Source organism: Aeromonas sp. TECH754 (assembly GCF_056279295.1).
Genome location: NZ_JBWBRA010000001.1, coordinates 3691477 through 3747522, shown reverse-complemented (window position 1 = coordinate 3747522; position 56046 = coordinate 3691477). Strand labels below are relative to the sequence as shown.

The following is a 56046-nucleotide window of genomic DNA, read 5'->3' as shown; positions in this document are numbered from 1 at the left end:
CCTGCAGCACGTTGAGGGCGAAGAAGCCTGCCAGCATGCCGGAGATCACCATGGCCAGGATCACCACCTTGGGATAGGAGATACCGGCGTAGGCGGAGGCACTCTGGCTGGCGCCGACCGAGCGGATCTCGTAGCCCCAGCGGGTATGCCAGATGAAGACCCACACCAGCACCGCACAGATCAGCGCCCAGAAGAAGCTGATGTTGAGCGGGCTGTTTGGCATGGCGATGCCGAAACCGGCCGCCAGCTCGCTCATCTTCGGCAGCCAGCTCGCCACCGCGAACACCTTGCTCTCGGTGGCCATGGATCCTGGCGGCTTGAAGACGTCGACCAGCAGATAGGCCATCAAGGACGCGGCGATGAAGTTGAACATGATGGTGGTGATGACGATGTGGCTGCCGCGCTTGGCTTGCAGCCAGGCCGGGATGAAGGCCCAGGCCGCCCCGAACAGACCGCCGGCGATGATGGCGAGCGGCAGCAGCAACGCGAACGGCAACACGTCACCGAGCAGCAGACAGACCAGGCCGACGCCGAGGCCGCCGATGTAGGCCTGCCCCTCACCGCCGATGTTGAACAGGCCGGCGTGGAAGGCCACCGCCACCGCCAGGCCGGTGAAGATGAAACCGGTCGCGTAGTAGAGGGTGAAGCCTATCCCCTCGCCGGTGCCGAAGGCGCCGTACCACATAATTTCGGCGGCATCGATCGGGTTGATGTCGAGGTAATAGAACAGGATGGCCGACACCAGGAAGGCCAGCAGGATATTGACGGCGGGCAATACGCCCACGGATATCCAGGCAGGGATACGTGCTTGGCTCATGGACGAGCCTCCTTGGCAATCTGGTCGGGAACTGTGTTAGCCATCATCAAACCGAATCCGTTACACATGGAGATGATGCTCATGAGGTCGCTCCCTGGGATTGGCTGGCAGCCACCTCGTCGGGAACTATGTTCGCCATCATCAGGCCTATGGTACGTTCGTCCGCCTTGGCGCCGTCCAGCTCACCGACGATGCGACCATCGGCGATGACCAGGATCCGGTCAGACAGGCTCATGATCTCGTCCAGCTCCACCGACACCAGCAACACGGCCTTGCCCTTGTCGCGCATGGCGATGATCTGCTGGTGGATGTACTCGATGGCGCCGATGTCGACGCCCCGGGTCGGCTGGCCGACCAGCAGCACATCCGGGTCCTGCTCCACCTCGCGGGCGATCACCAGCTTCTGCTGGTTGCCACCGGAGAAGTTCGCGGTCTTGTGATCGGGATGGGGCGGGCGCACGTCCCACTTGTCCATCTTGGCCTGGCAATCCTGCAGGATTGCGTCCTTGTTCTGCAGCCAGCCCTTGTTGTACTGGGCGCGTCTGTGATAGCCGAGGATGAAGGCCTCTTTCGCCTCGAAGCGATTGATCAGCCCCATCTTGTGGCGGTCTTCCGGGATGTGGCCGAGGCCGAAGTTGCGCACCTGCTCCGGGTCGGCCGGCTGGGTCGGATTGACCAGATGCACCTGGCCGCGACCCGTGATGGTGAAGTTGCCCTTGCTGGGCTGGATGATGCCGCCGAGCAGGCTGAGCAGCTCGGACTGGCCGTTGCCGGAGACGCCGGCGATGCCGACCACTTCCCCTGCCCGTACCTCGAAGCTGACAGATTTGACCCGTTCCACCTTGGCGTCATCGAAGTAGCACAGACCCTCGACCTTGAGCTTGGCTTCGCCCGGCTGGGCGGCGCCCTTATCGACCTTGAGGCGCACCTTGCGGCCCACCATCAGTTCGGCCAGCTGCTCCTTGTCGGTATCCTTGGTGGCGACGTGGGCCACCATCTCGCCCCGGCGCATGATGGAGACCTGATCGGTGATGGCCAGGATCTCGCGCAGCTTGTGGGTGATGATGATGATGGTGGTGCCCTGATCCCGCAGTTTTTTCAGCACCTCGAACAGGTGATCCGCCTCTTGCGGGGTCAGCACCCCGGTCGGCTCGTCGAGGATCAGGATGCGGGCGCCACGATAGAGCGCCTTGAGGATCTCGACCCGCTGTTGCAGGCCCACCGGCAGATCCTCGACCTTCTCGTGCAGCGGCACCTCGAGACCATAGTCCCGTGCCAGCTCGCCGAGCACTTTCTCGGCGCCAGCCAGGCTGCGGCCGAGATACCAGTCGTTTTCCGCGCCGAGAATGACGTTCTCCAGCACGGTGAAGTTGTTCACCAGCATGAAGTGCTGGTGCACCATGCCCACGCCTGCGGCAATCGCATCCTGCGAGCCATGGGGCTTGAAGGGGCTTCCGTCGATCAGCATCTCGCCTTTGTCGGCGTGGTAGAAACCGTAGATGATGCTCATCAGAGTCGACTTGCCGGCGCCATTTTCGCCGACGATGCCGTGAATACTGCCTTTTTGAACCTGAAGGTCGATCTGCTTGTTGGCGTACACTTCGCCGAACCGCTTATCGATACCTCTTAATTCGATGGCATAGCGATCTGTCTGATCCATGATTCCGTCCGGTCATGAAATTGGAACTAAAAACCGGCCCCTGTGGGCCGGTCATCAGGTTTGAGCCTAGTAGTGCTGACTCAGTATTTGCAGGAGTTGTCGCTCATGTAGTCATGCACCTTGATCTTGCCGGCGATGATGTCGGCCTTGATGGCATCAACCTTGGCTTTCATTTCCGGGGTGATCAGTGCCTTGTTGTTCTCGTCGAGTGCCCAATCCACCCCGCCCTCGGCCAGACCCAGGGTCTGGATGCCCGGTTTCCAGGTGCCCTTGGCACCGTCATCCCAGGACTTGTACGCGGCCAGGCCAACGTCTTTGACCATGGAGGTCAGCATGGTGCCAGGTTGCAGGTGGTTCTGGTTGGAATCCACGCCGATAGCAAACTTGCCTTCGTCCTTGGCAGCCTGATAGACACCAATGCCGGTACCGCCGGCGGCGGCATAGACAACGTCGGCACCCTTGGCGAACTGGGACTTGGCCAGTTCGGCACCCTTGGCCGGGTCAGCAAAGGCCGCCGGGGTGGAGCCGGTCATGTTCTGGTAGACGTCGATCTTCGGATTGATGTACTTGGCACCCTGCTCGTAACCGCACTGGAATTTGCGGATCAGCGGGATATCCATGCCGCCCACGAAGCCGACTTTGCCGGTCTTGGAGGCGATGGCCGCCAGAGCACCCACCAGGAAGGAGCCTTCATGCTCCTTGAAGATGAGGGACTGGACGTTCGGCTTGTCGACCACCATGTCGATGATGGTGAACTGGGTGTTCGGGAACTCGGTGGCGACTTTCTCTACCGCGGAGCCCATGTTGAAGCCAACGGCGACGATGGGGCCGTTGCCACGGCTGGCCAGACGGCGCAGGCCCTGCTCACGCTGGGCTTCGTTCTGGGGTTCGAATTCCTTGACCTTGACGCCCTTGTCTTTGTTGTAGACTTCGACGCCGTTGCGGAACACGGCTTCGTTGAACGACTTGTCGAATTTGCCGGCGGTGTCATAGATGACGGCGGGCTCGGAGGCTGCCTGGGCAGAAAGGGCAGCGAGGGTGAAGGCGGCAACGGTGGCCAGCTTGAGCACTTTAGTCACGATCGTATCCTTGATTGTTATGTGAGGGTCCACAACCTGCCTGGGCAGGTCATATAGCACGCTGGCTAACTGTAAGTGAGCCAGCTTGTGGGTCAAGGAGATCATAAAGGAAAAACGTTTGCGTTAACGGTTTGAAATATAAGCAATTTGATTTATAAGTGTTTGTTTTTGACGTTGTTTTCAGAATTAAATTCTGTGATTAATAGGGTTCAAATGACATTTTTGTTTATATTCATATGGTTGTGCGCAATCGTTTTAATCGGGGGGTGAAAAAGGTAGATTCCATTGGAGCCATTTTGTGGCATGGAAACAGCATCTTCTCCTGTCGGGGGCGGCAACGGCCCTATCTCACACCGATTTGGTCTCTGGCCCCACAGGCCGTATAATCGCCGCCTGTATAAATAAACAGGAGTGGTGATGGACGTTTCGACCCTGCTCGACGGGCTCAACGACAAGCAAAGAGAGGCCGTTGCGGCGCCCCGCAGCAACCTGCTGGTGCTGGCCGGCGCCGGCTCCGGCAAGACCCGGGTGCTGGTGCACCGTATCGCCTGGCTGATGCAGGTGGAACGCTGTTCGCCCTTCTCCATCATCGCCGTGACCTTCACCAACAAGGCGGCCGCCGAGATGCGCGGCCGGGTCGAGAAGGTGATCGGTGACGGCGTGCGCGGCATGTGGATCGGTACCTTCCACGGCATCGCCCACCGTCTGCTGCGGGCCCATCATCTGGATGCGGGCCTGCCCCAGGACTTCCAGATCCTCGACTCCGACGATCAGTACCGCCTCATTCGCCGCGTCATCAAGGCGCTGAATCTGGACGAGAAGCACTGGGCCCCCCGCGCCGTGATGGGCTACATCAACGGCAAGAAGGATGAGGGGCTGCGCCCCGGCGACATCGATCTCTACGGCGACCCTGTCACTCGCACCTATCAGCAGATCTACCAGACCTACCAGGAGACCTGCGATCGCTCCGGCCTGGTGGACTTCGCCGAGCTGCTGCTGCGCGCCCACGAGCTGTGGCTCAACAAGCCGCACATCCTCGAGCATTACCGCGACCGCTTCCAGAACATCCTGGTGGACGAATTCCAGGATACCAACGGCATCCAGTACGCCTGGCTGCGGATGCTGGCCGGGGAAACGGGCCGGGTGATGATCGTCGGCGACGATGACCAGTCCATCTACGGCTGGCGCGGCGCCAAGATCGAGAACATCCAGCGCTTCCTGACCGATTATCAGGGCGCCGAGACCATTCGCCTCGAGCAGAACTACCGCTCCACCGCCAATATCCTCAAGGCCGCCAACAGCGTCATCGCCAACAACTCTGACCGGCTCGGCAAGGAGCTGTGGACCGAGGGCGCCGAGGGCGAGCCCATCTCGCTCTACGCCGCCTTCAACGAGGTGGACGAGGCCCGCTTCGTGGTCGGTCGGCTCAAGGACTGGAAGGAGAAGGGCGGGCTGCTCACCGATTGCGCCATCCTCTACCGCTCCAACGCCCAGTCGCGGGTGCTGGAAGAAGCCTTGATGCAGGACGCCATGCCCTACCGCATCTACGGCGGCCTGCGCTTCTTCGAGCGTCAGGAGATCAAGGACGCCATGGCCTACCTGCGCCTCATCAACAACAGAGGTGACGACGCCAGCTTCGAGCGGGTCGTCAACACACCGACCCGCGGCATCGGCGATCGCACCCTGGAGATCTTGCGCAACAATGCCAGGGATCAGGGCCAGAACCTGTGGCAGTCTGCCAAGACCCTGCTCAATGACAAGGTGCTGACCGGCCGCGCCGGCAACGCGGTGCGCGGCTTCGTCGAGCTGATCGATGCGCTGGAGGAGCAGGTCTCCCTGCTGCCCCTGCATCAGCAGGCAGATATCGCCATCCAGCACTCCGGCCTCAAGGCCATGTATCTGGCCGAAAAGGGGGAGAAATCCCAGGCGCGGGTAGAGAACCTGGACGAGCTGGTCACCGCCTGCCGCCAGTACCAGCGACCGGACGAGCTGGAAGACATGAGCGATCTCTCCGCCTTCCTCGCCCACGCGGCGCTGGAATCCGGCGAGAATCAGGCGGACGAATACGCCGATGCGGTGCAGTTGATGACCCTGCACAGCGCCAAGGGCTTGGAATTCCCGCTGGTGCTGCTGGTGGGGGTGGAAGAGGGCATGTTCCCGAGCCAGCAATCCACCGAGGAGTCAGGCCGGCTCGAAGAGGAGCGCCGCCTCTGTTACGTGGGCATGACCCGCGCCATGGAGAAGCTCTACATCTGTTATGCCGAGAGCCGCCGCATCTATGGCCGCGAGATGTTCCACAAGCCGAGCCGCTTCATCCGCGAGATGCCCGCCGAGTGCCTGGAAGAGATCCGGCTGCGCACCCAGGTCAGCCGCCCGACCCAATATGGGCGTTTTAGCCAGAACGAGGTGCAGCAGAGCTTCGACGCCAGCGGCATCAAGCTCGGCCAACGGGTGCTGCATCCGAAATTCGGCGAAGGGATCGTGCTCAACTTCGAAGGGGTCGGCCAGCAGAGCCGGGTGCAGATCCAGTTCGACGACGTCGGCGCCAAGTGGCTGGTGACGGCGTATGCCAGATTGGAAGCGCTCTGATTTTTCCTGCCTTTTGAAACAACCGACCCGGCTTAGGCCGGGTTGATTGTGTGATCCGTGTAACACTGACACGGTACGTTTTTGCAACCTTTGAGTTGAGTAACTGATGTTTTAATTGATATCAATGAGCAATGGAGGATAATATGAGTCCGCCTGTAACTGTACTCAAAATACTAGGATTCTCAATGACTCAAGCGGTAGCTCTTCAAAATAGCGGTATTCAAAAAAACACTCTTGAGTCCTTAGCTATTCGCTATGTTGAAGGACTAAAAGAAACAGAAGAACAGGTTTTCGCGAAGATTGTTGGAGAACAGTACGGTTTTTCTTTTTCGAATAGATGGGAAATGACAACTAAGTATATCTTAGATGATCTTAAATCTGCTGAAAAAGAAAAATGTACCCTCTCTAACTTGGAGATTTTGGTAGATCGAGTAATTGCCTCAGCTAATCATCATTACTATATTTATCAAACATCCAGAGAACAACATGCGAGTTTATATCAGCAACTTAAAGCATTGGTTGGTATAGATATCGCAAATGCTTTTTCTATCGCTTATCCAAAACGGGTTTCATTCGATGAACACCCTGAACTTCCACTTGGTCATCACTTATGTAAGGTTTCAGATCTTGGGGATGGAATATGTTGTGTGTATGCGTATGTAACAAAAGAGAAAATTAATAAGTTCGCAAGAGCGGTAGATAGCGCAATGCAAAAGGTGCAATATTACAACTGTGTATTTGTACCTAGAGACTATCATCGTTTTGAGTTGAGGGTTACTGATAAAATTGCATCACGTGGTATAGAGAATGCAATGTATTCTTTGCGCACAGAATTTCTCGATAGCACGCACAAACATGACATTAAATTATCTGCTGAAAACTATAACTTTTATCCATGTATTGAAAAAGTATATAAAAATAAATCTATTGGGCGTGTAGCACATGCGATTCTCACTACTGAAGAAGATAGCAATGATGCTGAACTCAAAGGGATAAGAAATAAAAGATACTGTGCTCGCACTCAAACTGTCGCAGATACACAAAACCAGCATAAATATGTCTGTCGTGCAATAAAGATTAGAACGCCTTATTCAAAAGGGAAACATGAAGTAGAATACTGTTTTTTTCCACACAAAAATGCGTGGGAACTAAAATATTGCATGTCAATGCAAATTGTTAAACCAGAATCTTCAATTATGCTGCAAAGAATAATTGAAGATTCTATAAGAATTTTAGATTAACATGTCTCTCCTAGAAAAAAAGAGAGCGAAAATAATGGCGCTAAGTATGGTCATTCCAAATGACCGTAGCGCCTTATGGCCTTATTATAAAATTTTTTTAGATTATGTCGAGGCCCACCCATCAACCTCATATTATTACCTATCAAAAATAATACAGATAACTAATTGTGAGTCTGTAGCTATCGCATTAGATATAGTTAACTTTTTCTCTCTCGATGATGGGATCATAACTGTCACTTACTGTTATTTTGATCAGGATGGTAGTGATATCGAAATATCTATTGACGATTTTCTACAATGTATGAGCGATCCACAATTTGTTCCTGTCAGCTTAGATACTGGTGTAGAAATAGATTGTTATACTCGAGATAGAGTCGGGTTCTATTGTAATACTGTTGATGACATATTCGAATGAATGATCTATCTCTATTCTCTCAGTTATTATCCACGACTGAAGGTCGTGAGCAACTTACTGACTTTGCGAAATTCAATAGTGTCCGTGACGGCAAGCTTTCTTATGATGACTTCGTTTGTAAGTTGCAAGTTAAAATAAAAGAAATTATTGAGCGACATCTGGAGTCATCACGTGACAAATTTAGTTTTTATGATGAAGACTCAATAACTCATTTAATTAGTGCATGCTTGTGTGAAGCAGGCTACAGAGCTTCAGAACAAACCAAACAGAATGGCGCTGTCGATCTGACGGTCCAGCATGGCGAATACAAATGGATTGCAGAGGCAAAGATAGCCTATAACAGTCAGAATGTATTTGAGGGTTTATTACAGCTACTTACTAGATATGCGACTCGAGACAAAAATGCAGGAATGCTAATATATGTAAAGAAAAAAAGTTGTATGAAAATATATAAGGAATGGGCTGCATTTATTAAACAAGATGGTGGGTGGGCTGATTACGCCGATAAAAAAGGGGGTGTTTTTTCTGAAAATATCGCATCGATATTTTCAACATCAATAATAAAATTTTGTGACGAGTCCTCAAGGACGATAGAGTCAATACACGATTTATTGTCTGGCGACGCAATATCAGTAAAACATTTTTTTGTAGATCTTTATTATTGCCCAATGGATAAAAGTGCCACCACTAATAAGTCCTTGAGAAAAGGGCTCGCCTTAAATGAGTTAGAGGATTATTATCATAACGAAATTATAGGTAAGGATGTTTACGACGAAAAACTCATTTCTATCATTGAGCGTTTGTTCGACCCATCCTAATACAAGGGCCGTAGGTTCGATTAGCGAAGCGTAATCGGACGATCGCGTAATCGGACGTTCACAAAGGCAAGATCCTTGAACGGTTCACTCCAATCCCCCCAACGCCCCATCCACATCCACCGATCCGCACCAATCCCGCGGATAGATGCCGCTCGCCACATAACGATGGAAGGTGGAATACGGCCAATCGGCCACCCGTGTAACATGACCATGCTGGAGCGGATTGATATGGACGTAATCCATATGGTGGCGGTAATCCTGCTCATCCCGGATCAGATGTTCCCAATAATGGTGTTGCCAGATGCTCCGTTCCTCGTGGCGTAACCGGGTCTGACTACGGCGCTCGGTTGCGGGCAAGGCGCGGGAGAAGAAAAAATCTGGGACACCCACCTTTCTGAGTAAGCCGTAGTCAGACTGGTGATGGGGGGACGGATGGTTGGCTCGGGGGCTGGAGTTGGAGCAACAAGATGACTGTTCTGGCCTAAAAAGCCTCTTGTTCAGGCAACGTCATGCTCGGCATCGGATGACATGCCGGGGTGTGATATGAAGCGGAGGCTAGCGATTCAAAGAGTCGGCTGGTGACATCGCCGTTGGCCGCAGTGCTGCGCGAACAGTTGGCAATGTTCCCTGTCGCCCACCGCTCTGATGCCTTGTCGCCGAAACAGTGTCACTTGTCGCAACCATTGCGCGGTATCAAGGCCAAGTCGGTGCAGGATGGGGGGAAGGTGAGTCGGAATATGACCCCGTTTGTCGGTTCTGATGGCTCGTCCTGTCCAGTCGACCAGCGCCAGATAGTCGGTAAAGCAGTAGGGCAGGCCATCCGAGTCACTTCTGCTGGAGAACGGCAGCAACAGAGGGGGCAATGGCGCTGTGGGTTGTTGGTCGGCGAGGCGCTGTTTGATGCTGGTGTAATTGCTCTCTTCCGGTTTGTCGGCAATCGCTGCCCGTATCGGATTGAGGTCAACGTAGGCCATGCAGGCCAGCAGGGCTGAGTCGGTGAGCAAGGCCTGACTTTTGAAGCGTCCTTCCCAGAAATGGCCCTTGCAACCATCCTCCTGATTGGCCTGGCGGGCCAGGTTTTCATTGAGCAGCCGAACAAACCAGCTGATGGAATGCAGCCGCTCACGCCATTGGGCTATCAGTTGTTGTACGACCATCAGTTCCGGTTCAATCAGGGATTCCCCCTGATACCAGCGCCGCACCAGCAGGGGCCACTGAAACAGCGCGGCCCACCGCTCGGCTATCTCCCGCTCGTTCCAGTTGGTGGCCGTATCAGGCTCAACCTTGAGCACCAGGTGGTAGTGATTGTTCATCACCGCATAGGCGCAGACACCGATGGCAAACAGCCGCGACAGCTGGCTCAGCTTGTCGACCACCCACTGGCGCCTGTGTTCGTAACTCTGGCCGGAATGAGCATCTTCGCCGCACAAAAAGGCCCGCCGCACGCAACGACTGACCACATGGTAGTAAGGCGTATCTTGCAGACTGATTTGACGGGAACGGGCAATGGTCATGGCAACCTCCTGCGATATCCCTTTCAGTCAAGAACAGAGGTAAAGCACTGTCAAAAAGGTGGGTGTCCCAATATGCCCTGCAATATGCCCTTGTACTGCCACCCTGCTAATGGCCATACCTTGTCGCGGTAGTTGTGGGGTAGGGGTGATACTGCGGGGGATGCGCTATAGTGGATGCCGCTCGTTTATCCGCCTTCAACCAACCGAGAGTGCATTATGAATCGTGAGATCGCCGCCCAGTTTATCAAGATGCTGACCAACCTCGACGGCTGCCTGGCCAAGGCCGAGGCCCACGCCGAGGCCAAGAAGTTCAACGTGGACAACTTCGTCAATGAACGCCTGATTGTCGACATGCTGCCCTTCTCCAAGCAGGTGCTGATCTGCTGTGACACGGCCCGCGCCGTGGTCGCCACCGCCAGCCACAGCGAGCTGCCGGTCATGGGGGACGACCCCAAGACCATGGCGGAGCTGCGCAGCCATATCCAGAACACCATCACCCTGCTGCAAAGCAAGCTGAATGCCGATTTCAGCCAGTATGCGAGCGGCAAATACTTCCCCTACTGGGCCGGTGGCAAGGGGATGGATGGTCACACCTGTGTCCATGAGTACGGCATCCCGAACTTCTACTTCCACCTGAGCATGGCCTATGCCCTGCTGCGTCAGGCCGGGGTGAACCTCGGCAAGGGGGATTACTTGGGTGGCCTGAACCTGCAATAAGAACCCATCCCATTAGGCTATTTAACTCGCCATTTTGAACCCAGGCAGTGCTCGAAATCCTCACGTACTCCAGTACGCTCCGGTTTCTGCGCGCTAGCTGTGTCCAAACTGCCTTCGACAATGACGCCTATTGGGATAGGTTGTCAGTCGCGGTCTGTCGAAACGAAGAGAGCCTGCCAATCGGCAGGCTCTCTGTTTTTCGGGGTTTGGCTAGCGCAGAGGCGCAGACTATTCGTTCGGGATCTCGGGCTCCACCAGGGCGAGCAGCTGGCTCAGGGACTCCTGCCAGCCGAGGTAGCACATCTCCAGCGGGATGACCGCCGGGATCCCCGCCTGCTCGATGGCGAGGTCGGTGCCGCACAGCACCGGGGTCAGGGTGATGGTCACCCGCATCTCCCCCGGCAGGTTGGGATCGTCGAAGCGGTCGGTGTAGCGGATGCGTTTGCCCGGATCCAGCTCCTGATACTCACCGCCGAAGGAGTGGGAGTGGCCCGTGCCGAAGTTGGTGAATGCCATGCGGAAGGTGCCGCCGACGCGGGCCTCCAGGTGCTCCACCTTGCAGGTGAAACCGTGAGGAGGCAGCCACTTGGCCAGCGCATCCGCCTCGATGAAGGCGCGATAGACCCGCTGTGGCGGGGCCTTGAGTACGCGATGCAGTCTTACCGTTCCTGTCGTCATGATGGATCCCTTCTGAGTGGTTTCGGACCAAGGATAGTCGCCCGGGCCGGGATCGCTTGGCCAGGGTGTCATCCCTTGTCGGATGGATAACCGGAGAGAAGGGGGGATGGAGGGATGGAGAGCCGGAAAGAAGCCGGGTCGCACATTGGATGAGAAAACAGAGAGGGAGGCGCGTGCCTCCCTCTTTTTTCGTTAACCGGTTTCGTCGCCTCAGCCGCCCAGCGCGATGGTGGCCAGCACGATGGCGACGCCTACTGCGGCGAAGAGCACACCGATCAGCAAGGGACGCGGCGAGCCTGCGTAGCGGGCCAGACCGCGGCCTATCAGCAGCAGCATCAGCAGGGCGATGATGTGGGAGAGGCGCAGGGCCGGTACCGGATCCTGTAAGAACATGAAGGGCAGCAGCACGGGGAAGGTGGAGAGGAACACCATCAGGAAGACCCCCAGGCTGTTGAGCAGATCGTTCCAGCGAAGGATGGCACCCTGGCTCAGCTCAGGGTGTTGGCGCAGGCGTGCCTGCCAGTCGTCGAGCTCGTCGTCGCGGCAGATCGCCGCCAGCGGACCGGGCAGGACATCTCGCAGCACCGTGATGCCCCGGCTGTCACCCGGCGGCAAGAGATGCAGCTGTTGCAGCAACCGCAGGGCGCGGGCCCGCTCGGCCAGGGTGGTGATGAGGTAGACGATGGCATCGATCATGCCCCAGGCGATGTTGCAGCCGATGCCGGCTATCAGCAGATCCTTGACCTCGGCTCGTCCCGCCTCGAGGGCGTTGAAGCAACCGGTGAAGGTCAGCACCATCAGCAGGCCGAACAGGATCTCGGAGTAGCGTGAGATGGGGTCGATGGGAGAGAAACGGGGCTGGTTCATCAGGCTGCCTGTCAATGGACGTTAAAACATGATCATGGGTCTGACTCTGACCATGGTCAAGGCGACCCGGTGCGTCAGTAAGCTGCCATCCAGCTTGGCGGGCAAAATCGCCGCAGGCGGGATAAACAGGGGCCTGCAGCGGCATACTCTATTGAAACCAGATAGCGTTTCAGGTCCGGATCAGGGCCCGACCCGCCGAGGCCGCCTCATCCCGTACCTGCGTCTGACTTCTTCGTTAACACAGTGATTTTTCGATGGATCTGCAAGGAATTGATCAAGGTAGAGGTTATTGTCGGCGTTCGCTCATATAATCGCCGCCATGCAAGCGACTCGGAAGGATTCGATGATACAGCTGATGGCGGCCCTGTTCGGGTTGTTTTACGCCTGCCTGACCTGGGCGACGCCCGTGCCCCCGCTTGCCCCGCCGGCCAGTCCCTTCGTTGGCCAGGCCAGCATGGAGCCGCTGCTCTCCTGGTTTACCGGCGAGTTTTCCAGCCAGGAACAGGCCAGCTACGACCCGCGCTTCACCAGTGCCGAGTTGCGACTGGTGGAGATCTGGCCCGGCTACGACGATTTTCGCTGGGTCTATGCCGAGCAGTTCCTGACCGAGCGAGCGGTACGGCCGTTCCGCCAGCGCATCTACCGTTTCTCCCCGCTGCCGGATGGCCGGATCCTGATGGCCGAGCTGACCATGCCCAGAGCCATCGACTTCGCCGGAGCCTGGCGCAAGCCGGAGCTGCTCGATTCCCTCACCCCGCCCCAACTCTCCCTGCGCGAGGGCTGCGAGATCTGGCTGAGCCGCCAACCCTCCGGGGAATACGTGGGCCACAGCAAGGTCGGCAGCTGCGCCACCAATTTCGGCGGCGCCAGCACCCTGGTGCAATACCTCTGGATCGGTCCCAACAGCGTCAGGCTGCTGGACCGGGCCTATGACAACGACGCCCGTCAGCGCTGGGGCAGCCCCGGCGAGGGCTATGTCTATCTGCGAAGAGTGAAGCAGCGCGGCGAATAAGCGCTCAGGCGGGCAGATCCAGCTCGTGGCGGTGCTCGCTGAGGTAATCGATCAGCAGCCGTAGCCGCAGCGGCATCGGCTCCCTGGCGGGATAGAGCATGTTGACCGGACGCGGGGCGGGCAGGGCATCCGGCAGTATCTCCAGCAGGGCGCCACTGCTCAGCTCGTCGCTCAGCAGGGCTCGCGGTTGCAGCACTATGCCCGCATGATTGAGGGCGGCCACCTTGAGGGCGCTGCCGTTATTGCTGATGAACTGACTGTCCCACAGATGCAGGTGCTCGAGGGGAAAGGCCTCCGCCAGGCTGGATTGTGTCAGCCAAGGGCTGAAGCCCAGGCAGCGGTGACGGGCCAGATCCGTGAGTTCCAGCGGGGTGCCGTGGCGTTGCAGATAGTGCGGCGAGGCGCAGAACACCGAGGCCGAGCTGGCCAGCGGGCGGGCTATGTAGGCGGCATCCTTGGGGGTGCCGACCCGGAAGATGAGGTCGAAGCCGTCGCCAATCACATCGACCAGCCGATCGCAGAGATCCAGCTCGATGCGGATCTGCGGATAGCGCGCCATGAAGTCGCACAACAAGGGGGTCAGCCGCTGGCTGCCGAAGGTGATGGGGGCATTGATGCGGATCTTGCCCGCCGCCTGGCCGGTGTGGGCCAGGGTGTTCTGCTCCAGCTCCCGATAGTGCTGCAGCAGGCTCTGGCAGCCGCCGAGGTACTCTCTGCCCGCCTCGGTCAGGCTCTGGCAGCGGGTGTTGCGGTTGAGCAGGCGGGAGCCGACGCGGGTCTCCAGCCACTTGATGTATTTGCCGATCATGGCCGGCGTCATCTCGAATCGCTCCGCTACGGCACTGAAGCTGCCCGCGCGGGCGACTGCGACGAAGATCTCGATGGCGGTCAGGCGATCCACTCTAAACTCCTGGTTTATAAAGCCGAGCGCCACTATGTCTGGCTGGCGAAGCGGCTGTCAATATACTGGGCGGCATCAAACGAAGATGGAATGTGCCCATGAGCCTCGACTATTACGCCCTCTACCTGCTACTCGCCGTCGGCACCGTACTCAGCCCCGGCCCGGCGGTGATCTACACCATAGGCAACACCCTGACCCGGGGAACCCGCCATGCCATCGCCGGCTTCATCGGGGTGGCGGTGGGGATCCTGCTGGTGGCGAGCCTGGCCTCGCTGGCGGTGCTCTGGTTTACCCACTGGCTGGCCGCGGGCCAGCAGATCCTCACCCTGGGGGGCGCCCTCTACCTGCTCTATCTCGGGATAAACTGCTGGCGCCAGCGCGCGGTCAGTCCACTGATCAGCACGACGAGTGATCGGGACTGCGGCCGCAGCTTCTTCAAGGGGGCGCTCATCAGCCTGCTCAATCCCAAGGCGATCATCTTCTTCACCAGCCTGTTTCCTCAGTTCATCGACTTTCGCCAGGGGGCGCTTGGCCAGTGCATGCTGCTGGCGCTGACCTTCAGCGCTGTGGTGCTGGTGGTGCACGGCGGTTATTGCCTGGTGTTTCGCTGGGTGGGGTTGCAGGGTTATGGCGAACGCTTCGGGAGGGTCATCAACCGGATGTCGGCCGTGATGTTTACCGGCTTCGCGCTCTTGCTGCTGATCCGGGCGCTCAACTGAGGGGAGAGGGCGGCAGCAGGGTCCTGCTGCCGAAACAGTGCGGGATGACGCCGCCGATCGGCGCCATCCCGTTGTTGCATCAGAGCCTGAACAGCGGTCGCAGGCGGATGCCGATCAGGCTGCCACCGAGGGCCATCAGCATCCAGACCCAGCCGTGCAGGCTGCCGGACGCCGTGCCATCGAAGAAGCCACCCAGGTTGCAGGCGCTGTACATGGCGCCCATCCCCATCAGCAGGCCGCCGACGATGGCCGCTAGGCTGTTGCCGAGCCGGATCGGGGTGACGGTGCCACCACCGCTCAGGCTGCGGGCCAGTGCGGCTCCCAGGATCCCCAGCCAGAACATGCCGACCATGGGGTTGATGAACAGCGGTTGGGCAAGCTTGGGGTTGCCTTCGAACAGGCCAAACAGGGAGGCGCCGCGCAGCGCCATGTCATAGACAGCGCCGGTGATGGTCCAGGCCGAGCCGTGCAGGGCGACCACGGCGGAGTTGAGCAGGGCGATGAGGATGCCGCCGGTCAGCACGGTGAAGCGGCCATCGCGCCAGAACAGGTTGCCGCCGCCGAAGATCGGCTTGATCTCGCCGGTGCGCTTCAATTCGCTCCTGCGAAACAGCATGAACAGCACGGCGACCAGCGCCAGGTTGAGCAGCATGCCGCTCCAGATATTGCCGGTCAGATCCTTGGCCAGCACCACCTGGCTGGAGAAGGTGGCGTCCAGGGCTGGGCGGAACTGGTTGCTGATCAGGGTGCCGATGCCGTAGCAGAGCAGCACCAGCCAGAAGCGTGGCTGGCCCTCGCCGCAGCAGTAGAGGGTGCCGGTGGCGCAGACCCCGGCCAGCTGCATGCCGATGCCGAACAGGAAGGCGCCGACGATGAAGGGCACGCCGATGGCCATGACGTTGCCCACCATGGCATCGCCAAACAGGGCGTGAGTGAAGGAGAGGAAGGCGGTGAACAGCAGGATCTCGATGGCGATGGTGAGCAGGTGCACCCGCACGTAGTAGCTGTTGCGCCTGGTCAGCATCTCGCGCCAACCGAACACGATGCCGAAGCGGCTGAAGGAGAGGGTGAAGCCGAAGCCAAAACCGATCAGGGCCATCAGTGCCCATTTCATGCCGAAGTTGCTGCCGAGCCAGAACAAAGCTCCCCCCGCGAGTGCCACGATGGGGAGCGACCATTGTCGAGTCATGCCGATACGTCCGTAACGTTATTGTGGTGAAGGCGTGCATCCTAATCCCACAATGAGCCCGACGCCAGCCCGAACAGGGTCATGTCAAAGCGTTCCGATACAGGCGCTTACCTCATCCAACCTTAGCTCTGGTTGAATCTTGTTCGGCATTCAAGACAGGTCGAAATAGGGATCGGAGGCACTGACGGCCGTTATTCTGTTTGCTCGGTGATCTCGTTCTTGGCGGTGCCGAGATTGACGGCACTCAAGAACCAGTTAACGCCTGCCAGATAATCCTGCTCCACACCCCGACCTTCGAAGTACATCTTGCCCAGTTGCAACTGGGCCACAACATTGTCCTGCTCTGCAGCCTTGCGGATCCATTCCGCGGCCGTCACAGCGTTTTGCTCTACGCCCTGGCCTTGGTCGTACATATTACCCAGTACCAGCTGAGCCTTGGCATCGCCCTGCCTGGCGGCCTCTTGCACCATGGTCAGCGGCTTCATCTCAAACCCGGCATCACCGGGTTTGCAGCCGAAACAGCTGCCCGCGACCAGTAGCACCAGCATCATTTTTTTCATGTCAATGTCTCGTGAGTAATGAATCCGGGCATTGTGGCAGAGTCTGGCGCAGATACAGAGTCGATCAGCTGTCATGAGGCGCCAGTACAGGCTGGAGCCTGTGGCCTTCCGGGGAAGGGAAACCGTTACGGGTACTCCACTGTCAGGACAATCTGAGCGGAGAATTTACCTGGTGCGACGCTCTTGCGAGTCTGGACTGGGGTGGCAAAGAACGACACCGTTGCCTCACCCTTGTTCAGCCGGATAGGCAAGGTCCCCCCCGGTACGATCCAGTCGGTGCTCTTGGAGAAGTGGCTGTCCGGTGAGAGCGCGATCCCCAGATCGTCGCGATCCGTCGCGATGAGTGAGCCATTCCCGCGCGATGTTTCTCCGTGGAGGCGCAGGATGAGATCGTCGGCCCGGACCGTTCCCTGACAATGAATGGGCAGCGAGATCGCTTCGACTATGGTGCCGGGCTGTTTGAGGTCGCGCGCATTGATATTGCCAAAGTCGACGATTTTGACGTGGCCATCGTTCAGCACGCAGGCCTCTTCCACCAGATTGGCGGTTACCTTGAGAGTGATGTCGGCAGCCTGGCTGGCAGGGATCAGCCCGCACCAGCCGGTGAGCAGCGCAGCGGCAAGCTTGACTCTCATGGGGTAGCCCTTTTATTCATAGGAAAAGGTGACGCCGACGAGCGCATTGGCGCTGCCTGCGACCAGATCGCCAGTCCGCACATAACGGAAACCCAGTGGCACATCGACGGAGCCCCCCTCGCGAGAGTCGAAGAGATAGTTCCTGTGCCGGTTGCGCAGCTTGGTGGCATCCGGGCCCAGTGAATAGGGTTCCCCTTGCGGGCTGACCACCTGAACACCGAGGCCACTGGCCGTGCTGTCGGCCGAGAGGCTCACCATATCGCTGCGGTTGCCCGGTTTGGATTGATCCGAGACGGTGGCACTGACGACCACATCGGGGTCGCACTCCAGCCCTATGCTGTAGGATTTGACTGGGGAAGTGCTGCCCACCGTGGGGAAGTCACTGGCCCGGATCTCGCCGACATTCACCACATCGTTCGACGGTGTGGTGATGCGGCAGGTGGCTGAACTCAGGGTGAAAGTAAGGGGGCTGGTCAGGCTCAGGCGGGATGAGTCTACCCGCTTCCTCGTTTTGTCGAAGCAGGTGAGATGGGCCAGAGCTTGCGGCGCAACGACGTGGGTGCCGGGGGCCAGGCGGCTGCCGGTGGCCACATAGGTGAGCTTGCCCACCGCCCGGATCGGGTTTTGCACCTGCTTGGTCTGTCCGCCAGTGGCGGGATACCATTCGGTCGGCCGATTCGAGTTCAGCTTCACCAGCCCCGCCCCTCCCATCGCCTTGAGCGAGAACATCCAGCCAATACCCGGCGTGCCAGGGATCTCATACACGGCTTCTCCGTTGAGATCGCCGATACGGCGAGTCAGGGGGAGTATGGTGGCACGGGACAGCGGTGATGCCTGCGCATCGGGTAGCTCACAGGCGTTGGCCGAGATGGGCAGCGTCAGTAGCGGATGGCCAAAATAAGCATGGCGATCTGCTGGCAGCTGGATTGCCACAGAGGTGGTGCGACTCGCGTTCAGATCGTCTCCGGCGTAGCCGGGGGCCGCACCGACCAGCAGCAGGGTGATGAGTGCTAGCGTCAGATAATGCATCGGTTTATGTCTTGTATTCATAGGGTTAGTTGCACACCAAGGTCATACGGCTGATCACCTGAGTTGCGGCATCCTCCGGCAGGCGGTAGGGCGCGACGCAGCGCTGGTGCTGCTTATCACCCCAGCGTACTTGCAGGCTGCCCTCGGGGGGGAGACCAGGGAGATAGACGGCCCCTTCGTCGGCGACCATGCCGCTGGTGCCTTGTGTCTGCTCGGTCGCCGTGGCGCCGAATGGTACAGCATGGCCCTGGTGGATCAGCGTCAGCAGAGCTCTCACCCCGACCCTGGTGCTAAATTCGGCACGCACCAGTGCGCCCTTGGTGGGCACAACCTCAAGGGTCGTCTCTGACAGATCGACGTCGCTTGAGAGGCTCTGGGTATCGAGAGAGACCCGGTTTTCCTGATAATCCGATGCGTAGGTCATGACCGCATAGCCTTGGTTGTCCAGGTCGTCACCATTTTCCAGTTGGGCGTGGGCTGCGCCGGGGGCGACCACCAGAACATTTGATTCACCCAGCGGCTGGCTCAGAGTCATGCCGTCACCGTGCACCACCACGCCGCCCGCCAGACCATAGGTCACTTCTTGCCGTTGATCGTCGTAGTTGTAGCCGAGGTCGATATCACCGCGAGATCCCTGATAGTTGAGGGAGAGGTCGCCGTTATAGCCCTCTGGCTCGGCATGACCCTGCTGCACGCTGTAGTTCAGCTTTCTGTCTTCCAGCAGGCTCCCGCTAATGCCCAGGGTATGGGACGTCTGGCCTTCCGAGTCTTGCGTCATTCCGTAGTTGGCATTGATAGAGTCCAGATGGCTGGTGCTGCCATCGCTCCCGCCTAGCCAGCGACCGATAGGCATCGATAAGTTGAATGAGAGGGTCTTGTCCGTTTTGTCGGGCTCCAACGCCGTCTCGTTATGGCTGTAACTCAGGTTGACGTTGATCTCCCGAATCGAGCCGGAGAGGCCAAGCTGTACATTCTGGTCCTCTGATGCCAGATCCCAATAGCTCTGGCTATAACCACTGAGGTAAATGGAGCCAGTCTCTCCAATCTCTTGCGAGACGCTGAGCTGGGCCCGGCCCCGTTTCGCATAGTTCAAGTCATAGGCGGTGCCTTCGTCCTGATGGCCTTCGTCACCCCCCGGCAGTGGGTCCTTGATGCCCGTCATGGATTTGTAAGTGCTCTCTTCAAAGCTGTAGTAGCCCTGGGTCGAGTAGCGCAGGCCGAGCAGTTGAAATTCGGTGCCAACGTCGTTGAGAGACTTGGCATATTGGAAGCGCAACGACTGACCCCGGCTGTCGCGACCGTCCGGTAATTCAGTCACCGCATGGGTGAGATCGGTGGATATGGCGCCAAATCTCCCCATGTTCTGGCCCACGCCCAGCGCGATGGCCTGGTAGCCGGACGAGAGCTGGGCCCCGCCATAGAGGGTGAGCCCGTCGGCAAGACCAGTGGCATAGCTGCCCTGCACGAAGCCGGGACTGGTCTGCTTGTCACTGCCAGAGCGGAATTCGCCCGCCGTCAGTTCGTACTGGTTCATGCCCTCGCGCAGCAGATTGGGTACGGAGGAGTAGGGCACCACATAGCGAGTGATGCTGCCGTCGCTCTCTTCGATCTCGACTGCAAGGTCACCACTGGTGGACTGGTACAGATCGTCGATGACGAAGGGGCCGGGCGCCACGTTGGTTTGATAGATGTTGTAGCCGTTCTGTTTGATGGTCACCTTGGCGTTACCTTTGGCGACACCATGGACCGTGGGGGCGAAGCCGCGCAGGCTGCTGGGGAACATATTCTTGTCGGTACGCAGTTGGGCACCACTAAAGCCGACGCTCTCGAACAGATCTGCCGAGGTACCCCCGTTCCCCAGCAGGAGCTCCGCCTTGAGTGATGTGACGGGTCGGCTCAGAGTGGTGTCGACACTCTGCACTTCACTCGAACGCTCACCCGTGGCGTCCTCGCTGTGATCCCAGGTCGAGTAGTTTCTCAGACGCCAGGCCCCGAGGTTCAGGCCACTATTCAGCCCCAGAAAGAGGTCGTCCGTGGCCGCCGACCCCGCTTCCTGGCTGCGGCTACCGTTCAGCCGGTAGTTAAACAACAGTGCATTGACGCCATGATCCCAGAGCTCTTCCGGTACCTCGTCTTGTGCGCGCCGTACCAGTGCCGCCTGAGGGATGGAGATATCCAGCCGCAGCGCCTCGAAGTTAAGGCGGGTCGTTGCCGCAGGGATCAGCTCTTCCAGTACGATGGGGGCCGCGGGATCCTGGCTGGTCGCCAGCGCCGCGGTGTCTACCCCGAACTTGCTCAGGTCGGTCAGGGTCAGCACGGGGCTCAGGTTGGTGCCACCGTCTTGTCTGGGTTGGGGCGAGGGAGCGAACGTTACCTCCCGGGCCTCGAGAAATTCTCCGTTGAGATAGATCTCGACCGGATAGCTGCCAGGCAACTGGTCCCCCTTTTCGAGGGCGGCGAGATCGGCGACCGCCGCCTGATCGCCCGACAGAAACGCCGGATTGAAGTTCAGTTCGGCGTGGGCAGGCAGGGCAAGACCGCAGCTGAAGGCCGCCAGAAGAAGCGTCAGTTGTGGTTGCATATGCCCGCCAGGATCAGTGGGTAAGACAACGTTGGGACTCGGTCATGGCCCCATAATCGTTGATGGTCTGGAAGGTCACGGTACCGGTGGCTCCCGCGCTAGCCAGGGTCTGGCTGCCCTTGGGCGGCACCATCAGGCTATCGAGTTGTTTGGCGCCAACCTGCACTTTTACCAGGGTGACATAGTAGGGTGAAGGGTTAATCACGGTCAGCGTGGTACCACTGAGTTGGCAGCTCAGGGTCGCAGGCGCCTGCTCTGGGGAGCTGGGCAGATCCTTGGGGCGATAGAATAACTTGAGCTTGCTTTGGGTTGCGACCTGCAACTGGCCGTTCCCCTGCTGTGCCTTGGAAACGGAGGGGATCGCCTTGCTGTAAAAGTAGTAGAGGCTCTCACGATCATCAGGCAGCGCCTGGTTGCCGACGTAGATGAGTCGCAGGCTTGCGGCTTTGCCTGCATTCAGCAAGAAGAGCGGGGGGGTCACCACAAAGTCGCCACTCTTTTCACTGCCGTTGGCCGTGGTTACCCAGGACTGCATCAGGTAGGCACTTTTCGCACCATTATTGGTGACCGAGAGGGCAGCTTGTTGGGCACCCTGCTCATAGATAATTCGGGTCATGCTCAGGCTGACATTGGCATGGGCCACCAGGCTGGGCAGTGTGAGCGCGATGGCCAGGATGGGCCTTAGCCACGTATTTAAAATGGAGGTATTCATCTTTATAGGATTGACGACTCACAAGCGGAATAAGATGGTGGGTAGTATGGCCGACCAATGGCAGCGATGGGATTGGCAATAAAATGAAAACAGAAAATATGACGCCTGTAATTGGCCGTCATAAAATACTCTGCCAACTTATTTGTCGCACCACAAAACCAGGCAAGGGTGATCACCCTTGCCTGGTTGATTACATTTTACAGGTAAGCGAAATTCACTGTCAGAGTGGCAGTTTTAGTACCAACAGTCGGATCTACCAGGTCGACATTTTTCACATAGGCAATCTTATATGATGAGGCAGCAGTACCAGAAACCGGAGTCAACGTAGTACCCCCGGTGAGATCAGCCGGAGTGGAGCCATCATTTTCAAAGAAACCAAAACTAATGTTGCCACCCTCGGTGGCAGCCAATGCACTGCCTGAACCTACAAGTTCAAGACCGGTAAATGCAATATTGACAGTGGCTACCGATACGCAATTATCGACGGCAATATCCAGACTAACAGGTGCTCCAATAGGATCACCCACTGCCACATTCGCCACATTGGCTGTGACAGGGGCGAGATCGATACTGGGGGAAACGGTAGGAGTACAGGTACCCGCAGTAATTTCACCAGTAAAAGCGACATCTGCAGCAATGGCATTCATGCTGGCGGTACCGGCAACCAGAACCATCATGGTGGCAATGATATTTTTTTTCATGTGTAGTCTCGATATTGTTTTATAAGGCACAAGAGAATCAAACAAAAGGCTTCAAGCGAGCTGGAAGTCTTTCTGGTCTTTGATTAGGGCAAGTATGAGGTATAAAGGTTGAATGGCTGCTGACTGATGCTGATAAATGCAAGGACAATTTTGTTTAATTAAGGTGAAATTGACTCAAGTCAAAAAGCAGACGCAGTGACTTGAAAGAATAAATTGCTGCCTAATATCATTTTATTCACCAATTAATGAATGCGATCGTATTAATCCGGAATAAATATTCAATAAGCAAGAATATATCGATGCAGTATGCATTTAGGCCACGGCACTTCAAAAATATAGAAGTGCGTATATGGTGATCCAGCACAGTGTTTGACTTGAACGTACCCAGTGAATGAATGCAATTTCATGGCCAGCATGTAGTTGATCGGCTTTCAGGATCCACCTGAGAGCCCCGTAGTAAACCACAGTACACGGCAGATTTTTCTCTTTGGTGAAGACGGCTATTCGGGTCGCGCTTATTGCACCCAGCAATCTATCGGTGCCTTTCAAGGTTATCGTGGTCAAATCAGTGGATCTGGCGTCCCCGGATCTGTCCGCAAGGGGATCGACGCTCGCCAGCATCTTATCTGGCGTGTATTGCAGGGGCTCTCTCTGACAGCAACGCGGGGAGCTGCGCGTGCAGCTTAACCACCGAGGGTGATGGTCACCAGGACGATCACTGCACCGAGGGCGGTGAAGAGGGCGCCGATCAGCAACAGCAGGCTGAACAGAACCTCTGGAATGGAGAGCGACGGGATCCTGGGTGAAGGCGGGATTGACTCATGGGTGACTCACTCTGGGTTACGAATTTGTGATGGAGAGCGGATGAGATCAGGGCGCCGCTTCAATTCACCACTGGCGTTGATACGGCCACCTTATTTGCGGGCTTCTCTCTTTCACCCTCTATCAAAAAGCAGGCAACAAGTTGATTTTTAAGTAAATGATTGGTTTGCTTAGGGGGTTCCTGGCGCTCACCGGCGAGCGCTCATGGCCATGATTGGACTGGAACCGATAGCAATACCAACGAGGTGATTCAGATGCCGGGTGGCTAACCGCCTAGATCAGGCTGCCCGCCTCGCCGACAAGCTCCACCAGGATGGAGAGACTGACGGCGCCGAACAGCAGGCCGGTGACCAGGTTGAGCGGGCGCTGGATCCGGCTGAGCAGGTGCTGGGCCCGCGCCGTGGAGAGGCTCCAGGCCAGCAGCCCGAACCAGGCCAGCGACAGCAAGAACAGCTCCAGGATCAGCAGGCCACGGGTCAGGCCGTCAACCTGGGGCGTCACCATGGCCGCCAGCAGTCCCATGAAGAACAGCAGCGCCTTGGGGTTGAGCAGGTTGGTGGCAAGGCCGGCCTTCACACCCCTGTTCCAGCCCTGCAGCTCGCCGCCCGCCCTGAGTGTCTGGCTGGCGGCACTGTGCCACGCTGCCTTGATCGCCCCCCAGCCGAGCCAGCCCAGATAGAGGGCGCCCACTATCTTCACCACAGTGAACAGCCAGGGTTGGCTGGCGATCAGCAGGCTGATGCCGGTGAGGCTCAAGGTGGCGTGCAGCAGTATCGCCAGGGCGATGCCGAGCGCGGCGCCGAGGGCGGTGGGCCTGTGCAGGCTGGTGCGCAGGATCAGCGCGAAGTCGGGACCCGGGCTCGCCAGGGCGATCAGATGGATGAGACCTATGGTCAGGAACAGGCTGGTGAACATGAGATACCTCGATGACAAGATGAGCTCACAGCATGGGGGATCGGGGCGGGGGCTGGCTTGTAAAAGATTGCACTTTGGATGGTGCGCCGAGCGGCGGCGCGAGCTGGTCAAAGGTTGAACTCAACGGCAGTGTTTGGTGTTGCTGAGTCTGTGTTTTGTGGAATTTCGCATCGCAACAGTGAGTATTGTGGTGTTAAACACTGCCTTGTTGCCCGTGGTCAGCCGGATTGATGAGGGAAGCAGAGGAGCTGCTGACGGTAATCCGCCGGGGTGATGCCGAAGGCCTGGCGAAAGCCGTGGTGGAAGTGACTCTGATCGAAGAAACCGACCGCCAGCGCCACCTCGCTCACCGGCATGCCGCCACCGAGCAGGCGCTTGCCTTGCTCCAGTCGCAGTCGCTTGAGCCAGGCGTAGGGGGTCATGCCGGTCTTCTTCTTGAACTGGCGCAGGAAGGCGAAGCGATCCAGCCCGAACTGGGCGGCGAGATCCTCCAGGCTGTGGCGCTGATCCAGCTGACCGAGCAGGTAATCGCGCAGGTACCGCAACTGGGGATCCGCCAGGGCGTGGCGCTCCGGTTTGAGCCGCAGCAGTTCGCCGAGCAGGGCCAGCAACTGGCTCTCCGCCAGCAGGCCGTCCGGCTGGGATTGATCCAGATACATGTGCAGGTGGGCGAAGCCCTGATAGAGATCGGGTCTGGTCTGCAGACCCTTGTCGAAGAAGGGGTCGGGATTGTCCGGCAGCCAGCGCGCCAATTGCTCCGGGGCGATGGCGAACACCCGCACCTCGTAGCCTTCCGGCAGCAGGCTGAGGCCGTCGTGCATCTCGTCCGGGTTGACGGTGGAGAGCTCGCCGCGCACCAGATTGTGGCTGCTGCCCTTGTGGATGAACTTCTGGCCACCCTGCTGCACCAGACCGATGTGGTAGTCCAGATGCACGTGGCGGCCATAGCTGAACTCCCGGTGGTGGGAGTGGGAGAGTTCAACCCCCGGCAGCAGCCGGGGTTGCCAGTAGTGGATGCGGGATGGAGGGGCGCTCATGGCTTATTGATACCCCAAATCCCGATCCCTGGCTTGTAGATTATTGCAGCGCCTCAGGCGGCACCCTGGCGCCGTTTGCCGCTGCGCAACCCGTCCAAGGTGAACAGCACCAACGCGCTCCAGATGCAGCCGAAGGTGATCAGCTTGTCCAGTGCCAGCTCTTCCCCGTAGAGAGTGACCGCCAGGATGAACATCAGGCTGGGGCCTATGTACTGGAAGAAGCCGAGGGTGGAGAGCTTGAGACGGGTGGCGGCGGCGGTGAAGCAGAGCAGCGGCGCCGTGGTGACGGCCCCGGCGGCGATCAGCAGCAGGTTGAGGTGCCAGTCGTTCTCGGTCATGTGGCTGGTGGGGCTGTCGGCGAAGCCCCACAGATAGATGGCGGCCGGCGGCAGCATGATCAGGGTCTCGATCAGCAGGCCGGTGAGGGCATCGAGGGCCAGTTTCTTGCGGATCAGGCCATAGATGGCGAAGCTCGACGCCAGCACCAGCGCTATCCAGGGCAGGGAGCCGAAGGCGATGAGCTGGACCGCGACACCGACCACTGCCAGCCCCACCGCCCACCATTGCAGGCGGCGCAGCTGCTCACTCAGGAACAGCATGCCGAGCAGCACGTTGAACAGCGGGTTGATGTAGTAGCCGAGGCTGGCATCCAGCATGTGGCCGTTGTTGATGGCCCAGATGAACAGCAGCCAGTTGCCGCCGACGGTGACCGAAGTGAAGGCCAGGGTGAGCAGCACCTTGGGCTGGCGCAGCACCGCCTGCACCTTGTGCCACTGGCGGGCGAGCAGGGTCATCACCATCAGCAGGACGCAGGACCAGATCATGCGATGGGTCAGGATCTCGGCGGCCGGCACGGCGGAAATGGTCTTGAAGTAGATGGGGGCCAGGCCCCAAAGGGTGTAGGCGCACAGGGCATAGATGACGCCCTGGCGCTGAACTTGCTGTTGCATGAGGAGAACCTTCACTGGAGAGCGGATGTTGGAAAACATCGCAAAAAGTCAGTGTAGCGATCCTTTTGGAGGGAAAGAAGTTAATAAATGGGTCAGACGGGATTTTTACAGCAGGACCGGGTCAGCGACCGCCGCCACGACGGATCTTCTCCACGTCCATCAGCAGCCATAGCATCAGGGCGATGGCGGAGATCCAGGGGCCCCAGGTCACGTAGGCCTCGCCCTGGCCCAACAGGAAGAACAGCAGCGGCAGACCCACCACCAGAAACAGTACACTCGCCAGGAAGAACAACATTTTTATCTTTATATTGAATGGCTTGTCTATTTGACGATTATATCGATTGAGGCCGGTGATGAAAGGGTAAAAATGAAAAAGGGGGATTTCTCCCCCCTTTGTTGCCGATAGCGTCATATTCGACGTTATTCGAGCTGGATCCAGGTGCTTTTCAGCTCGGTGTACTTCTCCAGCGCGTGCAGCGACTTGTCGCGACCGTTACCGGACTGCTTGAAGCCGCCAAACGGCATGGTCATGTCTCCGCCGTCCCAGTTGTTGACGAACACGGTGCCGGCGCGCAGGGCACGGGAGCCCTTGACCGCCTTGTTGAGATCCGCGGTCCAGAGGGCAGCGGCGAGACCGTAATCGGTGTCGTTGCCAAGGGCGATGGCTTGTTCGAGGGTGTCGAAGCCGGTCACCGCCAGCACCGGGCCGAAGATCTCCTCGCGGAAGATGCGCATCTCGGGTGTCACCTCGTCAAAGATCGTCGGCTCGATGTAGAAGCCGCCGCTCTCGGCATGAGTACGTTTGCCCCCCAGCAGCAACCTGGCGCCTTCCTGCTGGCCGATGGCGATGTAGTTCAGCACCTGATCCATCTGGATGCCGTCCACCATGGCGCCGATGCGGGTGGCGGGATCGAGCGGGTTGGCGGCAATCCATTCACGGGCATGAGCCAGCAGCCGCGCCATGAACTGCGGCTTGATGCTGTTTTGCACCAGCAGGCGGGAGGCGGCGGTACACACCTCGCCCTGGTTGTAGAAGATGGCGCCCACCGCGCTTTTGGCGGCGGTGTCCAGATCCGGCGCATCCGCCAGCACGATGTTGGGGCTCTTGCCGCCGCACTCCATAAAGGCGCGTTTCAGGTTGGATCGACCGGAGCACTGCACCAGGTGTTTGCCGATCTTGGTGGAGCCGGTGAAGGTGATGCAATCCACGTCCATGTGCAGGGCCAGCGCCTCGCCCACGGTGTGGCCAAAGCCCGGCAGCACGTTGAACACGCCATCCGGAATGCCCGCCTCTTTCGCTATCCCTGCGATGCGCAGGGCGGTGAGGGGGGATTTCTCGGACGGCTTGAGGATGACGGAGTTGCCGGTGGCGAGCGCCGGGCCCAGCTTCCAGCAGGCCATCACCAGCGGGAAGTTCCAGGGCACGATGGCGGCCACTACCCCGAGTGCCTCGCGGGTCACCAGCGCCAGCGCGCTCTCCTCCACCGGGGCGACCTGATCGTAGATCTTGTCGATGGCCTCGGCGTTCCAGGCGATGCAGTTGGCGGCGGCGGGGGCGTCATAGCCCATGGCGTCGCCGATGGGTTTGCCCATGTCCAGCGATTCCAGCAGTGCCAGCTCCACCTTGTTGAGGCGCATCAGCTCGGCGAAGCGCTGCATGATGAGCTTGCGCTGTTTCGGGGCCAGCCCGCTCCAGCGTTTGTCGACGAAGGCGGCGCGGGCGGCCTGCACCGCCAGCTCGGCATCGGCCGCGTCGCAGGATGCGACCTTGGTCAGCAGTTGGCCGTTGGCCGGGTTGATGCAGTCGAAGGTGGCACCGTTCACGGCATCCCGGTAGTTACCGTCGATGAAGGCTTGCGAGGGCAGGGTCAGATGGGAGGCCTTGTGTTGCCACTGGGCCAGGGTCAGGTCACTCATGTTCACTCCTTGAACCGGCAAAAAACGTCTTCGCGTATCAATATGCTAAACATCCTGCCGCTTGTAAATCCACTTTGTAACAATTCATTAAACACTGCCCCCTGTTTGCTGGCCGGGAGCCTTGACCGGGATTGGCACTGGCCCCCGTCCGTGGGGCCAGTGCCGGGCTAGCGGATCGCCATCAGAAACTGGCCGGGGTATTGGCCGAGATCAGCACGCACTCCTGCTCGCCGATGTTGCGGAAGCGGTGCGGGGTGCGGCTGTCGAAGTAGTAGCCATCCCCCGGCGCCAGCAGGTGGATCTGCTCGCCGACGGTGACCTCTACCTGGCCCTGGATGACGATGCCGCACTCCTCGCCCTCATGGCTCAGCATGTCGTCGCCGGTGTCGGCGCCGGGGGGGAGAACCTCCTGCATCATGCCGATGGCGCGGTTCGCGCGGCTGTGACCCACCAGTCGATAGCTGATGGGATGAGTGCCGAGATCCGGCATGTCGTCCGCGCGGAAGATCACCTCGGAATCCATCTCCGTCTCATCGGTGAAGAAGCTGGCGAGCGACATGGGAATGCCCTCCAGCACCTTGCGCAGTGAGGCCACGGAGGGGCTCACCTGATTCTTTTCGATCTGGGAGATAAAGCCGTTGGTCACACCGGAGCGCTTGGCCAGCTCACGCTGGGAGAGGGCCGCCTTGGTGCGAACCGCCTTGAGGCGGTGACCGATATCCATCGATAGACACTCCTTGACTGTTTACTATTATTAAAATTGTGTTAAATATCTTATACCACCCCGAGGGGGTGACACCAAGCAGGGGCGATAAACCGCCCCTTTTTAGGAATTCAGGTGTTTAATTTAATAGGCATAAACCAAGCGTTACTAAACGCCTTAAGGATGAGGTGACCATGAAACCGATTAGCGACATCAATACCCCTTCCGACATGTCCGCCTTCTGGATGCCCTTCACCGCCAACCAGCAGTTCAAGGCGGCGCCGCGGATCCTGAAGTCGGCAGAGGGGATGTATTATCACTCAGAGGATGGCCGCAAGATACTGGATGGCACCGCCGGACTCTGGTGTTGCAACGCGGGTCATGGTCGGCGCGAGATTGCCGAGGCGGTCTCCCAGCAGATTTCCCACCTCGATTTCGCCCCAACGTTCCAGATGGGCCACCCGCTGCCGTTCGAGCTGGCGAACCAGCTGGTGGACATCGCCCCCAAGGGCTTTGGCCACGTCTTCTATACCAACTCCGGCTCGGAGGCGGTGGACACGGCGCTGAAGATGGCGCTGGCCTGGCAGCGGGCGAGGGGTCAGGGCACCCGCACCCGCCTCATCGGCCGTGAGCGCGGCTACCACGGGGTCGGCTTTGGCGGCATCTCGGTCGGCGGCATCCCCGGCAACCGCAAGTGGTTCGGCTCCCTGCTCGGCGGGGTGGATCATCTGCCCCATACCCTCAACATCGCTAAAAATGCGTTCACCAGAGGCCTGCCAGCAGAAGACGTCAGTCTGGCCGACGAGCTGGAGAAGATCGTCTTCCTGCATGATGCCAGCAACATCGCGGCGGTCATCGTCGAACCCATCGCCGGCAGCACCGGCGTCATCATGCCGCCCAAGGGCTACCTCAAGCGGCTGCGGGAGATCTGCACCAAACACGGCATCCTGCTGATCTTCGACGAGGTGATCACCGGTTTCGGCCGCCTCGGCTCCCCCTTCGCCGCCCAGGAATTCGATGTCATGCCCGACATGATCACCTGCGCCAAGGGGCTCACCAACGGCGCCATTCCCATGGGCGCCGTGCTGGTGCGCGATGGCATCTACGACGACATGATCGCGGCGGGCAAGGGCGCCATCGAGTTGTTTCACGGCTACACCTACTCGGGCCACCCGGTGGCCGCCGCCGCGGGTCTGGCGACCCTAGAGATCTATCGCAATGAGAACCTGCTCAGCCGCGCCGCCTCCCTGGCGGGGTACTGGGAGGAGGCGGCCCATTCCCTCAAGGGCTGCAAGCACGTGAAGGATGTGCGCAACTACGGCCTGGTGGCGGGCATCGAGCTCGAATCCCTGCCGGATGCGCCGGGCAAACGCGCCTACGAGGTGTTCGTGCGCTGCTTCGAGAAGGGGGCGCTTATCCGCGTCACCGGCGACATCATCGCCCTGTCGCCACCCCTCATCATAGAGCGCAGCCAGATCGACGATCTCTTCACCCTGCTGCAGGATGTGTTGCAGACCCAGGAATAATTTTTTCACCAGATTGCAGGGCGCCCGCCGGTGCGGGCGCCCTCTTGCTGCGCTTGCGTGCTCATCAGGCCGCGCAGCGCGCAGGAAGAGACGGATGATCCATCACGGAGGATATATGACATACCGGGTTAGCAACTTCATCAACGGCGAGACACATGAGAGCCGCAGCGAGCGCTTCGGCGCCATCTTCAACCCGGCCACCGGCCAGCAGCAGGGCTCTGTGGTGCTCTCCACTGCCGCCGAGTGCCAGGAGGCCATCGCCGTGGCCGAGCGCGCCTTCGCGGACTGGTCCCAGACCCCGCCGCTGGTGCGGGCGCGGGTGATGTTTCGCTTCAAGGAGCTGATGGAGCAGCACAGGGACGATCTGGCCCGGCTCATCAGCCGCGAGCATGGCAAGGTGTTCTCCGACGCCCAGGGCGAGCTGACCCGGGGGCTGGAGGTGGTGGAGTTTGCCTGCGGCATCCCTCATCTGCTCAAGGGGGAGCACTCTCTCAACGTGGGGCGCGGGGTGGACAGCCACTCCATGATGCAACCGGTGGGAGTCTGCGCCGGGATCACGCCGTTCAACTTCCCGGCCATGGTGCCGCTGTGGATGTTCCCGGTGGCGCTGGCCTGCGGCAACAGCTTCATCCTCAAGCCGTCCGAGAAGGATCCTTCGCTGGCGCTGCGCATGGCCGAGCTGCTCAAGCAGGCGGGCCTGCCGGACGGGGTGCTCAACGTGGTCAATGGCGACAAGGAGGTCGTCGACGTGCTGCTGACCGACCCGCGGGTGGCCGCCGTCTCCTTCGTCGGCTCTACTCCCATTGCCCAGTACATCTATGCCACCGCCTCGGCCCACGGCAAGCGGGTGCAGGCGCTCGGCGGTGCCAAGAACCACATGCTGGTGATGCCGGATGCGGATCTCGATCAGGCGGTCTCCGCCCTGATGGGGGCGGCCTACGGCGCCGCCGGTGAGCGCTGCATGGCGATCTCGGTGGCCCTGGTGGTCGGCGACGAGACTGCCGATGCCCTGGTGGCTAGGCTCTCGCCCCTGGTGGCGGCGCTGCGGGTCGGCCCGGGACTGGGTCAGAGCCCGGAGAACGAGATGGGGCCGCTCATCAGCCGGGAACACCTGGCAAAGGTGCATGGTTACGTGGATCAGGGGGTGGCCGAGGGCGCCGCGCTGGTGGTCGATGGCCGCACCCATCGTAGCGACGAGGGCTACTTTATCGGCGGCAGCCTGTTCGATCGGGTGAGCCCCGAGATGCGCATCTACCGGGAGGAGATCTTCGGCCCGGTGCTGGCCATAGTGCGGGCGCCGGACTATGAAACTGGACTCAGGCTCATCAACGAGCACGAGTACGGCAACGGCACCGCCATCTTTACTTGTGACGGTGACACCGCAAGGGACTTCACCACTCGGGTTCAGGTCGGTATGGTAGGGGTGAACGTACCCATCCCGGTGCCCATGGCGTTTCACAGCTTCGGTGGCTGGAAGCGGTCCATCTTCGGGCCGCTCAACATGCACGGGCCGGATGGAGTGCGTTTCTACACCCGGATGAAGACGGTGACCGCCCGTTGGCCCCAGAGCCTGCGGGCCGGCGCCGAGTTCTCCATGCCGACCATGAAATGACAACCATGCAGTAGCTAGCCCAGGCATGGCCCGGCGGAGGGATCCGCCGGAGTGCCCCGCTATCCCTGTGAAGGAGTAACAGATGCGACTGGGAATTCTCGATTGTGACCGGCTGGACCCCGATTTGGTGGGTGATTTTGGCCCCGTTTACTCCGAGATGTTTATCAAGGGCTTCCGGGCGCTGGCGCCGGGGCTGGAATACCGGGTCTGGTCGGCGCTCGATGGCGAGCTGCCGGCCGATCTGACCGAGTGCGATGCCTGGCTCATCACCGGCTCGCGCCACGATGCCTACAGCAGTCTGCCCTGGATCCAGGCGCTGCGCGACTGGATCCGCCAGGCCCATGACGCCAACGTCAAGCTGGCCGGGGTCTGCTTCGGCCATCAGGTGATCGCCCAGGCGCTGGGGGGGGAGGTGATGAAGTCCACCAAGGGCTGGGGGCTCGGCGTCTCGGTACATCCCATGCAGGCGGCGAAACCCTGGATGCAGCCTGAGCTGGAGACGATCCGGATCCTGGCCAGTCACCAGGATCAGGTGGAGCAGCTGCCGCCGGGGGCGACCCTGCTGGCGGGCAACGATTTCTGTCCCAACTTCATGTTCCTGCAGGGGGATCACATCGTCGCGATTCAGGGCCATCCGGAGTTTTCGGTGGAATACAACCGGGCGTTGATCGAGCGACGCCGGGACAGGCTGCCCGACGAGTACTACCAAAGCAGTCTCTCCTCCCTGGAGGGGGAAGTGGACTCGGCGGCCATGATGCAATGGTTGCTGCAGTTCCTCGGCATGCTGCCGGTCGGGCCCGGTTTGCGCTGAACCCCGTTTGTCATATCACCTCTGCAGATGCTAGATTTTGTAGCAAAATGAAGGATCAAGCGGTGATATGCCAATGTCGGATGATACACTGGCCGCCATTTGTGGCGGCCTTGTCCATCTGCTGACAGCCGCGCCAGCCTGTGAGGATGCAACCTTGAAACTACAGCAGTTGAAGTATCTGATCGCGGTGCGGGACCACAATCTCAACGTGTCCGTCGCCTCCGATGCGCTCTACACCAGTCAGCCTGGGGTGAGCAAGCAGATCGGCTTGCTGGAGAGCGAGCTGGGGGTGCGCATCTTCGAGCGGCGTGGCAAACACCTGCATCGCATCACCCCGGTGGGGGAAGAGATCATCAAGTGCGCCGAGGCCATGCTCAACATAGAGGGCAAGATCAAGGCCATCTCCCGCGAATACCTGGATCCGACCGTGGGCACGCTCAACATCCACACCACCCACACCATAGCGCGCTACCTGCTGCCCAAAAGCGTCACCTATTTCACCAAGAAGTACCCCAAGATCTCGTTCCACCTGCATCCCGTGATGTCGGCGACCAAGGAGCAGATCAGCAAGGGCTACTCGGATTTCTCCATCGTGGCTCACGAGATCGGCTTCGACAAGGAGCTGATCGCGCTGCCCGCCTACCTCTGGACCCTGTCTCTGGTGGTGCCGCAGGATCACCCGCTGGCCAAGGTGAAGAAGCCGAGTCTGGAGCAGCTCTGCCAGTATCCCATCCTCAGCTACGAGAGCGGCGCCACCGGGCGTCAGGTGCAGGATCGGGTGTTCCAGGCCGCCGGCCTCAGCCCCAATTACTACATGACGGTGATGGATGCCGGCGTCATCAAGCGCTACGTGGAGCTGGGCTTCGGCATCGGCATCATCTCCTCGCTGGTGGCCAACGACCACGACGCTCCCGGCCTGGTGGCCATCAATCTCGAGTATCTGTTCGAGCCTTGCCCGGCCCAGATCTGCTTCAGCAAGAGCATCCTCCTGCAGAACTACATGTATGACTTCATCAGCTCCTTCTCCCCTCATCTCACCAAGGAGATGATCCAGAACGTGATGCAGCAGCCGACCCAGGCGCGCATCGAGGAGCTGCTGGCGGGGGTGGAACTGCCGGTCTATTGATCCCTCTTCGTCATCTCCCCCGGTGATGACACCGCCATCTTGGGCCCCGCCGGGCCCTTCTCGTTTCGGAGGTCCCCATGTCCCGCATCCTGCTGCTCGCCAATCTCAACTGTGATCACGTGCTTTCCCTGGCCGAACCGCTGGTGGCAGGGGCACGCCTGCAATACGTGGATCAGGGGCGCCGGCTCGGCGGTGGCGCCGCCAACAGCGGCATCGGCCTGGTGTGGGCGGGACACGAGGTGCACATCGCCTCCCGGGTCGGGCTGGACGAGACCGGCGACTGGTTGCTGGAGCAGGCGGCCAGTTATGGCCTGAACTGCACCCATGTTGAGCGCTTCGGCGGCGAGACCGGCGAGCTGCTGATCCTGGTGGATTCCACCGGCGAGCGCACCATCCTCAGGCGCCAGCGCCGCCCGGATCTGCCCGGCAATCTGCCGACGGACGGGGTGGATTGCCTCTATGTGAACTATCCCGGTACCGCCATCATCGGCTACATGCGCCAGATGCTCGGCAAGAGTTTCGTGGTGGCCCAGTACCCCAAGGGCGGGCAGGCTCGTCGTCCCTGTCACGTGCTGGTGGCCTCCCGCTCCGATCTCGCCGAGGTGAGCGATCCCTGGCTGCATGCCCGTGCGCTGGCGGGCGATCAACTGGAGTGGCTGGTGCTGACCGAGGGCAAGGCGGGGGCCGTGGCCATCCACGGTGACGAGCAGATCCGGGTGGCGGCGCGGCCGGTGTCGGTGGTGGATACCACGGGGGCGGGGGATGCCTTCGCCGGTGGCCTGATCCACGGTCTGGCGCGAGGCATGGCGATCGGGGATGCCCTGCAGTGCGCGGTGGACTGGGGCGCCTTCGCGGTCGCCTCCGAGAGTTCGATCCCCTCCCTGGCGCTGAAAAACTGGCTGAAGCAGCCGCACTGAGGACGCGCGATCTGCCCGTTTTTCGCCGGTTCGGGTCAGGTTGGCTGGTGGAAGTTCGCCGCCAGAAATGACCAAAACTTCCCCCCGAGCAGGCAAGTTTGCGATCAATCAAAGAAAGTGTCGATTTATGTACATCTTCGTCGACACCCGTCCGGGCTGCTCTTAACCTTGTCACTCTACGACTCGGCTGAAGAAGCGGATCCTGTGCCGGCGCACCTGTCATCTCCCCTCTTGGCCATCGGTTGTCGTCCTGATTTCTGGCTTGTAGTAAGAGGCAAGTGCGACCATGCAACTGACACGATTTACCGACTACGCCCTGCGTACCCTGACGTTTCTGGCGATCCAGCCAGGTGATCGCCTGTCGACCATCACCGAGGTGGCCGATACCTTCGCCATCTCCCGCAACCACGTGGTCAAGATAGTGCATCAGCTCGGTATCAAGGGGTACATAGAGACGGTACGTGGCAAGCATGGCGGCATCCGTCTCGGGCGTTCCGCCGTCTCCATCAACCTGCGTGACGTGGTGATGGACATGGAAAACGTGCTCTGCCCGGTGGACTGCAAGCGCGAGAACTGCCGCCTCTCCGGTGGCTGCCGCATTCAGGGCATTCTGCGCCGGGCCATGAACGCCTTCCTCGAGGTGCTGGGGGAATACACCCTGGCCGATGCGGTGCGGGATCCGACCCGGCTCTGCCACCTGCTGGGCATAGAGCAGGACTCCATCCTCACCATGTCATAGCCGCCACGGCGTGCATCAGGGGCCTTCGGGCCCCTTTGTGTTTTCTGGCATCTGGAATGACGCCACTGTTGGGATCAGATGAGTGGCGATACCGTCAGTGCTGGGGGATCAGGGTGATGGCCCCGTGCAGGCAGGCGAGGCCGCAGGCACCGCAGCCATCGCAGGCCGCCATGTTGATGCTCACCCCGTCGCAGCTGGCCCTGATCGCCTGCTGGGGACAGGCATCCTCGCACAGCAGGCAGTAGAAGCCCTGGCGGGATTGGCAGCTCGCCTCGATCCTGACCCGGGTCTGTACCTGGCGGCCGAGGTGCAAGTCCAGCGCCCCCGTGGGGCAGGCTCTGGCACAACTGCCGCAGTAGCTGCACTGGCCACAGGCGAGATCCAGCATCGGGGTGCCGGCGATGGGGGTACCGTCGTATTCAGGTTGATCGGCCGGCTTGAGCAAGCCGTTGGGGCAAGCCTTGAAGCAGTCGCCGCAGCGGCTGCAGAGGGAGAGGAATTGAGACTCTTCGATGGCCCAGGGCGGGCGCGCTTCATGGCAAACCACGGGCGGTTTGCCGGTGTCTCCCAGTGCGTGCATCAACCAGCGACAGAAAAAATGTGCCATGCCTACCCCGAATACCCATTAGGGGTTAATTTTAGCGGGATTTCTGTCGGCAAGCCAGAGAATAGCGCGGCGCAGGATCGCAAGCCGGGTTGGCCTTGTGTAAGCTAGGCAGGTCTTTTTGCGTGGTTGAACATACACATGTGGTTATTTCTCTGGCGTGCCTCTCTGCTCTATGTGTTCCCGTTGCTGATGTGGGCCTACTGCCACATCAAGGGTATCGAGTTCGCCGATCTCGATACCGGGGTCAACAGCCACAAGTGGGTGGTGCTGGCAGCCTATCTCCTCTATGTCCTGATCTGGCTGCTGCTCAATCGCTATCTCGAACTCTTCCTGCGTCAACGGGGGCGTCGATGAGATTGTTCGATGCTCAGCCGCGGCAGCTTCTTAGCCATTATTCCGAACCGTTCCTGCGTCAGCGGGGCCGCCGATGAGATTGTTCGATGCTCAGCCGCGGCAGCTTCTTAGCCATTATTCCCAACCGTTCCTGCGTCAGCGGGGGCGTCGATGAGATTGTTCGATACTCAGCCACGGCGGCTTCTTAGCCATTATTCCGAACCGTTCCTGCGTCAGCGGGGGCGTCGATGACGCTGGCGGCGTGGCTGCCTGCGTTGCTGGCGGGGCTGCTCGCCCTCGGGCTCGGCTGGCTGGTCGGGCGGCGCGGAGCCCGCGAGCAGAGCCTGCTGCTCGAGGAGCGTTATCAGGCGCTGCAGGACAGGTTCGACGAGTTGCAGGACGAGAAGATGCTGGGCCAGCAGAAGCTGGAACAGCAGCAGACCCTGCTGCTCAAGCTCACCGCCCGCCTCAAGGATGCCGAGGCGACCCTGCGCAGCGAGCGCATCGCCAGCGCCGAGAAGCTGCAACTGCAGCAGCAGGCCGAGGCCCGCCTCAGCCTGCAGTTTGAAAACCTCGCCAACCGTATCTTCGAGCAAAACTCCGGCAACTTCCGCGAGCTGAACCAGAACAGCCTGGATCTGCTGCTGACCCCGCTGAAGGAGCAGCTCGAGGGCTTCCGCCGCCAGGTGGGGGAGACCCACGCCCAGGAGACGGCCCAGCGCCACAGCCTGCGGTTCGAGCTGGAGCGGCTCGCCGAGCTCAACGCCCGCATGACCGAGGAGGCGGCGGCGCTCACCCGCGCCCTCAAGGGCGACAGCAAGCAGCAGGGCAACTGGGGCGAGGTGGTGCTGGCCCGTATCCTCTCAGAGTGCGGCCTGCGGGAGGGTCACGAGTACCATACCCAGGTCAATATCGAGGTGGAGAAGAACAAGCGCTACCAGCCGGATGTGATCGTTCACCTGCCCCAGGAGAAAGACATCATCATCGACGCCAAGGTGTCGCTGACCGCCTACGAGCGCTGGTACAACAGCGATGACGAGCTGGGCAGGGCAGTGGCGCTCAAGGAACACGTCGCCTCGGTGCGCAACCACATCCGCGAACTGGGTCGCAAGGATTACCAGCAACTGCCGGGGGTGCGAACCCTCGACTACGTGCTGATGTTCGTGGCGGTGGAACCGGCCTTCCTGACCGCGGTGGAGGCCGATCCGTCGCTGGTGCGCTACGGGCTGGATCACAACATCCTGCTGGTGAGCCCCACCAACCTGATGGTGGCGCTGCGCACCATAGAGAACCTGTGGCGCTACGAGCGGCAGAACCAGAACTCGCGTCAGATAGCGGAGCGGGCCGGCCGGCTCTACGAGAAGCTGCGGCTGTTCGTGGAGGAGATGCAGCAGATGGGGGGCAGCCTGCACAAGGCGCAGGAGAGCTACGACAAGGCGATGGGCCGGCTGGTCAACGGCCGTGGCAACCTGATCTCCCAGGCCGAGCGTTTCCGCGAGCTGGGGGTGGAGGTGACCAAACCATTGCCCGAGCCCTTGATCAACCGCGCGCTGGAGCGGGAAGACCAGGCCGAATAAGCCGGCTCATCCATGCCATGACATGTAAAAGGCAGCCGCTGGCTGCCTTTTTGCTATCCGCTCGACTCGACCAGAGGGGAGGCATTCTGGTCGACAGATGGTTGTCTTGCCCCTCGTCATCCCGCCAAAATATCAAACTGCCATCGAGGGTTGATGGCAGAGCGCTTCTCTCCGAAAAAGCCATTCAACACTCCATTGCTACTGTTTCCAGAACGAGGGGAAGAAGATCACCGCCACGGTCAGGATCTCGAGCCGCCCCAGCAGCATGCCGAACGACAGTATCCACTTGGCCGAGTCCGGCAGACTGGCGAAGTTGGTGCTGGGGCCGATGACCGGGCCCATGCCGGGGCCCACGTTGGCCACCGCGGTGATGGAGCCCGAGATGGCGGTCAGCGGATCCAGACCGATGGCGGCGAGCAGGCCGGCGATCAGCAAGATGATGGCGAAGTAGGCCAGCACGAAGGAGATCATGGAGCGGATGATGGCGTCGTTGACCGGTCGGCCGTTGTATTTTTGCGGGAACACGGCGGAGGGGTGCATCAGCTGGCGCATCTGCTTCCGGAACAGGGCGAAAGCCACCTGCACCCGGAAGATCTTGAGGCCCCCGGCGGTGGAGCCGGAACAGGCGCCAAGCGCCAGCAGGATGATGAAGATGATGCTGGTGAGCGGCCCCCAGGTGCCGAAGTCACCGAGGCCGAAGCCGGTGGTGGTGAGCACAGAGACGATGTTGAAGCTGCTGATGCGCAGCGCATCCATGAAGCCGTAAATATCTCTTGCCCAGAGATAGAAGGTGACCACCAGGGTTACCCAGACCACCAACCAGAAAAAGCCACGCACCTGGGCATCCTTGAGCAGGCTGTTGTCGCGCCGGGACAGGGCCTGCACATAGAGCAGGAAGGGCAGGCCGCCGAGGAACATGAACAGGGTGCCAATCCAGTGTGCCGCGTGGGAGAAGTGGGACATGGACTGATCCGAGGTGGAGTAACCGCCGGTGCTCAAGGTCGCCATGGCGTGGTTGACCGCCTCGAACAGCGTCATGCCGCTCACCCAGTAGGCGAGGAAGCAGAGCATGGAGAGCACCAGATAGACCAGCACTATGTTGTTGGCCACCGTCTTGGCGCGCGGCGCGCTCTTGTCCGACCAATCCGAACTCTCGGTCTGGAACAGCTTCATGCCGCCCACGTTGAGGTAGGGCAGCACCGCCACCGCCATCACGATGAAGCCGACCCCTCCCAGCCACTGCAGGATGGAGCGCCACAGCAGGATGCTGGGAGCCATGCCATCGAGGCCGGAGAGCACTGTGGAACCCGTGGTGGTCACCCCGGACATGGTCTCGAAATAGGCGTCGGTGAAGTGGATGTGGGTGATGAAGACGAAGGGCAGGGCGCCGAAGATGCAGGCCACCACCCAGACCGAGGTGGTGAGCAGGAACATCTCCCGCACCCCGAGGTGAAACTCCGCCTTGCGGCCGTGGTGCAGGCAGAGCAGGGCGGCGCCGTGGGTGATCAGCACCGACTTGAGAAATTCGACGAAACCCTCGGAGCCGCTGAACAGCGCCAGCAGGGTGGGTAGCCACATGAACAGGGCCAGCTTGGAGAGCACCAGCCCGAGACTGAAGAGGATGGGACGCAGCTTGATCATGGAAGAAGACCGGGTCTGGGATGAACAAAAGACCCGGACAAGACGCTGGGTCGTTGTCCGGGTCTGGCTGCCATTGTCTGATGCATGGCCAGGTTAGAGGAAGAAGGGGCTTGGCTGGAACAGACGCTCCACTTCCGGGATGTATTTCTTGTCGACCAGAAACATCACCACGTGGTCATCCTGCTTGATCTGGGTGCGATCATGGGCGATCAGCACCTCGTCACCACGCACGACCGCACCTATGGTGGTGCCCGGCGGCAGCTTCAGATCACCCACCGTCTTGCCCACCACCTTGGAGGTGTTTTCATCGCCGTGGGCGATGGCCTCGATGGCCTCGGCCGCGCCGCGGCGCAAACTGTAGACGTTGGCGATGTCGGCCCGCCGCACGTGGGTCAGCAGGGCCGAGATGGTGGCCTGTTGGGGTGAGATGGCGATGTCGATGGAGCCACCCTGCACCAGATCCACGTAGGCGCCGCGCTGGATCAGCACCATGGTCTTCTTGGCGCCCATCTTCTTGGCGAGCAGGGCCGACATGATGTTGGCCTCATCCTCGTTGGTCACCGCGATGAAGACGTCGATCTGATCGATGTGCTCCTCCGCCAGCAGCTCCTGATCCGCCGCGTCGCCGCAGAACACGATGGTGTTCTCCAGCAGCTCCGACAGTTGCTCCGCCCGCTTCTGGTTGCGCTCGATCAGCTTCACGCTGTAGCGCTTCTCCAGCTGGCGGGCGAGACCGGCGCCGATGTTGCCGCCGCCGACGATCATGATGCGGCGATAGGGGCTCTCGAGTCGTTGCAGCTCCGACATCACGGCCCGGATATGACCGGCGGCGGCGACGAAGAACACCTCGTCATCCGCCTCTATGATGGTGGTCCCCTGGGGACGGATGGAGCGGCCCTGACGGAAGATGGCAGCCACCCGGGTCTCGATGTTCGGCATGTGATCCCGCAGGGTGGAGAGTGCATTGCCCACCAGCGGGCCGCCGTAGTAAGCCTTGACCGCTACCAGACCCACCTTGCCACCGGCGAAGTCCACCACCTGCAGCGCACCCGGATACTCGATCAGGCGGCGCACGTAGTCGGTTACCAGCTGCTCGGGGGCGATCAGGTGATCCACCGGCACGGATTCGGGCAGGAACAGCCGATCCCGCTCCACCAGATAGGCCGGGGAGCGGATCCGTGCCACCTTGTTCGGGGTATTGAACAGGGAGTAGGCCACCTGACAGGCGATCATGTTGGTCTCGTCGCTGTTGGTGACCGCGACCAGCATGTCCGCATCCTGGGCCCCCGCCTCGCGCAGCACCCTGGGGTGGGCGCCGTGGCCGTTCACCACCCGCAGATCGAACTTGTCCTGCAGCTCCCGCAGGCGGTCGCTGTCGGTATCGACGATGGTGATGTCGTTGTTCTCGCCCGCCAGGTTCTCCGCCAGGGTACCGCCGACCTGGCCCGCGCCAAGAATGATGATTTTCATAGGGAAATCTTGCTCAAGGTTGCTTCATTACGGGAGGGGCCAGCCGGTGTGACGCCCAGGGTGATGATCTTCATCGGGACACCTTGCTCAACATGGTGGCTTCGAAACGAGGGCGCCCGGTTCGGCGCCCTGACCCTTACTGCTTGATCAGCTTGGCGTAGTAGAAACCGTCCATCTCCGCCTCGCCCGGCAGGAACTGGCGACCCGGATTGTCCGGATTGTCTCCCTCGTGCAGGGGGATCAGGCGGGCATCCGGGGTGACGGCGAGGAAGGCGCGGATCTGCTCGCGGTTCTCTTCCGGCAGCACCGAGCAGGTGGCGTAGAGCAGGGTGCCACCCACTTTGAGCTTCGCCCAGAGCGCGTTGAGGATGCGGCGTTGCAGCTCGGCCAGTTCGCGGATGTCCTGATCCCGGCGCAGCCATTTGATGTCCGGGTGGCGGCGGATGACGCCGGTGGCGGAGCAGGGGGCATCCAGCAGGATGCGATCGAACTGACCCTGTGGCCACCACTGCTCGGGGGTGCTGGCGTCACCGTGGATCACCTGGGCGGTGAGGCCGATGCGATCCAGGTTCTCCTGCACCCGCTTGAGGCGGTTGTCGTCGGCATCGACCGCCACCACCCCGGCAAGCCCGGGTTGCAACTCCAGCAGGTGGGCGGTCTTGCCACCGGGGGCGGCGCAGGCATCCAGCACCCAGTCACCGGGCTGGGGATCGAGCAGGCGGGCGGCCTGCTGGGCGGCACCGTCCTGCACCGAGCAGTCGCCCTGCTCGAAGCCGGGCAGCTTGGTCACGTCGCAGGGGCGCTCCAGCAGGATGCAGTCGTCCCCTTCCTCGCCGGCGACCGCATTGATGCCGGCCTCGGCCATGCGGGCCAGCATCTGCTCGCGGCTCTGGCGCTGGCTGTTGTTGCGTATCCACATGGGGGGGCGCTGGTTGTTGGCCTCCATGATGAATTCCCAGTCGTCAGGATAGGCCTGGCGCAGGCGCTTGGTGATCCATTCGGGATGGCCGAGACGGATGCTGGGGACACGGTCGATGCGCAGCAGTATGACTTCGGCGCTGCGCTGGAAGTTGCGCAGCACGCCGTTGATGAGGCCGCGCAGGGAGGTGCCCTTGAGCAGCTTGACGGCGTTGACGGTCTCGGCCACCGCGGCATGGGCCGGAATGCGGGTGTAGATGAGCTGGTAGAGACCGACCAAGATCAGGTAGTGGAAGATGCGGCTCTTGTTCTTGAGCGGCTTGTCCATCATTTCGCTCACCGCCGCATCGAGGCGGGGCAGCCAGCGCAGGGTGCCGTAGCAGAGTTCTTGCAGGAGGGCGCGATCGCGAGGCGCGACCTTCTCCTGGGCAGCAGGCAGAACAGCGGAGAGGGATTGGCCCTGATCCAGCACCTGTTGAATAACGAGAGCAGCCTGTGCACGTGTTTTCATATGGTTACCTTAGATGCGCAAGTCGGGGCCCGGGCCCCGCTTGGTTCAATTCAATTGCGTGCCGGGTTCAAACCAGTCGCGGCGAGAGTTGAGCAGATCCGAGACGGACATGGCCTTCTTGCCGGGGGGCTGCAGGGTCAGCAGGCGCAGCACGCCCTTGCCGGTGGCAACGTCGATCCCCTGCTTGTCGGCCTTGAGCAGAGTACCGGCAGCCTGGCCGTGTTCCTGCTCCAGCACCTCGGCCTGCCAGACCTTGATGGTCTGCTCAGCCACCTCGAACCAGCTGATGGGCCAGGGATTGAAGGCGCGGATGCAGCGTTCGATGGCGGCGGCATCCATGGACCAGTCGATGCGGGCTTCTTCCTTGGAGAGCTTCTGGGCGTAGTTCGCCAGCGCATCGTCCTGCTGCTCGGCCTGAGCCTCGCCTGCGGCCATGGCATCGACCGTTTCGACCAGTGCCTGGGGGCCCAGCTCGGCCAGCTTGTCATACAGGCTGGTGGAGGTTTCGTCGGCGGCGATGAAGCAGGTGACTTTGCGGATCATGGCGCCGGTATCCAGCCCCACGTCCATCTGCATGATGGTCACGCCGGTTTCGCTATCCCCCGCCCAGATGGAGCGCTGGATCGGGGCGGCACCGCGCCAGCGTGGCAGCAGGGAGCCGTGCACGTTGATGCAGCCCAGGCGCGGGGTGTCGAGCACCGCCTTGGGCAGGATCAGGCCGTAAGCCACCACCACCATGAGATCGGCGCCGAGGGCCGCAAGCTCGGCCTGCGCCTCTTCATTGCGCAGGGAAGCGGGCTGATACACCGGCAGGTTGTGAGCGAGGGCCAGCGCCTTGACCGGGCTGGCGGTGAGCTTCTGACCACGGCCTGCCGGCTTGTCCGGCTGGGTGTAGACGGCGACGACCTCGTGCTCGGAAGACAACAACGCCGCCAGGTGACGGGCGGCGAAGTCGGGGGTACCGGCAAAAATCAGTTTCAGCTTATTCAATGGGGCAGATCCTCAGAGGGCTTGGCGATCTTCACGGGCCATCTTTTCCAGCTTCTGACGAATGCGCTGGCGCTTGAGTGGGGACAAGTAATCCACAAACAGTTTACCGACCAGATGATCCATCTCATGCTGAATGCAGATAGCGAGCAGATCGTCCGCTTCCAGCTCGAAAGGTTTGCCGTTGCGATCCAGCGCCCGCACCTTGACCCACTCGGCCCGTGGTACCAGGGCGCGACTGCCGGGGACGGAGAGGCAACCCTCTTCGATGCCGGTGCTGCCGGACTGTTCCAGAATCTCGGGGTTGATCAATACCAGCTGATCTTCACGGTTCTCAGAGACATCGATCACTATGATGCGCTGATGAATGTCGACCTGAGTCGCGGCCAGGCCTATGCCTTCCTCCGCGTACATGGTTTCGAACATATCATCTACAATCTGTTGTAACTCGGGTGTAATGGTCTCGACAGGGGCTGCGATAGTACGCAGACGCTCATCGGGGAAACGCAATACATCTAGAATGGCCATAGTTTTTTCTTTAGTTTCGTATAAATGCAGTCAATATTGACGTAATTCTAGTCATTTACGCCGACAAAAAACAGCAACACTTTGCGTGCAGAAGTAACAGGGAGTGTTATGCATCTGAAGCAAACCATCTTCGCCTGCCTGGCGGTAACCCTGACCAGTGGCGCCATGGCGCAGCAGCTGACGCTGAAACCTGGCCATCCTGACAATTATGTGGTGCAGAAGGGGGATACTCTTTGGGGTATTTCGGGTCAGTATCTGGCCGAACCCTGGCTCTGGCCACGTCTCTGGAACATCAATCCCCAGATCGCCAATCCGCACTGGATCTACCCCGGTGACGTGCTGCAACTGAGCTGGGTCAATGGTGAGCCCCGCCTCGGCAAGGCCAGTCAGGGCGGCAAACAGGTCATTCACCTGTCTCCCAAGAGCCGCTATGAAAACAAGGCCAGCCCGATCCCGACCCTGCCGCTCAGCGAGATAGGCTCCTTCCTGCAGACCGATCATATCCTGGCCGACAGCCAGCAGAGCAAGGACATGCCCTATGTGCTCGGCAATAACGAGAAGCATGTCGGCATGCTGGAGGGAGACACCCTCTATGTGCAGGGGTCGCTCACCCCTGGCCAGGATTATGGAGTTTATCACCTCGGCGTGACCTACAAGGACAAGCACACCGGGGAGCCACTTGGCCAGGAGGCGGTCTTCGTCGGCACGGTCAGGGCCGAGGAGCTGTTGGCCAACAACAGCACCAGAGTCACGCTCACTCACAACAGACGCGAGGTGTATCAGGGGGACAAAATCATCCCGCTGCCACCCCAGGAGAGTCTCTCCGCCGTCTTCATGCCCAAAGCTGCACCCGCCATCACCCCAGGTTATGTGATCGAGCTGCCGAGCAAGGCGCACGGTGGTGGCAAATTTGACGTGGTCCTCATCAACAAGGGATTGCGGGAGCAGGTGGCTCCTGGTGATGTGCTCCAGATCCTGCGCCCTGGCGCCGAGATGGTGGATAAAAATGGCAAGGTGTCGTACCGGGAGTATTCCTCCATTTATGACAAGGCATTCTATTCCGCTGGCAAGTCGGCCCTGCCAGCCGAGGCGGTTGCCAGAGTCATGTTGTTCAAGGTGTACGACAAGCTGAGTTATGGCCTCATCCTGCAGAGCCAGGACATGGTCGGTTCCGGTTATCAGGTCAGCAATTTCTGACGTGTCGCCTCCGCTGGAACGACTCGCGCTATGGTTGACGCTGGATGCGGTGACCGGCATAGGTCCGGTCACCGCGGCCCGTCTGCTGGCCCGCTTCGAGGGCGATATCGTCGCCCTGTTTGCCTGCGATGACAGGAGGTTGCGGGAAATTGGCCTCGATGAGGCCCAGATCCGGCAACTCAGGTGGCCGCAACCCGAAGTGGAACAGAGCCTGAACTGGGCCACCAGGCAAGGCCATCATCTTATCTGCCCCGACTCCCCTCACTATCCTGCCCTGTTGAAAGAGATCCCTGCCGCTCCCCTGTTGCTCTATTGCCGTGGTGCGCTGGAGTCGCTGGCATTGCCACAGTTGGCGATGGTGGGGACGCGCCATCCCACCTATGCCGGCAAGGACAACGCGGCTCGCTTGTGTGCCGAGCTAGTGGCCTGCGGTCTGGCGATCACCTCGGGGCTGGCGTTGGGCATCGATGGCGTTTGTCATCAGCAGGCGCTGGCAGCGGGCGGCGTGACGCTGGCGGTGCTGGGCTCCGGGCTGGATTGCCTCTATCCGAAGCGTCATCAGGGACTGGCCATGGAAATCCTGGCGCGCGGTGGTCTGCTGATCTCCGAGCTGGCGCCGGACAAGGGCCCCTTGGCCGAGCATTTTCCCCGTCGTAATCGCATCATCAGCGGTCTGTCGCTCGGGACCCTGGTGGTGGAGGCCGCCGAGCAGAGCGGCTCCCTGATCACCGCTCGTTACGCGCTGGAGCAGGGTCGCGAGGTGTTTGCCGTACCCGGCGCCCCGCAAAATAGCCAGGCGGCAGGTTGCAACCGGCTGCTCCAGCAGGGGGCCAAGCTGGTCTTGACGGCCGCCGATGTCATGGAGGAATTACCGGCTTTGGCGTCCCTGGCTCCGCCCGTGAGCCGCTCTCCAGAGCCTTCGCATAATAGCGAATTGCCTTATGCCGATTTGTTGGATAACGTAGATTATGAAGCCACGAGCGTGGATACCGTTGCCGAGCGGTCCCGGCTTCCTGTCGAGCAAGTGCTCGGCAGGTTGGTAGAGCTGGAGCTGGCAGGTGCAGTGATGGCGGTAGCCGGTGGATACGTCAGAACGAGGAGGGCGAATCATGTTTGATGTATTGATGTACCTTTTCGAGACCTACATCCACAGCGATGCAGATGTGATGGTCGAGCAGGATGAACTCACCGACGAACTGAGCCGGGCCGGTTTCAATCAAGACGAAATCGAGAAGGCGCTCAACTGGCTGGAGCGGCTGGCCAATCTGCATGACAGCGAGCGGGAAGTGTATGTCACCGCCAGCGCGCAAGGTTCGATGCGGATCTATGCCCCGCAAGAGCTGGCCCGCCTGGGCACCGAGTGCCGCGGTTTCCTGTTGTTCCTGGAACAGGCGCAGGTGTTGAATGCCGAAACCCGCGAGATCTGCATCGAGCGTCTGCTCGAGCTGGATAAACCGGATATCGAGCTGGATGATCTCAAATGGGTAGTCATGATGGTATTGTTCAACGTACCGGGCAGTGAAAATGCCTATCAGCAGATGGAAGAGCTGGTGTTTGATGAGTCAGACGGTGTCATCCACTGACAGCTCGGTGCCGCGCTGGTAGAATTCAGACCATCTGGATTTCAAGGCGCGGCCCATGTCAAAAATCGATCATCATCTTTTCTCCACCCACGAGCCTGCGTTCGAGCGGGAGTCTTGCCCGCAGTGTGGTGCCGAGCTGGTGATCCGTCAGGGCAAGCATGGTCCCTTTCTAGGCTGCTCCGCCTATCCTTCCTGTGATTACATCCGCTCCCTGACCCCCTCTGGTCGTGATATCGAGAAGGTGCTCGAGGGTTCAGCCTGTCCGGACTGCGGCCAGCCACTGGCGATCAAGAAGGGGCGCTACGGCCTGTTTGTGGGTTGTACCCAGTATCCAGTCTGTCAGCATATCGAATCCTTGCAGGAGAGCGACGACACCCAGATCCTCTGCCCCGAGTGTGGCAAGAACCATCTGGTGAGCCGCACTTCCCGTTACGGCAAACAGTTTTATTCCTGCGACGGCTATCCCCATTGTAAATATGTGGTTAACGACAAGCCGATCCCCATGCCCTGTCCAAAATGTGGCTGGGGCATCATGGTAGAGAAGAAAGTGAGGGGAAATCTGTGCTGGATCTGCCCGCAAAAGAAATGCGGCCATCAAACTGAGCAGGTATAATCCCGCCGCCGTAACCAAATTGAAACGTTTTCGGCGAACTTCAACCCCCCACTTGGAGTAAGGAAATTCCCACCATGAATAAACCCTTTGTTGCCGTATTGATGGGCTCTGATTCAGATTTCCCCGTGATGCAAACCACCCTTGAAGTCCTCAAGACTTTTGATATCACAGTGGAAGTGAAAGTGACCTCCGCGCACCGTACTCCGGCGGCGACCCATCAGTACGTCACCGATGCCGAAGCCCGTGGCTGCAAGGTCTTTATCTGTGCCGCCGGGTTGGCCGCCCATCTGGCCGGTGCCGTCGCCGGCATCACCACCCGCCCGGTGATCGGAGTGCCTATCGATGGCGGTCCGCTCAAGGGCCTGGATGCGCTGCTCTCCACCGTGCAAATGCCGGGTGGCGTGCCGGTAGCGACAGTGGCGATCGGCAAAGCCGGCGCCAAGAACGCAGGTTACCTGGCTGCCCAGATGCTGGCGGTCGGTAATGACGAGCTGGCGGCCAAGGTACGGGCGGAACGCCAGAAGAATGCCGAAGAGGTGATGGCCAAGGATGCCGCCCTGCAGGCTGAGCTGCTCAAGTAAGTAATGAGGCGGCAGCCAGCCGGACATGTTCGTGCTTTTCCTGGATAACAGGACGCGCGAATGTGCACCGGCGGCTGCCGCTCTAACAGGTTCAATCTTAATAAGTGATGAGGCGGTAGCTTGGCTGCCGCATTTTTTATGCCAAATGAATTTGAACAAGCGATTGCCGCCCTCCGTACCGATGGGGTGATCGCCTATGCGACCGAGGCCGTGTTTGGCCTGGGTTGTGATCCCGACTCCGAGGCAGCGGTGCAGCGCCTGCTGACCATCAAGCAGCGTCCGGTGGAGAAGGGTTTGATCCTGATCGCCGCCGATGTGGCGCAGTTACAGGATTACATCGACCTCAGCCAGCTCAGCCCCGAGCAGCTTGCTCGCGTACAGGCGAGTTGGCCGGGTCCCTTCACCTGGATCATGCCGGCCCGTGCCACTACGCCAGCCTGGTTGACGGGGCGTTTCGATACCCTGGCGGTGCGCGTCAGCGCCCACCCTCAGGTACAGGCCCTGTGCCGCGCCTATGGCAAGCCGCTGGTTTCCACCAGTGCCAACCTGACTGGTGAAGAGCCGGCCCGTTGCACCGCCGACATAGGGACAACCCTGACACAACTGCTGGCCTATGTGCTGCCCGGCGAAGTGGGTGGCCAGGCCAATCCATCCGAGATCAAGGACGCCAGAACCGGCGCCGTCATTCGCCCTTCCTGAGGAGGGGAGTTTTCTTTTGCCGAAGAGCGGCGCGCCTCGAGCCCTGTCGCGACATCATAATAAAACAGGCAGGGCATGACCCCGCCTGACTGGAGACGAGATGAGCAAACCGGACGTGGCCCAGGTCAAGGCCTTCCTGCTGCAGTTGCAGGACGAGATCTGCCGTGGGCTGGAGCAGGCCGATGGGGAAGGGCGCTTCGTGGAGGATGCCTGGACCCGTGACGGTGGCGGCGGTGGCCGTACCCGGGTATTGCGTCACGGCGCCGTGATCGAACAAGGGGGCGTCAACTTCTCCCATGTCCATGGTGATGCCATGCCAGCCTCGGCCACCGCTCACCGTCCCGAGTTGGCGGGGCGCACGTTCGAGGCCATGGGCGTCTCGCTGGTGATCCATCCGCACAACCCCCATGTGCCGACCAGTCATGCCAACGTCCGTTTCTTCATCGCCGAGAAGGCAGGTGAAGATCCCATCTGGTGGTTCGGCGGTGGCTTCGATCTGACGCCTTTTTATCCCTTCGCCGAAGATGTGCAGCACTGGCATCGGGTGTCGCGTGATCTTTGCCAGCCCTTTGGTGAGGACATCTATCCCGAGTTCAAGTCCTGGTGCGACCGTTATTTCTTCCTCAAGCACAGGAACGAAACACGTGGGGTCGGCGGTCTCTTCTTCGACGATCTGAATCGCTGGCCATTCGAGGATTGCTTCGCCTTCATGCGGGCGGTCGGCAATGGCTACCTCGACGCCTATCTGCCGATCGTCGAACGTCGCAAGGCGCTGCCCTTCGGTGAGCGGGAGCGAGCCTTCCAGCTCTATCGCCGTGGTCGCTACGTGGAGTTCAACCTGGTCTACGACAGGGGCACCTTGTTTGGTCTGCAGACCGGGGGCCGGACCGAGTCGATCCTGATGTCCATGCCGCCCCTGGCGCGCTGGGAGTATGACTGGCAGCCGGAGGCGGGTAGCCCGGAGGCGTTGCTTTACCGCGACTACCTGGTCCCCAGAGACTGGTTGTGAGCAGAGGGGCCTTTAGCGGCCCCTTTTTGTTGTCGAGATTCGGCTTGTTCCTGATTGGGAAAACCCGTTAAATCGAAATATCGCCTTCTGATGGAACTCTTTGATGGATCGTTATCTGGTTTTTGGCCACCCGGTGCGCCACAGCAAGTCCCCCTTCATCCATACCCTGTTTGCCAGACAGACGCAGCAAGCGCTGGAGTATGGGCTGGCCGAGCCTGCCATCGATGATTTTGCCATTGTCCTGCGTGCTTTCTTCGCCGAAGGGGGCAAGGGCTGCAACGTGACGGTGCCCTTCAAGGAGCAGGCATTCTCCCTCGTCGATCGACTGAGCCCGAGGGCAAGGCTGGCGGGAGCGGTCAACACCATCAAGCTGACCGATGACGGTGTATTGCTCGGGGACAATACCGATGGCGCAGGTCTGGTGGCCGATCTCAAGGCCCATGGCGTGACTCTGGCGGGCAGCCGGATCCTGCTGCTCGGGGCCGGTGGGGCCGCCCGGGGGGCGCTGGCTCCCTTGTTGGCCGAGCAACCGGTCGAGCTGGTGATCGCCAACCGTACCCATGCCAAGGCTGAGCAGCTGGCGACCGAGTTTCAGATGCTGGGGGAGATCAGGGCCCAGACTTACGAGCAATTGAGCGGTAGATTCGATCTCGTCATCAACTCCACTTCCGCCAGTTTGCAGGGTGACCTGCCTCCTCTCGAGTCCACCCTGATCCACGCCGATATCGCCATCTACGACATGATGTACGGTGCGACGGACACCCCCTTCATTCACTGGGCAAAGCAGCACGGCGCCCGGCGGACCATGGATGGGCTGGGCATGCTGGTGGAGCAGGCTGCCGAGGCATTCACCGTGTGGCGTGGCATCAGACCAGGCACCAAGCAGGTATTGCGGGAGCTGAAGCGCAATCTGGGGATCCTGTAAAGCGAGGCATCCGTTTCCCGAGCCGAGACTTGGCAAGAACAAGGGGCATGACAGTGTTCAGCTGACGAAATCAGCGTCAGAGATCGGCCGCAGAACAACAGTCACCTCGGCAGTCTTCGGTGGGCCAAAGTAGCCGTTCTGGCCCCCATTCAGGAAAAACACCCACAAAGCCTGCAAGCTGCCGTGTTTCGGCTTTAAGCATCGACTTTTAAAAATCGATTAAAAACAATGTGTTGAAGTTTCCTTGGTGGTCTACCTGATAAATTGTTCAAGTTTTTTTCCGATACAGCGGAACTTGCATGAAATGGTGCTGACTAACTAGATAGTTGAGGAAGTGCTAGCTAGTCACCTTTATAACTCCCCGGTATTTATACTGGGGATTTTTTTATCCATATGAAAAATAAAGTAATTTATCTTATCTATTTTCATTGAAACTAAATTACATAAATTACTTTCACCTTCTGCTGCTTTGCTGTACAGTTATCTGCGTAGGGTACAGAGGTAAGATGTTCTATCTTTCAGACCTTTTATTTCACGTAATTGAATGTGGCTGAATAGCAGCCCCGATGAGTCTTCGTCGGGGTGTTTTTTTATGCCTGTAAATTAGAGTAAACACTTCAATTTTGCTCGGCTTTTGTTAGAATGAGGGCGTTTCTTGAGGAAAACCAATTGTCTTTGTTCTCGAGAATTAGCTTTTTCCCAATTTTTGAACTCATTGCTTAAGGCCAGTACCGCAGGTTGTGTTACTGGCCTCATTTTTGTCCCGCCTTCGTTTCTTCCTCCTGAATGTATGTAATAAAATTTCAGTTTCGTTCCTTTGTGGCTCTGAACGGGTTCTATTCAAGTGGAAAATTGAAAACGCTATCACAGTGGCGGTAAGTTAATTTCTCGAGCAGCTAAACTTGATATCATGCTGATTATAAATGCTTATTCCATGAGCAGGGGCGGTAGTGGCATGACGGAGAGGCTGGGGATTAGTGAGAGAGGGCAGAGTGAAAGTCTTTCAATCAGCGGAGGACTAACTCCGCTCATTGCAGCAGGGCGAGGAGTACCTTACTCCTCGATGTGATCGTCTTCGTCAGCATCAACCGGGTCAATGTCGGCACCGGACAGGTACCAGCCCGTCAGGGTTTGGGCCAGCTTCTCGACACCAATGTTGGTGAGTGAAGAGAAAGCTTCGACCTGGATCTGCGGACCCAGCTCCGCCACGGCCTGGCGCACCTTGATCACCTGATTGTTGCGAGGGCCCGGGCTCAGCTTGTCGGCCTTGGTCAGCAACAGCATGACCGGCAGCTCGCGGTGTGCGCTCCACTCCAGCATATTCATGTCAGTCTCTTTGAGCGGGTGGCGGATATCCATCAGGATTACCAGTCCTTTCAATGACTCACGGCGTTGCAGATATTCTGCCAACGACTTTTGCCACTTGAGCTTCATTTCCAGCGGTACTTGGGCATAACCATAGCCCGGCAGATCGACCAGACGCTTGCCAGGTTCGAGCTCGAACAAGTTGATCAGCTGGGTACGGCCCGGGGTCTTACTGGTCCGTGCCAGGTTCTTGTGTTTGGTTAAGGTATTCAATGCAGATGACTTACCGGCGTTGGAACGACCGGCAAACGCGATCTCGACACCCCCATCATTTGGCAGGTGGCGGATGTCGGGTGCGCTGGTCACAAAATGCACCTTATTGAAATTTAGAGTTTGTGTATCCAACGTAAATTCCCCATAGAGATAGAGGGTTATAGAGTTACTTTTATGTGAAATCGTGTAAAATGGCGTCGCTTAAACGCGTTTATTTTAACATGCCTTCGGCGGCATGGGATCTGGAAGCCTAATAACGAGAAAGTTGGAACGCCATGAAGAACCTAGTCATTACACTTGCTCTGATGGTTGGCGTAACTGGGATGGCACAAGCCAAGGGCGATGCCGCTGCGGGACAAACCAAGGCTGCCGTCTGTGCGGCCTGCCATGGACCGGACGGCAACAGCCCAGTTGACATGTATCCCAAGATTGCTGGTCAGCACGCATCATATATCAAAAAACAATTAGTTGAACTGAAGGCTGCAGCTTCTGGCCAAACTGGCCGGGTTGCTCCCATCATGGGACCCATGGCTTTGCCCCTGTCCGACCAGGATATGGACGATCTGGCCGCCTATTTCTCCAGTCAGAAGGTCACGCCGATCGCCGTGCCTGATGAGGTGGTCGCTACCGGCAAGGCGCTGTATATGGGTGGAGACATGAGCCGGGGTCTGGCCGCTTGTACCGCCTGCCATGGACCGCGTGGATCCGGTATTGAACAGGCCAAATATCCCAATCTGTCGGGGCAGCATCCCGCCTATATCAAGGCGCAGCTCACCGCCTTCCGCACTGCCGCGCGTGAAAACGACCCCAACGGCATGATGCGCGACGTGGCCAAGAAGTTGACGGATCAGGATATCGAGGCGCTGTCCCAATACGTGGCTGGCCTGCACTGATAGCAACAGAAAACTATCTTGTTGAAAATAAACGGGGAACTATATGTTCCCCGTTTATTTTTGGCCTTTAACACCATTTACCATAAATGGCCCGCATTGTTGTAAGAGATCTTCCATTTCCAAATCCGGTCTGGGCTGAAATAGTCTGCAGCTTTCATTGTGGAAGCCATAACTTTCAATATGTTAAATGCGAGTCACTGATTTACCTGCGTTTGAAAACATGCTGAGTGGATTGAGCCATTCTGCCGAGTTGTTACAGTGGAGCCATGGAATGCCCCTGCGAGTGGCTCTGCGCTCGGCAAGGGTGGACAGGACGTCGGCTCGACACATGCAGCACATGGCAGTGGTGGGCACGGGATGATAGAACCAGGATGGTAACCGCTCGGGATGAGCGGGACTGCGGGAAGCAACCACCCCGGATGGATGGCAGGATGTCATCAGGACGGGTCAGGCAAGCACACGCACATTCAGGATCGACGAATAAATAAGGGTCAGGATGACCCCAAAAGAAAGATGATGCGCAGAAGTACGCCCAGGGAAGAGGCGTTTGCAACCAGGGAATGGGACTCGCATAAACATATAAAGGCAGCTTCGGCTGCCTTTTTTCAGTTGGGTCATTAACCCGCCTAGCCATTCTGTGTCAAAATACCAGCAACATGCCCAGAGGATGCCGATCCTGCGGTGTTCAGCGGCCAAATCTGGCCGAATTGGTGCGGGATCCCACTCTTGTTCCAGATTTACTGTTCCCCGTCTCAGCATCCCCCCGGACGAAATAATCCCGGGTTCGGGCTTCAATCCAGTTATTTGTCGGAGTCATTCATGTCGGCCAAACAACCCACCCGCAAGCCTACCGGCAAGCGCAAAGAATCAGATACCAGTGCCCAGGAAGGTCGTGAGCGCAAGCGCGCCGCCAAGCGCAAGGGCTTGAAGGCGGGCTCCCGTCAGCAGGCAGAGCAGTCTCATAACGGCGGCAACAAGCAACCCAAGGATCCGCGCATCGGTTCCCGCAAGCCGATCGTGCTGGTCCTGGACGAGAAGAAAACCAAGTCGGTGGCAGCCAAGCCACTGAAAGAGAAGAGCCTGGTGATGACGCCGGAGCAGGAACTCGCCTCCATCGAGAACGATGACCGCCTGAACGATCTGCTGGATCGCCTGGATAACGGTGAGACCCTGGAAGCGGCCGAGCAGGCCTGGGTTGATCAGCGTGTCGATCGTTATCAGGAGCTGATGGATGAGCTCGGCATCATCGACACCGATGAAGACGAAGATGAAGACGCCGTGTTCGATGAAGCCGACTTCGACGAGCCGAGTCAGCCCGCCTCCGAAGAGGAGTTGTGGGAGCGCTTCAACCAGGCCGGTTATCAGCCTGAACCCAAGCCAGAGCCGAAGAAGAAGTGATGAGCGGCTGGATGCTGGCCGCCCTGCTGGGTGGCCTGATCTTGCTGGGGCTGGCGGTATATGCCGGCACCCTGCTTGCCCGTCTCAAGCGCCAGCACGATGCGCAGCAGCAGGCCATCGCGGCCCGCAATGAACGCATCCTCGACAGCGTCAGGGTGATCGCCCATGCGGTGCGGGACGGTCAGTGCGACTATTCCGAAGGGGCCATCCGGCTGACCAATCTGCTGGATGCCTTGCAGATCAAGGGGGGACGTGCCTTCGCCAGCGAATTTCCCGGCCTGTATACGCTCTATGAGAAGGTGAAAGAGATGCCGACTCACGAGGCGAGGCGGGCCCTCAAGCGCAATGAAGTGATGAAGATGGATCTAGAGCGCGGCGGCTATGAGGCCGAACTGGAGGCGCAGATCCTCAAGGATGTTGCCCAGCTGAAGGACTTTCAGTTAAGTCTTTGATGACAATAAGAAAGAGGAAGCAAGCGTGCAAATAGAGCAGATTGTGTGGGACCAGACCCTGATCGAGAAATACAACTACAGCGGCCCGCGTTACACCTCCTATCCCACAGCGCTGGAATTCAGCGAGCAGTTTGGTTACCCGGACTTTGTTCACGCCGCGGGCCAGTATCCGACCCGCAATCTGTCGCTCTACGTGCACATCCCCTTCTGTCACAAGCTCTGCTATTACTGCGGCTGCAACAAGGTGATCACCCGCCACCAGCACAAGGCCGATCAATACCTCGATTACCTCGAGCAGGAGATCAAGGCGCAGGCTCCCCTGTTCAAACACCGGCTGGTGACCCAGTTGCACTGGGGCGGCGGTACTCCCACCTATCTGAACGAAGCCCAGACCCGGCGGCTGATGACCATGCTGCGCGAGCACTTCGATTTTGCGAGCGAAGGCGAGATCAGCATCGAGGTCGATCCGCGGGAGATCGAGCTGTCCATGCTGGATGTGCTGCGGGAGCTGGGCTTTCAACCGCATCAGCCTCGGCGTGCAGGACTTCAACAAGGCGGTCCAGGTCGCGGTCAATCGCGAGCAGGACAACGACTTCATCCGCGCCATGCTGGAGCGGGCCCGGGAACTGGGCTTCCGTTCCACCAATCTCGACCTCATCTACGGCCTGCCGCACCAGAATCGCGACAGCTTCCACCACACCCTGGAGGAAGTGCTCAAGACGGATCCGGCCCGCCTCTCCATCTTCAACTACGCCCATCTGCCGAGCCGGTTTGCCGCCCAGCACAAGCTGAAAGAGGCCGACATGCCGGCACCCCGGGAGAAGCTGGCCATGTTGCAGGACACCATCGCCTTCCTCACCGGCCAGGGTTACCAGTTCATCGGCATGGATCACTTCGCCAAGCCCGACGACGAGCTGGCGGTGGCGCAGCGTGAGGGCAAGCTGCATCGCAACTTCCAGGGTTATACCACCCAGGGCGACTGCGATCTGCTGGGGTTGGGGGTCTCCTCCATCAGCATGATCGGCGATGCCTACTCC

General features: G+C 59.6%; 55 protein-coding genes and 1 pseudogene (2 of these 56 cut by a window edge). 28 read left to right on the top strand and 28 right to left on the bottom strand.

Annotation, left to right across the window (positions count from 1 at the left end; genetic code table 11):
• The 3 genes from ACZ9IL_RS17120 to ACZ9IL_RS17110 form a co-directional block, all read right to left on the bottom strand.
• Positions 1 to 817: the 5' portion of an ABC transporter permease gene (locus tag ACZ9IL_RS17120; RefSeq protein ID WP_476004555.1), read on the bottom strand. Its footprint begins 302 nt before the window's first position; 817 of the gene's 1119 nt are visible here — the first part of the coding sequence; the start codon lies at positions 815 to 817; the stop codon falls past the left edge of the window.
• A 79-nt stretch (positions 818 to 896) separates the two neighbouring features.
• Positions 897 to 2477 (bottom strand): ABC transporter ATP-binding protein, encoded by a 1581-nt coding sequence (locus ACZ9IL_RS17115; RefSeq protein ID WP_476004554.1) that lies wholly within the window; start codon positions 2475 to 2477, stop codon positions 897 to 899.
• Between the two features lie 80 nt (positions 2478 to 2557).
• Entirely contained in the window at positions 2558 to 3556 is a 999-nt protein-coding gene (locus tag ACZ9IL_RS17110) for a BMP family lipoprotein (protein WP_476004553.1), read from the bottom strand.
• Between the two features lie 417 nt (positions 3557 to 3973).
• Between ACZ9IL_RS17110 and uvrD the strand changes: the two genes are divergently transcribed.
• From uvrD to ACZ9IL_RS17090, 4 genes are all read left to right on the top strand, one after another.
• Entirely contained in the window at positions 3974 to 6145 is a 2172-nt protein-coding gene (gene uvrD / locus ACZ9IL_RS17105) for a DNA helicase II (protein WP_476004552.1), read from the top strand.
• A gap of 143 nt (positions 6146 to 6288) precedes the next feature.
• On the top strand, positions 6289 to 7386 hold the full coding sequence (locus ACZ9IL_RS17100) for a hypothetical protein (RefSeq protein WP_476004551.1): 1098 nt from the start codon (positions 6289 to 6291) through the stop codon (positions 7384 to 7386).
• Between the two features lies 1 nt (position 7387).
• Positions 7388 to 7801 carry a hypothetical protein gene (locus ACZ9IL_RS17095; RefSeq protein WP_476004550.1) on the top strand — a complete coding sequence of 138 codons (414 nt, stop codon included), beginning with the start codon at positions 7388 to 7390 and terminating at the stop codon, positions 7799 to 7801.
• Positions 7798 to 8619 carry a hypothetical protein gene (locus tag ACZ9IL_RS17090; protein WP_476004549.1) on the top strand — a complete coding sequence of 274 codons (822 nt, stop codon included), beginning with the start codon at positions 7798 to 7800 and terminating at the stop codon, positions 8617 to 8619. Before ACZ9IL_RS17095 ends, ACZ9IL_RS17090 begins: the two co-directional genes overlap by 4 nt.
• An 84-nt stretch (positions 8620 to 8703) precedes the next feature.
• On the opposite strand, the gene ACZ9IL_RS17085 is transcribed toward ACZ9IL_RS17090, so the two are convergent.
• Together ACZ9IL_RS17085 and ACZ9IL_RS17080 are read right to left on the bottom strand one after the other, a co-directional pair.
• Entirely contained in the window at positions 8704 to 9009 is a 306-nt protein-coding gene (locus ACZ9IL_RS17085) for an REP-associated tyrosine transposase (RefSeq protein WP_476004548.1), read from the bottom strand.
• Between the two features lie 173 nt (positions 9010 to 9182).
• On the bottom strand, positions 9183 to 10133 hold the full coding sequence (locus ACZ9IL_RS17080) for a transposase (protein ID WP_476004547.1): 951 nt from the start codon (positions 10131 to 10133) through the stop codon (positions 9183 to 9185).
• Positions 10134 to 10349: 216 nt separating this feature from the next.
• On the opposite strand from ACZ9IL_RS17080, the gene ACZ9IL_RS17075 reads away from it, so the two are divergent.
• Positions 10350 to 10850: a DUF1993 domain-containing protein gene (locus ACZ9IL_RS17075; RefSeq protein WP_476004546.1), complete on the top strand. Its 501-nt coding sequence runs from the start codon at positions 10350 to 10352 to the stop codon at positions 10848 to 10850.
• A gap of 228 nt (positions 10851 to 11078) precedes the next feature.
• Here ACZ9IL_RS17075 and ACZ9IL_RS17070 read toward each other — a convergent pair whose 3' ends face one another.
• Complete coding sequence (locus ACZ9IL_RS17070; protein WP_476004545.1) at positions 11079 to 11528, bottom strand: SRPBCC family protein; 450 nt, start codon at positions 11526 to 11528, stop codon at positions 11079 to 11081.
• A 210-nt stretch (positions 11529 to 11738) separates the two neighbouring features.
• A complete protein-coding gene (locus ACZ9IL_RS17065; protein WP_476004544.1) occupies positions 11739 to 12395 on the bottom strand; it encodes a hypothetical protein in 657 nt (218 codons plus the stop codon).
• Positions 12396 to 12738: 343 nt separating this feature from the next.
• On the opposite strand from ACZ9IL_RS17065, the gene ACZ9IL_RS17060 reads away from it, so the two are divergent.
• Entirely contained in the window at positions 12739 to 13407 is a 669-nt protein-coding gene (locus ACZ9IL_RS17060) for a chromophore lyase CpcT/CpeT (RefSeq protein ID WP_476004543.1), read from the top strand.
• A 4-nt stretch (positions 13408 to 13411) separates the two neighbouring features.
• Here the strand turns inward: ACZ9IL_RS17060 and ACZ9IL_RS17055 are convergent, their stop codons facing one another.
• On the bottom strand, positions 13412 to 14308 hold the full coding sequence (locus ACZ9IL_RS17055) for a LysR substrate-binding domain-containing protein (RefSeq protein WP_476004542.1): 897 nt from the start codon (positions 14306 to 14308) through the stop codon (positions 13412 to 13414).
• 98 nt (positions 14309 to 14406) lie between these two features.
• On the opposite strand from ACZ9IL_RS17055, the gene ACZ9IL_RS17050 reads away from it, so the two are divergent.
• Positions 14407 to 15027: a LysE family translocator gene (locus ACZ9IL_RS17050; RefSeq protein WP_476004541.1), complete on the top strand. Its 621-nt coding sequence runs from the start codon at positions 14407 to 14409 to the stop codon at positions 15025 to 15027.
• A 79-nt stretch (positions 15028 to 15106) separates the two neighbouring features.
• On the opposite strand, the gene ACZ9IL_RS17045 is transcribed toward ACZ9IL_RS17050, so the two are convergent.
• From ACZ9IL_RS17045 to ACZ9IL_RS16985, 13 genes are all read right to left on the bottom strand, one after another.
• A complete protein-coding gene (locus tag ACZ9IL_RS17045; protein WP_476004540.1) occupies positions 15107 to 16216 on the bottom strand; it encodes a YeeE/YedE thiosulfate transporter family protein in 1110 nt (369 codons plus the stop codon).
• A gap of 191 nt (positions 16217 to 16407) precedes the next feature.
• Positions 16408 to 16776, bottom strand: a complete 369-nt coding sequence (locus tag ACZ9IL_RS17040; RefSeq protein WP_476004539.1) for a tetratricopeptide repeat protein — start codon at positions 16774 to 16776, stop codon at positions 16408 to 16410.
• Positions 16777 to 16901: 125 nt separating this feature from the next.
• Positions 16902 to 17411 carry a fimbrial protein gene (locus ACZ9IL_RS17035; RefSeq protein WP_476004538.1) on the bottom strand — a complete coding sequence of 170 codons (510 nt, stop codon included), beginning with the start codon at positions 17409 to 17411 and terminating at the stop codon, positions 16902 to 16904.
• Between the two features lie 12 nt (positions 17412 to 17423).
• A complete protein-coding gene (locus ACZ9IL_RS17030; protein ID WP_476004537.1) occupies positions 17424 to 18440 on the bottom strand; it encodes a fimbrial protein in 1017 nt (338 codons plus the stop codon).
• A 25-nt stretch (positions 18441 to 18465) separates the two neighbouring features.
• The gene (locus ACZ9IL_RS17025; protein WP_476004536.1) at positions 18466 to 21021 is read right to left on the bottom strand and encodes a fimbria/pilus outer membrane usher protein; all 2556 of its coding nucleotides are present in this window, start codon (positions 21019 to 21021) and stop codon (positions 18466 to 18468) included.
• 13 nt (positions 21022 to 21034) lie between these two features.
• Positions 21035 to 21733: a fimbrial biogenesis chaperone gene (locus tag ACZ9IL_RS17020; protein WP_476004535.1), complete on the bottom strand. Its 699-nt coding sequence runs from the start codon at positions 21731 to 21733 to the stop codon at positions 21035 to 21037.
• Positions 21734 to 21930: 197 nt separating this feature from the next.
• Entirely contained in the window at positions 21931 to 22434 is a 504-nt protein-coding gene (locus ACZ9IL_RS17015) for a fimbrial protein (protein WP_476004534.1), read from the bottom strand.
• 1095 nt (positions 22435 to 23529) lie between these two features.
• Positions 23530 to 24171, bottom strand: a complete 642-nt coding sequence (locus ACZ9IL_RS17010; RefSeq protein WP_476004533.1) for a LysE family translocator — start codon at positions 24169 to 24171, stop codon at positions 23530 to 23532.
• 218 nt (positions 24172 to 24389) lie between these two features.
• On the bottom strand, positions 24390 to 25208 hold the full coding sequence (locus ACZ9IL_RS17005; RefSeq protein ID WP_476004532.1) for a helix-turn-helix domain-containing protein: 819 nt from the start codon (positions 25206 to 25208) through the stop codon (positions 24390 to 24392).
• Between the two features lie 53 nt (positions 25209 to 25261).
• Positions 25262 to 26158: an EamA family transporter RarD gene (rarD, locus tag ACZ9IL_RS17000; protein ID WP_476004531.1), complete on the bottom strand. Its 897-nt coding sequence runs from the start codon at positions 26156 to 26158 to the stop codon at positions 25262 to 25264.
• Between the two features lie 121 nt (positions 26159 to 26279).
• A complete protein-coding gene (locus ACZ9IL_RS16995; RefSeq protein ID WP_476004530.1) occupies positions 26280 to 26453 on the bottom strand; it encodes a hypothetical protein in 174 nt (57 codons plus the stop codon).
• Between the two features lie 125 nt (positions 26454 to 26578).
• On the bottom strand, positions 26579 to 28075 hold the full coding sequence (locus ACZ9IL_RS16990; protein WP_476004529.1) for an aldehyde dehydrogenase: 1497 nt from the start codon (positions 28073 to 28075) through the stop codon (positions 26579 to 26581).
• Positions 28076 to 28256: 181 nt separating this feature from the next.
• A complete protein-coding gene (locus tag ACZ9IL_RS16985) occupies positions 28257 to 28799 on the bottom strand; it encodes a cupin domain-containing protein (protein WP_476004528.1) in 543 nt (180 codons plus the stop codon).
• Positions 28800 to 28972: 173 nt separating this feature from the next.
• On the opposite strand from ACZ9IL_RS16985, the gene aptA reads away from it, so the two are divergent.
• From aptA to ACZ9IL_RS16955, 6 genes are all read left to right on the top strand, one after another.
• Positions 28973 to 30304 carry an omega-aminotransferase AptA gene (gene aptA, locus ACZ9IL_RS16980; RefSeq protein ID WP_476004527.1) on the top strand — a complete coding sequence of 444 codons (1332 nt, stop codon included), beginning with the start codon at positions 28973 to 28975 and terminating at the stop codon, positions 30302 to 30304.
• Between the two features lie 115 nt (positions 30305 to 30419).
• Positions 30420 to 31916, top strand: coding sequence for a CoA-acylating methylmalonate-semialdehyde dehydrogenase (locus ACZ9IL_RS16975; protein ID WP_476004526.1), 1497 nt, complete (start codon positions 30420 to 30422; stop codon positions 31914 to 31916).
• Between the two features lie 82 nt (positions 31917 to 31998).
• Positions 31999 to 32727, top strand: a complete 729-nt coding sequence (locus tag ACZ9IL_RS16970) for a glutamine amidotransferase-related protein (protein WP_476004525.1) — start codon at positions 31999 to 32001, stop codon at positions 32725 to 32727.
• A 154-nt stretch (positions 32728 to 32881) separates the two neighbouring features.
• On the top strand, positions 32882 to 33853 hold the full coding sequence (locus ACZ9IL_RS16965) for a LysR substrate-binding domain-containing protein (RefSeq protein WP_476004524.1): 972 nt from the start codon (positions 32882 to 32884) through the stop codon (positions 33851 to 33853).
• A gap of 77 nt (positions 33854 to 33930) precedes the next feature.
• Complete coding sequence (locus tag ACZ9IL_RS16960; protein ID WP_476004523.1) at positions 33931 to 34770, top strand: PfkB family carbohydrate kinase; 840 nt, start codon at positions 33931 to 33933, stop codon at positions 34768 to 34770.
• 286 nt (positions 34771 to 35056) lie between these two features.
• On the top strand, positions 35057 to 35509 hold the full coding sequence (locus ACZ9IL_RS16955) for an Rrf2 family transcriptional regulator (RefSeq protein ID WP_476004522.1): 453 nt from the start codon (positions 35057 to 35059) through the stop codon (positions 35507 to 35509).
• A gap of 94 nt (positions 35510 to 35603) precedes the next feature.
• Here the strand turns inward: ACZ9IL_RS16955 and ACZ9IL_RS16950 are convergent, their stop codons facing one another.
• Positions 35604 to 36116, bottom strand: coding sequence for a ferredoxin-type protein NapF (locus ACZ9IL_RS16950; RefSeq protein ID WP_476004521.1), 513 nt, complete (start codon positions 36114 to 36116; stop codon positions 35604 to 35606).
• A 138-nt stretch (positions 36117 to 36254) separates the two neighbouring features.
• On the opposite strand from ACZ9IL_RS16950, the gene ACZ9IL_RS16945 reads away from it, so the two are divergent.
• Both ACZ9IL_RS16945 and rmuC read left to right on the top strand, forming a co-directional pair.
• A complete protein-coding gene (locus tag ACZ9IL_RS16945) occupies positions 36255 to 36470 on the top strand; it encodes a hypothetical protein (protein WP_476004520.1) in 216 nt (71 codons plus the stop codon).
• 227 nt (positions 36471 to 36697) lie between these two features.
• The gene (rmuC, locus tag ACZ9IL_RS16940) at positions 36698 to 38026 is read left to right on the top strand and encodes a DNA recombination protein RmuC (protein ID WP_476004519.1); all 1329 of its coding nucleotides are present in this window, start codon (positions 36698 to 36700) and stop codon (positions 38024 to 38026) included.
• A 198-nt stretch (positions 38027 to 38224) separates the two neighbouring features.
• Here the strand turns inward: rmuC and ACZ9IL_RS16935 are convergent, their stop codons facing one another.
• The 5 genes from ACZ9IL_RS16935 to def all read right to left on the bottom strand — a co-directional run bounded on the left by ACZ9IL_RS16935 (position 38225) and on the right by def (position 44081).
• On the bottom strand, positions 38225 to 39667 hold the full coding sequence (locus ACZ9IL_RS16935) for a TrkH family potassium uptake protein (protein WP_476004518.1): 1443 nt from the start codon (positions 39665 to 39667) through the stop codon (positions 38225 to 38227).
• 93 nt (positions 39668 to 39760) lie between these two features.
• On the bottom strand, positions 39761 to 41137 hold the full coding sequence (trkA, locus tag ACZ9IL_RS16930) for a Trk system potassium transporter TrkA (RefSeq protein ID WP_476004517.1): 1377 nt from the start codon (positions 41135 to 41137) through the stop codon (positions 39761 to 39763).
• 136 nt (positions 41138 to 41273) lie between these two features.
• Positions 41274 to 42566: a 16S rRNA (cytosine(967)-C(5))-methyltransferase RsmB gene (gene rsmB / locus ACZ9IL_RS16925; RefSeq protein ID WP_476004516.1), complete on the bottom strand. Its 1293-nt coding sequence runs from the start codon at positions 42564 to 42566 to the stop codon at positions 41274 to 41276.
• 45 nt (positions 42567 to 42611) lie between these two features.
• Positions 42612 to 43556, bottom strand: coding sequence for a methionyl-tRNA formyltransferase (gene fmt, locus ACZ9IL_RS16920; protein ID WP_476004515.1), 945 nt, complete (start codon positions 43554 to 43556; stop codon positions 42612 to 42614).
• A gap of 12 nt (positions 43557 to 43568) precedes the next feature.
• On the bottom strand, positions 43569 to 44081 hold the full coding sequence (def, locus tag ACZ9IL_RS16915; RefSeq protein ID WP_033131390.1) for a peptide deformylase: 513 nt from the start codon (positions 44079 to 44081) through the stop codon (positions 43569 to 43571).
• 108 nt (positions 44082 to 44189) lie between these two features.
• On the opposite strand from def, the gene ACZ9IL_RS16910 reads away from it, so the two are divergent.
• The 9 genes from ACZ9IL_RS16910 (at position 44190) to spfP (ending at position 51242) form a co-directional block, all read left to right on the top strand.
• Positions 44190 to 45278, top strand: coding sequence for a LysM peptidoglycan-binding domain-containing protein (locus ACZ9IL_RS16910; RefSeq protein WP_476004514.1), 1089 nt, complete (start codon positions 44190 to 44192; stop codon positions 45276 to 45278).
• 1 nt (position 45279) lies between these two features.
• Positions 45280 to 46395 carry a DNA-processing protein DprA gene (dprA, locus tag ACZ9IL_RS16905; protein ID WP_476004513.1) on the top strand — a complete coding sequence of 372 codons (1116 nt, stop codon included), beginning with the start codon at positions 45280 to 45282 and terminating at the stop codon, positions 46393 to 46395.
• Positions 46388 to 46861, top strand: a complete 474-nt coding sequence (locus ACZ9IL_RS16900; protein ID WP_476004512.1) for a DUF494 family protein — start codon at positions 46388 to 46390, stop codon at positions 46859 to 46861. The genes dprA and ACZ9IL_RS16900 overlap by 8 nt, the downstream gene beginning before the upstream one ends.
• Positions 46862 to 46916: 55 nt before the next feature.
• Positions 46917 to 47474 (top strand): DNA topoisomerase family protein, encoded by a 558-nt coding sequence (locus tag ACZ9IL_RS16895; protein WP_476004511.1) that lies wholly within the window; start codon positions 46917 to 46919, stop codon positions 47472 to 47474.
• Between the two features lie 74 nt (positions 47475 to 47548).
• On the top strand, positions 47549 to 48055 hold the full coding sequence (gene purE, locus ACZ9IL_RS16890) for a 5-(carboxyamino)imidazole ribonucleotide mutase (RefSeq protein ID WP_033131395.1): 507 nt from the start codon (positions 47549 to 47551) through the stop codon (positions 48053 to 48055).
• 138 nt (positions 48056 to 48193) lie between these two features.
• Positions 48194 to 48754: an L-threonylcarbamoyladenylate synthase type 1 TsaC gene (tsaC, locus tag ACZ9IL_RS16885; RefSeq protein ID WP_476004510.1), complete on the top strand. Its 561-nt coding sequence runs from the start codon at positions 48194 to 48196 to the stop codon at positions 48752 to 48754.
• A gap of 100 nt (positions 48755 to 48854) precedes the next feature.
• On the top strand, positions 48855 to 49763 hold the full coding sequence (gene hemF / locus ACZ9IL_RS16880; RefSeq protein WP_476004509.1) for an oxygen-dependent coproporphyrinogen oxidase: 909 nt from the start codon (positions 48855 to 48857) through the stop codon (positions 49761 to 49763).
• A gap of 103 nt (positions 49764 to 49866) precedes the next feature.
• The gene (gene aroE / locus ACZ9IL_RS16875; protein ID WP_476004508.1) at positions 49867 to 50688 is read left to right on the top strand and encodes a shikimate dehydrogenase; all 822 of its coding nucleotides are present in this window, start codon (positions 49867 to 49869) and stop codon (positions 50686 to 50688) included.
• Positions 50689 to 51194: 506 nt separating this feature from the next.
• A complete protein-coding gene (gene spfP, locus ACZ9IL_RS16870) occupies positions 51195 to 51242 on the top strand; it encodes a small protein SpfP (RefSeq protein WP_462101308.1) in 48 nt (15 codons plus the stop codon).
• A gap of 499 nt (positions 51243 to 51741) precedes the next feature.
• On the opposite strand, the gene yihA is transcribed toward spfP, so the two are convergent.
• On the bottom strand, positions 51742 to 52398 hold the full coding sequence (yihA, locus tag ACZ9IL_RS16865; protein ID WP_476004507.1) for a ribosome biogenesis GTP-binding protein YihA/YsxC: 657 nt from the start codon (positions 52396 to 52398) through the stop codon (positions 51742 to 51744).
• Between the two features lie 143 nt (positions 52399 to 52541).
• On the opposite strand from yihA, the gene ACZ9IL_RS16860 reads away from it, so the two are divergent.
• The 4 genes and pseudogenes from ACZ9IL_RS16860 to hemN form a co-directional block, all read left to right on the top strand.
• The gene (locus ACZ9IL_RS16860; RefSeq protein WP_476004506.1) at positions 52542 to 53159 is read left to right on the top strand and encodes a c-type cytochrome; all 618 of its coding nucleotides are present in this window, start codon (positions 52542 to 52544) and stop codon (positions 53157 to 53159) included.
• Positions 53160 to 53978: 819 nt separating this feature from the next.
• Positions 53979 to 54557 (top strand): Der GTPase-activating protein YihI, encoded by a 579-nt coding sequence (yihI, locus tag ACZ9IL_RS16855; protein ID WP_476004505.1) that lies wholly within the window; start codon positions 53979 to 53981, stop codon positions 54555 to 54557.
• Between the two features lie 11 nt (positions 54558 to 54568).
• Positions 54569 to 55009, top strand: a complete 441-nt coding sequence (locus ACZ9IL_RS16850) for a DUF2489 domain-containing protein (RefSeq protein ID WP_476005371.1) — start codon at positions 54569 to 54571, stop codon at positions 55007 to 55009.
• Positions 55010 to 55034: 25 nt separating this feature from the next.
• Positions 55035 to 56046: pseudogene (gene hemN, locus ACZ9IL_RS16845) on the top strand (oxygen-independent coproporphyrinogen III oxidase); it runs 363 nt beyond the window's last position.

What these genes read in the sequence shown, in the direction of transcription:
- ACZ9IL_RS17115 (WP_476004554.1), bottom strand. Translation starts at nt 2,477, where the DNA reads ATGGATCAGACAGATCGCTATGCCATCGAATTAAGAGGTATCGATAAG.
- uvrD (WP_476004552.1), top strand. Translation starts at nt 3,974, where the DNA reads ATGGACGTTTCGACCCTGCTCGACGGGCTCAACGACAAGCAAAGAGAG.
- ACZ9IL_RS17100 (WP_476004551.1), top strand. Translation starts at nt 6,289, where the DNA reads ATGAGTCCGCCTGTAACTGTACTCAAAATACTAGGATTCTCAATGACT.
- ACZ9IL_RS17095 (WP_476004550.1), top strand. Translation starts at nt 7,388, where the DNA reads ATGTCTCTCCTAGAAAAAAAGAGAGCGAAAATAATGGCGCTAAGTATG.
- ACZ9IL_RS17090 (WP_476004549.1), top strand. Translation starts at nt 7,798, where the DNA reads ATGAATGATCTATCTCTATTCTCTCAGTTATTATCCACGACTGAAGGT.
- ACZ9IL_RS17080 (WP_476004547.1), bottom strand. Translation starts at nt 10,133, where the DNA reads ATGACCATTGCCCGTTCCCGTCAAATCAGTCTGCAAGATACGCCTTAC.
- ACZ9IL_RS17075 (WP_476004546.1), top strand. Translation starts at nt 10,350, where the DNA reads ATGAATCGTGAGATCGCCGCCCAGTTTATCAAGATGCTGACCAACCTC.
- ACZ9IL_RS17070 (WP_476004545.1), bottom strand. Translation starts at nt 11,528, where the DNA reads ATGACGACAGGAACGGTAAGACTGCATCGCGTACTCAAGGCCCCGCCA.
- ACZ9IL_RS17065 (WP_476004544.1), bottom strand. Translation starts at nt 12,395, where the DNA reads ATGAACCAGCCCCGTTTCTCTCCCATCGACCCCATCTCACGCTACTCC.
- ACZ9IL_RS17060 (WP_476004543.1), top strand. Translation starts at nt 12,739, where the DNA reads ATGATACAGCTGATGGCGGCCCTGTTCGGGTTGTTTTACGCCTGCCTG.
- ACZ9IL_RS17050 (WP_476004541.1), top strand. Translation starts at nt 14,407, where the DNA reads ATGAGCCTCGACTATTACGCCCTCTACCTGCTACTCGCCGTCGGCACC.
- ACZ9IL_RS17045 (WP_476004540.1), bottom strand. Translation starts at nt 16,216, where the DNA reads ATGACTCGACAATGGTCGCTCCCCATCGTGGCACTCGCGGGGGGAGCT.
- ACZ9IL_RS17040 (WP_476004539.1), bottom strand. Translation starts at nt 16,776, where the DNA reads ATGAAAAAAATGATGCTGGTGCTACTGGTCGCGGGCAGCTGTTTCGGC.
- ACZ9IL_RS17035 (WP_476004538.1), bottom strand. Translation starts at nt 17,411, where the DNA reads ATGAGAGTCAAGCTTGCCGCTGCGCTGCTCACCGGCTGGTGCGGGCTG.
- ACZ9IL_RS17030 (WP_476004537.1), bottom strand. Translation starts at nt 18,440, where the DNA reads ATGCATTATCTGACGCTAGCACTCATCACCCTGCTGCTGGTCGGTGCG.
- ACZ9IL_RS17025 (WP_476004536.1), bottom strand. Translation starts at nt 21,021, where the DNA reads ATGCAACCACAACTGACGCTTCTTCTGGCGGCCTTCAGCTGCGGTCTT.
- ACZ9IL_RS17020 (WP_476004535.1), bottom strand. Translation starts at nt 21,733, where the DNA reads ATGAATACCTCCATTTTAAATACGTGGCTAAGGCCCATCCTGGCCATC.
- ACZ9IL_RS17015 (WP_476004534.1), bottom strand. Translation starts at nt 22,434, where the DNA reads ATGAAAAAAAATATCATTGCCACCATGATGGTTCTGGTTGCCGGTACC.
- ACZ9IL_RS17010 (WP_476004533.1), bottom strand. Translation starts at nt 24,171, where the DNA reads ATGTTCACCAGCCTGTTCCTGACCATAGGTCTCATCCATCTGATCGCC.
- ACZ9IL_RS17005 (WP_476004532.1), bottom strand. Translation starts at nt 25,208, where the DNA reads ATGAGCGCCCCTCCATCCCGCATCCACTACTGGCAACCCCGGCTGCTG.
- rarD (WP_476004531.1), bottom strand. Translation starts at nt 26,158, where the DNA reads ATGCAACAGCAAGTTCAGCGCCAGGGCGTCATCTATGCCCTGTGCGCC.
- ACZ9IL_RS16995 (WP_476004530.1), bottom strand. Translation starts at nt 26,453, where the DNA reads ATGTTGTTCTTCCTGGCGAGTGTACTGTTTCTGGTGGTGGGTCTGCCG.
- ACZ9IL_RS16990 (WP_476004529.1), bottom strand. Translation starts at nt 28,075, where the DNA reads ATGAGTGACCTGACCCTGGCCCAGTGGCAACACAAGGCCTCCCATCTG.
- ACZ9IL_RS16985 (WP_476004528.1), bottom strand. Translation starts at nt 28,799, where the DNA reads ATGGATATCGGTCACCGCCTCAAGGCGGTTCGCACCAAGGCGGCCCTC.
- aptA (WP_476004527.1), top strand. Translation starts at nt 28,973, where the DNA reads ATGAAACCGATTAGCGACATCAATACCCCTTCCGACATGTCCGCCTTC.
- ACZ9IL_RS16975 (WP_476004526.1), top strand. Translation starts at nt 30,420, where the DNA reads ATGACATACCGGGTTAGCAACTTCATCAACGGCGAGACACATGAGAGC.
- ACZ9IL_RS16970 (WP_476004525.1), top strand. Translation starts at nt 31,999, where the DNA reads ATGCGACTGGGAATTCTCGATTGTGACCGGCTGGACCCCGATTTGGTG.
- ACZ9IL_RS16960 (WP_476004523.1), top strand. Translation starts at nt 33,931, where the DNA reads ATGTCCCGCATCCTGCTGCTCGCCAATCTCAACTGTGATCACGTGCTT.
- ACZ9IL_RS16955 (WP_476004522.1), top strand. Translation starts at nt 35,057, where the DNA reads ATGCAACTGACACGATTTACCGACTACGCCCTGCGTACCCTGACGTTT.
- ACZ9IL_RS16950 (WP_476004521.1), bottom strand. Translation starts at nt 36,116, where the DNA reads ATGGCACATTTTTTCTGTCGCTGGTTGATGCACGCACTGGGAGACACC.
- ACZ9IL_RS16945 (WP_476004520.1), top strand. Translation starts at nt 36,255, where the DNA reads ATGTGGTTATTTCTCTGGCGTGCCTCTCTGCTCTATGTGTTCCCGTTG.
- rmuC (WP_476004519.1), top strand. Translation starts at nt 36,698, where the DNA reads ATGACGCTGGCGGCGTGGCTGCCTGCGTTGCTGGCGGGGCTGCTCGCC.
- ACZ9IL_RS16935 (WP_476004518.1), bottom strand. Translation starts at nt 39,667, where the DNA reads ATGATCAAGCTGCGTCCCATCCTCTTCAGTCTCGGGCTGGTGCTCTCC.
- trkA (WP_476004517.1), bottom strand. Translation starts at nt 41,137, where the DNA reads ATGAAAATCATCATTCTTGGCGCGGGCCAGGTCGGCGGTACCCTGGCG.
- rsmB (WP_476004516.1), bottom strand. Translation starts at nt 42,566, where the DNA reads ATGAAAACACGTGCACAGGCTGCTCTCGTTATTCAACAGGTGCTGGAT.
- def (WP_033131390.1), bottom strand. Translation starts at nt 44,081, where the DNA reads ATGGCCATTCTAGATGTATTGCGTTTCCCCGATGAGCGTCTGCGTACT.
- ACZ9IL_RS16910 (WP_476004514.1), top strand. Translation starts at nt 44,190, where the DNA reads ATGCATCTGAAGCAAACCATCTTCGCCTGCCTGGCGGTAACCCTGACC.
- ACZ9IL_RS16900 (WP_476004512.1), top strand. Translation starts at nt 46,388, where the DNA reads ATGTTTGATGTATTGATGTACCTTTTCGAGACCTACATCCACAGCGAT.
- ACZ9IL_RS16895 (WP_476004511.1), top strand. Translation starts at nt 46,917, where the DNA reads ATGTCAAAAATCGATCATCATCTTTTCTCCACCCACGAGCCTGCGTTC.
- purE (WP_033131395.1), top strand. Translation starts at nt 47,549, where the DNA reads ATGAATAAACCCTTTGTTGCCGTATTGATGGGCTCTGATTCAGATTTC.
- tsaC (WP_476004510.1), top strand. Translation starts at nt 48,194, where the DNA reads ATGCCAAATGAATTTGAACAAGCGATTGCCGCCCTCCGTACCGATGGG.
- hemF (WP_476004509.1), top strand. Translation starts at nt 48,855, where the DNA reads ATGAGCAAACCGGACGTGGCCCAGGTCAAGGCCTTCCTGCTGCAGTTG.
- aroE (WP_476004508.1), top strand. Translation starts at nt 49,867, where the DNA reads ATGGATCGTTATCTGGTTTTTGGCCACCCGGTGCGCCACAGCAAGTCC.
- ACZ9IL_RS16860 (WP_476004506.1), top strand. Translation starts at nt 52,542, where the DNA reads ATGAAGAACCTAGTCATTACACTTGCTCTGATGGTTGGCGTAACTGGG.
- yihI (WP_476004505.1), top strand. Translation starts at nt 53,979, where the DNA reads ATGTCGGCCAAACAACCCACCCGCAAGCCTACCGGCAAGCGCAAAGAA.
- ACZ9IL_RS16850 (WP_476005371.1), top strand. Translation starts at nt 54,569, where the DNA reads ATGCTGGCCGCCCTGCTGGGTGGCCTGATCTTGCTGGGGCTGGCGGTA.